The sequence below is a fragment of the Streptomyces sp. NPDC058371 genome, from assembly GCF_042723265.1.
Lineage (GTDB): Bacteria > Actinomycetota > Actinomycetes > Streptomycetales > Streptomycetaceae > Streptomyces.
The window spans coordinates 1-57,460 of the sequence record NZ_JBHXJC010000005.1 but is presented as its reverse complement, the minus strand read 5'-3'; the positions used below and the strand labels follow the sequence as shown (position 1 = coordinate 57,460).

At 70.3% G+C, this 57,460-nt stretch carries 50 protein-coding genes and 1 riboswitch (1 of these 51 cut by a window edge); of the genes, 19 read left to right on the top strand and 31 right to left on the bottom strand.

Annotation, left to right across the window (positions count from 1 at the left end):
* Positions 1–346: the 5' end (the start) of a MacS family sensor histidine kinase gene (gene macS, locus ACFWM2_RS17545; RefSeq protein ID WP_383279947.1), read on the bottom strand. Its footprint begins 872 nt before the window's first position; only the first 346 of its 1,218 coding nucleotides appear in the window; its start codon is at positions 344–346; the stop codon falls past the left edge of the window.
* A 146-nt stretch (positions 347–492) separates the two neighbouring features.
* Positions 493–1,254, bottom strand: a complete 762-nt coding sequence (locus ACFWM2_RS17540) for a lysophospholipid acyltransferase family protein (protein WP_383279944.1) — start codon at positions 1,252–1,254, stop codon at positions 493–495.
* Between the two features lie 237 nt (positions 1,255–1,491).
* On the opposite strand from ACFWM2_RS17540, the gene ACFWM2_RS17535 reads away from it, so the two are divergent.
* Positions 1,492–2,310, top strand: a complete 819-nt coding sequence (locus tag ACFWM2_RS17535) for an alpha/beta hydrolase (RefSeq protein WP_383279942.1) — start codon at positions 1,492–1,494, stop codon at positions 2,308–2,310.
* On the top strand, positions 2,303–2,890 hold the full coding sequence (locus ACFWM2_RS17530) for a hypothetical protein (protein WP_383279939.1): 588 nt from the start codon (positions 2,303–2,305) through the stop codon (positions 2,888–2,890). The genes ACFWM2_RS17535 and ACFWM2_RS17530 overlap by 8 nt, the downstream gene beginning before the upstream one ends.
* Before the next feature lie 124 nt (positions 2,891–3,014).
* Here the strand turns inward: ACFWM2_RS17530 and ACFWM2_RS17525 are convergent, their stop codons facing one another.
* The 6 genes from ACFWM2_RS17525 to ACFWM2_RS17500 form a co-directional block, all read right to left on the bottom strand.
* Positions 3,015–3,785, bottom strand: coding sequence for an endonuclease/exonuclease/phosphatase family protein (locus ACFWM2_RS17525; protein ID WP_383279937.1), 771 nt, complete (start codon positions 3,783–3,785; stop codon positions 3,015–3,017).
* Between the two features lie 212 nt (positions 3,786–3,997).
* Positions 3,998–4,951 carry an ROK family glucokinase gene (locus tag ACFWM2_RS17520; protein WP_383279934.1) on the bottom strand — a complete coding sequence of 318 codons (954 nt, stop codon included), beginning with the start codon at positions 4,949–4,951 and terminating at the stop codon, positions 3,998–4,000.
* 54 nt (positions 4,952–5,005) lie between these two features.
* On the bottom strand, positions 5,006–5,473 hold the full coding sequence (locus tag ACFWM2_RS17515) for a DUF5304 domain-containing protein (RefSeq protein ID WP_383279931.1): 468 nt from the start codon (positions 5,471–5,473) through the stop codon (positions 5,006–5,008).
* A gap of 91 nt (positions 5,474–5,564) precedes the next feature.
* Complete coding sequence (locus tag ACFWM2_RS17510) at positions 5,565–6,743, bottom strand: ArsA family ATPase (protein WP_383279928.1); 1,179 nt, start codon at positions 6,741–6,743, stop codon at positions 5,565–5,567.
* 154 nt (positions 6,744–6,897) lie between these two features.
* The gene (locus tag ACFWM2_RS17505; protein WP_383279925.1) at positions 6,898–7,347 is read right to left on the bottom strand and encodes an SRPBCC family protein; all 450 of its coding nucleotides are present in this window, start codon (positions 7,345–7,347) and stop codon (positions 6,898–6,900) included.
* Between the two features lie 123 nt (positions 7,348–7,470).
* On the bottom strand, positions 7,471–8,268 hold the full coding sequence (locus ACFWM2_RS17500; RefSeq protein WP_383279922.1) for a metallophosphoesterase: 798 nt from the start codon (positions 8,266–8,268) through the stop codon (positions 7,471–7,473).
* Positions 8,269–8,564: 296 nt separating this feature from the next.
* Between ACFWM2_RS17500 and ACFWM2_RS17495 the strand changes: the two genes are divergently transcribed.
* Positions 8,565–10,361 (top strand): AMP-dependent synthetase/ligase, encoded by a 1,797-nt coding sequence (locus ACFWM2_RS17495; protein WP_383279919.1) that lies wholly within the window; start codon positions 8,565–8,567, stop codon positions 10,359–10,361.
* Between the two features lie 222 nt (positions 10,362–10,583).
* On the opposite strand, the gene ACFWM2_RS17490 is transcribed toward ACFWM2_RS17495, so the two are convergent.
* Positions 10,584–11,726 carry a glycosyltransferase family 4 protein gene (locus tag ACFWM2_RS17490; protein WP_383279916.1) on the bottom strand — a complete coding sequence of 381 codons (1,143 nt, stop codon included), beginning with the start codon at positions 11,724–11,726 and terminating at the stop codon, positions 10,584–10,586.
* A gap of 142 nt (positions 11,727–11,868) precedes the next feature.
* Here ACFWM2_RS17490 and ACFWM2_RS17485 point away from each other — a divergent pair, with 142 nt between their 5' ends.
* Entirely contained in the window at positions 11,869–13,110 is a 1,242-nt protein-coding gene (locus ACFWM2_RS17485; RefSeq protein ID WP_383279913.1) for a glycosyltransferase 87 family protein, read from the top strand.
* On the opposite strand, the gene ACFWM2_RS17480 is transcribed toward ACFWM2_RS17485, so the two are convergent.
* On the bottom strand, positions 13,071–14,414 hold the full coding sequence (locus ACFWM2_RS17480) for an MATE family efflux transporter (RefSeq protein WP_383281059.1): 1,344 nt from the start codon (positions 14,412–14,414) through the stop codon (positions 13,071–13,073). The genes ACFWM2_RS17485 and ACFWM2_RS17480 overlap by 40 nt on opposite strands.
* 209 nt (positions 14,415–14,623) lie before the next feature.
* On the opposite strand from ACFWM2_RS17480, the gene ACFWM2_RS17475 reads away from it, so the two are divergent.
* Positions 14,624–15,148 carry a PadR family transcriptional regulator gene (locus ACFWM2_RS17475; protein ID WP_383279910.1) on the top strand — a complete coding sequence of 175 codons (525 nt, stop codon included), beginning with the start codon at positions 14,624–14,626 and terminating at the stop codon, positions 15,146–15,148.
* 13 nt (positions 15,149–15,161) lie between these two features.
* Here ACFWM2_RS17475 and ACFWM2_RS17470 read toward each other — a convergent pair whose 3' ends face one another.
* From ACFWM2_RS17470 to ACFWM2_RS17450, 5 genes are all read right to left on the bottom strand, one after another.
* Positions 15,162–16,373 (bottom strand): hypothetical protein, encoded by a 1,212-nt coding sequence (locus tag ACFWM2_RS17470; RefSeq protein WP_383279907.1) that lies wholly within the window; start codon positions 16,371–16,373, stop codon positions 15,162–15,164.
* 103 nt (positions 16,374–16,476) lie between these two features.
* Positions 16,477–17,490: an NlpC/P60 family protein gene (locus ACFWM2_RS17465; RefSeq protein WP_383279905.1), complete on the bottom strand. Its 1,014-nt coding sequence runs from the start codon at positions 17,488–17,490 to the stop codon at positions 16,477–16,479.
* Positions 17,491–17,713: 223 nt separating this feature from the next.
* Complete coding sequence (locus ACFWM2_RS17460; protein ID WP_383279902.1) at positions 17,714–18,748, bottom strand: NlpC/P60 family protein; 1,035 nt, start codon at positions 18,746–18,748, stop codon at positions 17,714–17,716.
* Positions 18,749–19,134: 386 nt separating this feature from the next.
* A complete protein-coding gene (locus tag ACFWM2_RS17455; RefSeq protein ID WP_383279899.1) occupies positions 19,135–20,484 on the bottom strand; it encodes an NYN domain-containing protein in 1,350 nt (449 codons plus the stop codon).
* 34 nt (positions 20,485–20,518) lie between these two features.
* A complete protein-coding gene (locus ACFWM2_RS17450) occupies positions 20,519–20,758 on the bottom strand; it encodes a hypothetical protein (protein WP_383279897.1) in 240 nt (79 codons plus the stop codon).
* Positions 20,759–20,913: 155 nt separating this feature from the next.
* Here ACFWM2_RS17450 and ACFWM2_RS17445 point away from each other — a divergent pair, with 155 nt between their 5' ends.
* The 9 genes from ACFWM2_RS17445 (at position 20,914) to ACFWM2_RS17405 (ending at position 30,478) form a co-directional block, all read left to right on the top strand.
* Positions 20,914–21,738: a rhomboid family intramembrane serine protease gene (locus ACFWM2_RS17445; protein ID WP_383279894.1), complete on the top strand. Its 825-nt coding sequence runs from the start codon at positions 20,914–20,916 to the stop codon at positions 21,736–21,738.
* Between the two features lie 460 nt (positions 21,739–22,198).
* A complete protein-coding gene (locus tag ACFWM2_RS17440) occupies positions 22,199–22,804 on the top strand; it encodes a hypothetical protein (RefSeq protein ID WP_383279891.1) in 606 nt (201 codons plus the stop codon).
* A 213-nt stretch (positions 22,805–23,017) separates the two neighbouring features.
* Positions 23,018–24,100, top strand: coding sequence for a polyprenyl synthetase family protein (locus ACFWM2_RS17435; RefSeq protein WP_383279887.1), 1,083 nt, complete (start codon positions 23,018–23,020; stop codon positions 24,098–24,100).
* Positions 24,097–25,029 carry a hypothetical protein gene (locus tag ACFWM2_RS17430; protein WP_383279884.1) on the top strand — a complete coding sequence of 311 codons (933 nt, stop codon included), beginning with the start codon at positions 24,097–24,099 and terminating at the stop codon, positions 25,027–25,029. Before ACFWM2_RS17435 ends, ACFWM2_RS17430 begins: the two co-directional genes overlap by 4 nt.
* A gap of 12 nt (positions 25,030–25,041) precedes the next feature.
* A complete protein-coding gene (locus ACFWM2_RS17425; protein WP_383279881.1) occupies positions 25,042–26,397 on the top strand; it encodes a cytochrome P450 in 1,356 nt (451 codons plus the stop codon).
* A 57-nt stretch (positions 26,398–26,454) separates the two neighbouring features.
* Positions 26,455–27,813, top strand: a complete 1,359-nt coding sequence (locus ACFWM2_RS17420; RefSeq protein ID WP_383279878.1) for a cytochrome P450 — start codon at positions 26,455–26,457, stop codon at positions 27,811–27,813.
* A 272-nt stretch (positions 27,814–28,085) separates the two neighbouring features.
* On the top strand, positions 28,086–28,766 hold the full coding sequence (locus tag ACFWM2_RS17415; protein WP_383279875.1) for a TetR/AcrR family transcriptional regulator: 681 nt from the start codon (positions 28,086–28,088) through the stop codon (positions 28,764–28,766).
* A 19-nt stretch (positions 28,767–28,785) separates the two neighbouring features.
* Positions 28,786–30,069: a hypothetical protein gene (locus ACFWM2_RS17410; RefSeq protein ID WP_383279872.1), complete on the top strand. Its 1,284-nt coding sequence runs from the start codon at positions 28,786–28,788 to the stop codon at positions 30,067–30,069.
* A 127-nt stretch (positions 30,070–30,196) separates the two neighbouring features.
* A complete protein-coding gene (locus ACFWM2_RS17405; RefSeq protein WP_383279870.1) occupies positions 30,197–30,478 on the top strand; it encodes an Lrp/AsnC family transcriptional regulator in 282 nt (93 codons plus the stop codon).
* Between the two features lie 67 nt (positions 30,479–30,545).
* Here ACFWM2_RS17405 and ACFWM2_RS17400 read toward each other — a convergent pair whose 3' ends face one another.
* From ACFWM2_RS17400 to ACFWM2_RS17375, 6 genes are all read right to left on the bottom strand, one after another.
* Positions 30,546–31,907: an aminotransferase class V-fold PLP-dependent enzyme gene (locus tag ACFWM2_RS17400; protein ID WP_383279867.1), complete on the bottom strand. Its 1,362-nt coding sequence runs from the start codon at positions 31,905–31,907 to the stop codon at positions 30,546–30,548.
* Between the two features lie 186 nt (positions 31,908–32,093).
* Positions 32,094–32,210, bottom strand: a riboswitch (SAM riboswitch).
* A 153-nt stretch (positions 32,211–32,363) separates the two neighbouring features.
* Complete coding sequence (gene trpD, locus ACFWM2_RS17395) at positions 32,364–33,428, bottom strand: anthranilate phosphoribosyltransferase (RefSeq protein ID WP_383279864.1); 1,065 nt, start codon at positions 33,426–33,428, stop codon at positions 32,364–32,366.
* Positions 33,429–33,583: 155 nt separating this feature from the next.
* On the bottom strand, positions 33,584–35,218 hold the full coding sequence (locus ACFWM2_RS17390; protein WP_383279862.1) for a cytochrome bc complex cytochrome b subunit: 1,635 nt from the start codon (positions 35,216–35,218) through the stop codon (positions 33,584–33,586).
* Complete coding sequence (locus ACFWM2_RS17385) at positions 35,215–36,282, bottom strand: Rieske 2Fe-2S domain-containing protein (protein ID WP_383279859.1); 1,068 nt, start codon at positions 36,280–36,282, stop codon at positions 35,215–35,217. Before ACFWM2_RS17385 ends, ACFWM2_RS17390 begins: the two co-directional genes overlap by 4 nt.
* A complete protein-coding gene (locus tag ACFWM2_RS17380; protein ID WP_383279856.1) occupies positions 36,279–37,088 on the bottom strand; it encodes a c-type cytochrome in 810 nt (269 codons plus the stop codon). Before ACFWM2_RS17380 ends, ACFWM2_RS17385 begins: the two co-directional genes overlap by 4 nt.
* A gap of 76 nt (positions 37,089–37,164) precedes the next feature.
* On the bottom strand, positions 37,165–37,785 hold the full coding sequence (locus tag ACFWM2_RS17375) for a heme-copper oxidase subunit III (protein ID WP_383279854.1): 621 nt from the start codon (positions 37,783–37,785) through the stop codon (positions 37,165–37,167).
* 187 nt (positions 37,786–37,972) lie between these two features.
* Here ACFWM2_RS17375 and ACFWM2_RS17370 point away from each other — a divergent pair, with 187 nt between their 5' ends.
* A complete protein-coding gene (locus ACFWM2_RS17370; protein WP_383279851.1) occupies positions 37,973–38,374 on the top strand; it encodes a hypothetical protein in 402 nt (133 codons plus the stop codon).
* A 22-nt stretch (positions 38,375–38,396) separates the two neighbouring features.
* Here the strand turns inward: ACFWM2_RS17370 and ACFWM2_RS17365 are convergent, their stop codons facing one another.
* The 4 genes from ACFWM2_RS17365 to coxB form a co-directional block, all read right to left on the bottom strand.
* Positions 38,397–39,659: an Ig-like domain-containing protein gene (locus tag ACFWM2_RS17365; protein ID WP_383279848.1), complete on the bottom strand. Its 1,263-nt coding sequence runs from the start codon at positions 39,657–39,659 to the stop codon at positions 38,397–38,399.
* A 130-nt stretch (positions 39,660–39,789) separates the two neighbouring features.
* Positions 39,790–40,188: a cytochrome c oxidase subunit 4 gene (locus ACFWM2_RS17360; protein WP_383279845.1), complete on the bottom strand. Its 399-nt coding sequence runs from the start codon at positions 40,186–40,188 to the stop codon at positions 39,790–39,792.
* On the bottom strand, positions 40,185–41,921 hold the full coding sequence (gene ctaD / locus ACFWM2_RS17355) for a cytochrome c oxidase subunit I (RefSeq protein ID WP_383279842.1): 1,737 nt from the start codon (positions 41,919–41,921) through the stop codon (positions 40,185–40,187). The genes ACFWM2_RS17360 and ctaD overlap by 4 nt, the downstream gene beginning before the upstream one ends.
* Complete coding sequence (coxB, locus tag ACFWM2_RS17350; protein WP_383279839.1) at positions 41,918–42,877, bottom strand: cytochrome c oxidase subunit II; 960 nt, start codon at positions 42,875–42,877, stop codon at positions 41,918–41,920. The genes ctaD and coxB overlap by 4 nt, the downstream gene beginning before the upstream one ends.
* Before the next feature lie 238 nt (positions 42,878–43,115).
* Here coxB and ACFWM2_RS17345 point away from each other — a divergent pair, with 238 nt between their 5' ends.
* Positions 43,116–44,498: a cysteine desulfurase/sulfurtransferase TusA family protein gene (locus tag ACFWM2_RS17345; RefSeq protein ID WP_383279836.1), complete on the top strand. Its 1,383-nt coding sequence runs from the start codon at positions 43,116–43,118 to the stop codon at positions 44,496–44,498.
* A gap of 17 nt (positions 44,499–44,515) precedes the next feature.
* On the opposite strand, the gene ACFWM2_RS17340 is transcribed toward ACFWM2_RS17345, so the two are convergent.
* Positions 44,516–45,490, bottom strand: coding sequence for a carbohydrate kinase family protein (locus tag ACFWM2_RS17340; protein WP_383279833.1), 975 nt, complete (start codon positions 45,488–45,490; stop codon positions 44,516–44,518).
* 179 nt (positions 45,491–45,669) lie between these two features.
* Between ACFWM2_RS17340 and ACFWM2_RS17335 the strand changes: the two genes are divergently transcribed.
* Positions 45,670–45,879, top strand: coding sequence for a hypothetical protein (locus tag ACFWM2_RS17335; protein ID WP_383279830.1), 210 nt, complete (start codon positions 45,670–45,672; stop codon positions 45,877–45,879).
* A 166-nt stretch (positions 45,880–46,045) separates the two neighbouring features.
* The gene (locus tag ACFWM2_RS17330; RefSeq protein ID WP_383279827.1) at positions 46,046–47,590 is read left to right on the top strand and encodes a hypothetical protein; all 1,545 of its coding nucleotides are present in this window, start codon (positions 46,046–46,048) and stop codon (positions 47,588–47,590) included.
* 611 nt (positions 47,591–48,201) lie between these two features.
* Here the strand turns inward: ACFWM2_RS17330 and ACFWM2_RS17325 are convergent.
* A complete protein-coding gene (locus tag ACFWM2_RS17325) occupies positions 48,202–48,558 on the bottom strand; it encodes a HesB/IscA family protein (protein ID WP_383281056.1) in 357 nt (118 codons plus the stop codon).
* A gap of 331 nt (positions 48,559–48,889) precedes the next feature.
* Between ACFWM2_RS17325 and nadA the strand changes: the two genes are divergently transcribed.
* Positions 48,890–50,083, top strand: coding sequence for a quinolinate synthase NadA (gene nadA / locus ACFWM2_RS17320; protein WP_383279824.1), 1,194 nt, complete (start codon positions 48,890–48,892; stop codon positions 50,081–50,083).
* A 147-nt stretch (positions 50,084–50,230) separates the two neighbouring features.
* Here the strand turns inward: nadA and ACFWM2_RS17315 are convergent, their stop codons facing one another.
* The 4 genes from ACFWM2_RS17315 to ACFWM2_RS17300 all read right to left on the bottom strand — a co-directional run bounded on the left by ACFWM2_RS17315 (position 50,231) and on the right by ACFWM2_RS17300 (position 56,824).
* Complete coding sequence (locus ACFWM2_RS17315) at positions 50,231–51,334, bottom strand: glycoside hydrolase family 19 protein (protein ID WP_383279821.1); 1,104 nt, start codon at positions 51,332–51,334, stop codon at positions 50,231–50,233.
* A gap of 305 nt (positions 51,335–51,639) precedes the next feature.
* Complete coding sequence (locus ACFWM2_RS17310) at positions 51,640–54,768, bottom strand: efflux RND transporter permease subunit (protein WP_383279819.1); 3,129 nt, start codon at positions 54,766–54,768, stop codon at positions 51,640–51,642.
* Positions 54,769–54,923: 155 nt separating this feature from the next.
* Entirely contained in the window at positions 54,924–55,607 is a 684-nt protein-coding gene (locus tag ACFWM2_RS17305; RefSeq protein ID WP_383279816.1) for a response regulator, read from the bottom strand.
* A complete protein-coding gene (locus tag ACFWM2_RS17300; protein ID WP_383279813.1) occupies positions 55,604–56,824 on the bottom strand; it encodes a sensor histidine kinase in 1,221 nt (406 codons plus the stop codon). The genes ACFWM2_RS17305 and ACFWM2_RS17300 overlap by 4 nt, the downstream gene beginning before the upstream one ends.
* Positions 56,825–57,460 lie beyond the last annotated feature (636 nt).

The window sequence follows — 57,460 nt, the reverse complement described above, 5'->3', positions numbered from 1 at the left end:
CGGAGCCGGCGGTCCATATCGACGGCAGCGTCGGGCCCCCGGCCTCGATCCGGGAGGAGGCGTCGGCGACCCGGGTGAGCAGGATGCCGGCGAGCGCGATGGTGAGGTCGGCGGTGAGGAACCGCTTGGTGCAACTGGCCGCGCTGGCGACCCTGGGCAGGGTCGCCAGCGTCCAGACGAGCAGGACCGCGAAGAAGGCGACGGCCACCCAGGGCCGGGCGAACTCGCCGTACGCGGTACTGAAGAGCCCGATCGCATAGAACATCGTCAGAACGCGATACGCGGTGAGTGCACGCCACAGCGGCTGCTCGACCGACATCCTCATGACCCTTTCGCGCTTGGCCATGTCCCCACCCCCCTACCTCTTGGTCGTCGCCCCCGGAGCGCTCCACCCGGTGCCGGCAGCCGGGCCACGCTCCGCTCTTCGGCCCGCGCGCGAACTCCCCGCGCCGGTGCGCTCCTTCGGCCCGCTCCCCGCCCTGACGGACGCGGCTAGGAGCCGGACCGTTCCTTCTCGGCCTGTTCCTTCTCGGCCTGTGCGAGCGCGGCCCTGGCCGCCTTCTCGGCTTCCTTCTCCGCCTTCACCGCGTCCGCGATCTGCCGCTTGGCAGCCGTCGCGTACACGTCCACGTACTCCTGGCCGGAGAGCTTCATGATCTCGTACATGACCTCGTCGGTCAGCGCGCGCAGGACGAAGCGGTCGTGCTCCATGCCGCTGTAGCGGCTGAAGTCGAGGGGCTTGCCGATGCGGATGCCCGGGCGCATCAGCTTGGGCATCACCTGCCCGGGCGGCTGGATCTTCTCCGTGTCGATCATGGCGACGGGGATGACGGGCGCGCCGGAGGCGAGCGCCACGCGCGCGAGGCCGCCGGGCTTGCCCCGGTAGAGCCGGCCGTCGGGCGAGCGCGTGCCCTCCGGATAGATCCCGAACAGCTCACCGCGCGCCAGCACGTCGATGCCGCTCTTGACGGCCGCGGCGCCGGCGCCGCGCGCGCCCGAGCGGTCCACCGGGAGCTGCCCGACGCCCTTGAAGAAAGCGGCGGTCATACGTCCCTTGATGCCGGGCGTCGTGAAGTACTCGGCCTTGGCGATGAAGGTCACCTTGCGGTCGAGGACCGCGGGCAGGAAGAAGGAGTCCGAGAACGACAAGTGATTGCTCGCCAGGATGGCGGGGCCCTCGGCGGGAATGTTGTCGAGGCCTTCCACCCAGGGCCTGAAAGCGAGCTTCAGCGGCCCTCCGATGGAAAACTTCATTGCGCCGTAGATCAACCGACTGCCTCCTGTGTCGTCGTTCAGACCTTAACCCGGAGCGATGTCAAAGGACCCGACGACCCTGGTCGGTGTCAGTGCGGTCGCGTACGGTGAAGTACGCCCCGAATCCTCGGGGTCCGACCCTCGGGGTCGAATCGAGCTTCCGCCGACGTGCCGCGCGTGCGTCGTCGGGTCCTGCGTCCGTTCCGTTCCACCCACCTGATGAACAGGAGACCGAAGGTGCCGGTCCTTCCTGGAGCCGAGCCGTACCGCCACGAGGGCGGAGAGATCGGTGTGCTCCTCTGCCACGGCTTCACCGGTTCCCCGCAGTCGCTGCGCCCCTGGGCGGAGTATCTCGCCGAGCGCGGTCTGACCGTGGCGCTGCCGCTGCTGCCCGGGCACGGCACGCGCTGGGAGGACATGCAGCTCACCGGCTGGCAGGACTGGTACGCGGAGGTGGACCGCGAGTTGCGCGCCCTGCGCGAGCGGTGCGCACAGGCGTTCGTCTTCGGTCTCTCCATGGGCGGTGCGCTGACCCTGCGCCTCGCCGCGAAGCACGGGGACGAGGTGAGCGGCATCGTCGTCGTCAACCCGGCCAACAAGGTGCACGGCCTGTCCGCGTACGCCCTTCCGGTCATCCGCCACTTCGTCCGCACGGTGAAGGGCATCACGAGCGACATCGCCAAGCAGGGCAACATCGAGATCGGCTACGACAAGGTGCCGCTGCACGCCGCGCACTCGATGCGGAACTTCTACCGGATCGTCGACGCCGAGCTGCCGCAGGTCACCCAGCCGTTGCTGCTGCTGCACAGCCCGCAGGACCATGTCGTGCCGCCCGCCGACTCGGCGCGCGTCCTCAGCCGGGTGTCGTCCATGGACGTGACCGAGATCCTGCTGGAACAGAGCTACCACGTCGCGACGTTGGACCATGACGCGGACCGGATCTTCGAGGAGAGCTACGCCTTCCTCGCCCGGCTCGCGCCCGGCCTCGGCAAGGACTCCGAAGCGGGGCGGACAGGTCAGGTGGGTCAGCAGGAAGGGACGGCCACTGGTGGCTGAGTACGACGCGGACCGCGGCGATCCCGACGAGAAGGACCCGCCCCTCGGTGACGAGCAGAGCGTGCCCTTCGACGAGTCCGCCGCATGGGCGGCCATCGTCGCCGGGTACGGCGACGAGCCGCCGGACCCGCCCGGCGCGAAGCCCTTCAAGTCGGTGGAGGACCTGGCCCTGCTGGACCCCGAGACGAACGACTCCGGGGAGAAGTCGCCGGAGCCCCCCGCCTCGGCCAAGCCCCTGGGCAGCTCCGTCGCCTTCGCCCCCGGCGTCACCGGCGGCCCGCGCGACTACGCGGCGCCGGACGCGTCCGAGGACGACTTCGACGAGGACGACGAGGGCCACTTCGTACCGCCCGAGCCGCCCCCGCTGCCCGCTGCCGACGCGACGGCCAAGTTCGCCTGGCTGGCGGTGGTCGGCGGACCCATCCTGCTGCTCCTCGCCGTCCTGCTCGGCTGGGACATGACCTGGTGGCTCGCCACCCTCGGCATCGGCGGCTTCCTCGGCGGCTTCGCCACGCTGGTGATGCGCATGCGGGGCGACGACGAGGAAGGCGACGACCCGGGGCGCGGCGCCGTGGTCTGACCCGTCCGTTCACCGATCCGCACGAGGACCCGCCCGGAGACGCTCCGGGCGGGTCCTGCCGTGTGCGTCACCGGCGTCGCCGGGCGGTGTGCACCCTGAGCGCGGCCAAGCTGACGCGGCGCCCCTAGGCCGCAGGCACCCTGAGCGCGGTCAGCACCGGCAGGTGGTCCGTGGCCGATCGCAGGTCCGCCTCCGTGACCCCGGGCAGCCCGAGCGGCACCCCGCAGCCGAGGACCTCGATGCCCTCGGTGGCGAAGATCGCGTCGATGCGCTGATGGGGGTCGGCCGGGGTCGACGTGTACTCGGCGCCCCAGGGGGCCGTGACCCAGCCGTCCTGGAGGGCGGTGCCGAGGCGCTTGAAGCTGCGGCCGTCCGGGCGCTCGTTGAGATCGCCGCCGACAACGGCGTGCCGCGCGCCGAGCCCGGCGAGCCGGTCCAGGAGCAGGCCCGACTGCTCGTACCGCTCGTCCTTCTGGAGCGAGAGATGGCAGCTCAGTACGCCGAGACGGGCGCCGCCGAAGCGCACCACCGCCGTCGCGAAGCCGCGGCGGTGCAGGCCCGGCGTGCGCGGGAGCAGCACGTCCTCGGTGCGTTCGACCGTCGCCCGGAGACTGCACAGGATCGCCGGCCCGGACGCCGTGGCGCCGCCCGACAGGACCACCTGTCCGGAGGCCGCCGCGAGCCGGGCCAGCTTCTTGCGCCAGCGGAAGAACCGCGGGGCCTCCTGGACCAGGACCAGATCGGGGGCGCAGGCGCTGATCACCCGGGCGAGCGCGTCCGTGTCGTCGCGCATCGAGCGGATGTTGTAGCTGAGCACCCGGACGACGGCCGAACCGTCGGCTTCGGTGCGGGAGTTGGGCAGCGGACTGGTCGCGCTGGGCGTGCTCGTCGGCATGGCGATCAAGATACGACAGTGCGGCCCACGGAGTGACACCGCGACACCGGCGTCAGGGGTACGGCACCGAAGCCCGGGCCCCTTCCCGTACGGCGGCAACAGCACCCGCGGGCCCCGACGGAACGACCCGGCGCCCCGGCTCGCATACGCCGAACGCCCGCCGGCCCCGTACGGGGACTCGGCGGGCGTCGGTCCGCGGAGAGCGGGGTGCCTCACATGATCGGGTCGGGCTCCCGGGCCAGGTCGGCGGCGCCCACCATGCCGGCCTTGTTGCCCAGCTGCGCGGCGATGACGTCGGCCACCGGACGCCAGTTGCCGCCCACCAGCCAGCGCTTGTACGACTTGCGGATGGGGTCGAGGACCAGCTCGCCCTCGTCCGAGAGGCCGCCGCCGACGATGAAGGCGGAGGGGTCGAAGAGGGACGCCAGGTCGGCGAGGCCGGCGCCGGCCCAGCGGGCCAGCTCGCGGTAGGAGTCGACGGCCACCGGGTCGCCCTGGCGGGCGGCCATCGAGATGTGCTTGCCCTCGATGCCGTCGGGAGAGCCGTCGCCCAGCGAGAGCAGGATCTCCGCGTTCTCGGGCGTCGCGTTGGCCCGCTGCTTGGCGTAGCGGACCAGGGCGCGGCCCGACGCGTACTGCTCCCAGCAGCCCTGGCTGCCGCAGCCGCACAGCAGCCCGTCCGGGACCATCCGGATGTGACCGAACTCGGCGGCCACGCCGAAGTGGCCGCGGCGCAGCTTGTTGCCGATGATGATGCCGCCGCCGAGGCCGGTGCCCAGCGTGATGCAGATGACGTTGCGATGGCCCTTGCCCGCACCGAACCTGTACTCGCCCCACGCGGCCGCGTTCGCGTCGTTCTCGACCACGACGGGCAGGCCCACGCGGGCCTCGACCTCGTCCTTCAGCGGCTCCTGCCGCCAGTCGATGTTCGGCGCGAAGTAGACCGTCGAGCGCTGACGGTTGACGTAACCGGCAGCCCCGATGCCCACGCCGACGATGTCGTGCCCCGCACGGGCACCCTCGACGGCCGCGGCGATGGCGTCGACGATCGCCTGCGGTGTGGTGGGAGTCGGCACCTTGAAGGTCGAGAGGATGTTGCCTTCCTCATCGACCACGCCGGCCGCGATCTTCGTGCCGCCGATATCGACGCCGATGGTGAGTCCCATGAATCCCTCAGTTTCGGTCGAGCCCCGCTACGGCCAACCGTACCCGAGGGGCTCTCAGTCCAGGTCGATGTGTTCCCCGGGACCGGTGCCCTCGTCGCGGGGGCGCCCGTCCCGGGCCGTCCAGCGGCGCTCCTGTGCCTCGACGGCCGAGCGGTAGGCCGCGAGCAGCTCGGAGCCGGCGGCGGCCAGGTGGTCGAAGACGGCGGGGTTGCGCTCGATGACGGGTTCGACGGCGGCCTTCGCCTGCTGGACGACCTGGTTGACCATCTGCTGCGCCGTGCCGGAGGCGACGGCGCCGAGGACGGGCGACTGGAGTCCGGACAGTTTGTCGGCGACCGCGTCGACGAGCTTGCGCAGTTCCTCGGCGGCGGAGCCGGGCGGTGTGCCGTACTGGGTGCGACGGCGGGCCTTCTCCGCCGCGAGGTCCTCGGCACATGCCTTGGCCCAGGCGTCGGCGTCGGTCGCTCGCACCTCGTCGGCCTCTTCCTGAGCGGCGTCGGACGTGGGGCGCTCTTCGCTCATGGCGGACTCCTGACTACGGTTCGTCTCTCCGACGTTACCCGAACGGGGGTACGCGGTTCACCGGGTCCGCGGCCGTGGACCGGCGGCCCGGTCAGCTTCCCCCGGCGCCCTGCGGCCACAGACCGGGGTCCGGTGTGAAACGGATCCGCAGCTCGCCCTCGCGCAGGGCGGCGCCGGCCACCGTGCAGCGGCGCAGGGCGGACGGGAGCGGGACGATACGGCGGAACGGCCCGACGGTGACGACGAGTTCGTCGCCGCGGCGCAGGAGGTCGAGCTCCTCCCGTATCGCGCCGGGCAGCGGGATGTGCCAGACGAGCACCCCGTCGTCGGCGAGCGCGTCGGTGACGGGCCACACGACCGGTTCCCCGGCTTCGCCCGCGCCGGGAACGGCGAGCGCGCCCAGGTCGTCGGTGCCACGGGGGTCGCGCCCGAGGTGACGGACCTCGTGGACCTCGTACGCCCCGCGCCACTCGTCCAGGGCCTTGCGCTGCCGGCCGGCGAGGGCGGCGAGCCAGCTGTCCTCGCTCTCGCCGGGCAGCACCCGGTTGGCGACCAGGGCGTCGAGCCGCAGGCCGCGCAGGGCGAGGGCGGTGGCCGCGCCACGGACGGCGTCGGCGCCCGCGGGACCGGGCTCGGCGACCAGCCGTACGGTCGTCGCGCGGTCCTCGACGACCGCCTCCACGGCGGCCAGTTCGACGTCCCAGCGGGCCGCGGTCTCGTACAGCCACTCCGACGGCATCGGCACGCCGGCCAGCCGGCCGAGGACGGGGCGCAGGGCGCGGGCCGCCTGGCGCTCGGGCGGGAGCAGCCGGCGCAGATAGCGGCGCAGCTCGCCGGGCAGGGCGAGGAGGGCGAGCGCCTGAGGTGTCGGCGGGAGGTCCACGACCAGCAGGTCGTACGGTCCCGCTGTCGCCGCGTCCCGCAGGGCGCGCAGCAGCGCGAGCTCCTCGGCACCGGGGAGCGGGGTGACTTCCTCGGCGTCCAGACGGGCGGCGCCGAGCAGGTCGAGGGCGGTGGTCGCGCGCTTCTGGAAAGCGGTGAGGTCCTCGCGGAAGCGTTCCGCGGCGTCGGGGCGCCAGATGGTGAGGTTGTCGCCCGCCGCCACCGGGGCGGGGCCCGTCCGTACGCCCAGGGTGGTGCCCAGGGTGTCCGTGCGGTCGGCGCTCAGCAGCAGGGTGCGGGTGCCCTCACGGGCGGCTTTCAGCGCGGTGGCCGCGGCGACGGTGGTACGGCCTGTGCCGCCGGGGCCTGTGATCAGGAGGGTGCGCATGTAGGTGAACGGTACCTGTGCCGGTGGGGCGCCTCGGCGAGCCGGGGTGCGGGGGGAGTCTCGCCCCCTCCGCCCCTACCCGTCCCGTACCTGCGGGCTCCGCCCCCGGCCCCCCGTATCGCGCTCGCGCGTTCGTCCTCGAACGCCGGACGGGCTAAGAACCGGCGTCGCCCGATTCGACGCGCTTCTTCAGTCCCGCCAGTGCCCGGTCGATGATGACCTTCTCGGCCTTGCGCTTGATCATGCCGAGCATGGGGATCTTGACGTCGACGGTCAGCTGGTAGGTGACCTGGGTGGCGCCGGTGCCGGCCGGCTTCAGGATGTACGAGCCGTCCAGGGAGCGGAGCATCTGGGACTTGACCAGGGTCCAGGAGACCTCGTGGTCGCCGGTCCAGGTGTAGCCGAGGGTCTGGTCGTCCTTGATGGCGCCCGCGTCCATGACGAGACGTACCTGCTCGGCGCGGCCCTGCTCGTCCGTGGCGAGAACGTCCGCCTCCTTCACCTCGCCGGTCCAGTCCGGGTAGCGGGCGAAGTCCGCGATCACCGACATGACGTCGGCCGGTGCCGCCTCGATCGTGATGCTCGAGCTGGTGTGTTCCGCCATCGCGGGGGCTCCTCCAGATGCGGTCCGGTGAGGGAGGGTGCTGCGCACGTGTGTGCAGCGTGAAGGCTACCGCGCACCGGAGGGGGCGCCGTCACCCGCACCGGGTCCGGACGGCCCGCGGGCTCACCACTCCAGGGCCCAGGGTCTCCCGGAGCCCGCGAAGTGCCCGACGTTGACGCATTCCGTCGCGCCGATCCGCATCCGCCGGACCAGCGGCTGGTGGACATGGCCGAAGAGGGCGTAGCGCGGACGCGTGCGGCGGATCGCCTCCAGCAGGGCCCGGCTGCCGCGCTCGAAGCGGCGGGCCACCGTGTCGTAGACCAGCTCCGGCACCTCCGGCGGGATGTGGGTGCACAGCACGTCGACCTCGCCGACCGCCTCGATCTTCGCGGCGTACTCCTCGTCGCTGATCTCGTACGGCGTGCGCATGGGCGTGCGCAGGCCGCCGCCGACGAAGCCGAAGACCCGGCCGCCGATCTCGGCCCGCTCGCCGTCGAGCACCGTGGTGCCCGGTCCGGCGTACTCCCGCCAGAGGGTCGGCATGTCGACATTGCCGTAGGTGGCGTACGTCGGAGTGGGGAACGCGGCGAACAGCTCGGCGTACTGCTTGCGTACCGCCGTCTCGATGGCCGCGGCCCGGCCCGCGCCGACGCCGCTCCACAGCCGGCTGCCGAACTCCCGCGCCTCCTCGTAGCGGCGGGCGGTGCGCAGCGCGACGATCCGGTCCGCGTTCTCGACGCCGAAGAGATCGGGGAAGATGCCGCGCGAATGGTCGGCGTAGTCGAGGAAGAGCACCAGGTCACCCAGGCAGATCAGGGCGTCGGCGCCGTCGCCGGCCCTGGCCAGGTCGCGCACGTTGCCGTGCACGTCACTGACCACGTGGATGCGCGTCCGGTGGTTTCCGCCTGGTGTGAATGCCATGACGATCAAGCTTAAGCGTGTGCGGCAAACGTGAACAGAGGCGGTCGGACCTGCGGTTACTGGATAGTCAGGAAAGGCGTGGACTACTCTGCGCGAAGGAAAGCCAACGCGTGTGACGCAGGGAACATCTCGGTGGGACCCCCTATCGAAACTGCCGTACCGGTGGGTAACGTCCGGGCAGTCCACTCGTGCTCAGGATTTCAACAATGACGTCCCCGAGCACCTGCCCGAGCCTTGGACCGCACCGTCGCATCACACAGAGTCGTGGCGCCGGCGCCCTATGAGGAGCAGCAGTCTTGCGCGAGTTCAGCCTTCCGGCTTTGTACGAGGTCCCTGCGGACGGAAATCTCACCGACATCGTCCGTAGAAACGCCGCGCAGCATCCCGACGTCGCCGTCATCGCCCGCAAGGTGGGCGGCACCTGGACGGACGTGTCCGCCACCACCTTCCTCGCCGAGGTGCGCGCCGCGGCCAAGGGTCTGATCGCGTCGGGCGTGCAGCCCGGCGACCGGGTCGGCCTGATGTCCCGCACCCGCTACGAGTGGACGCTGCTCGACTTCGCGATCTGGACCGCAGGCGCGGTCACCGTGCCGGTGTACGAGACCAGCTCGGCGGAGCAGGTGCAGTGGATCCTCGGGGACTCGGGCGCGACCGCCTGCATCGTCGAGCTGGACACGCACGCGGCCTCCGTGGAGTCGGTGCGCGACGGGCTGCCCGCCCTCAAGCACATCTGGCAGATCGAGGGCGGCGGTGTCGAGGAGCTGGGCCGCGCCGGCAAGGACGTCACCGACGAGACGGTCGAGGAGCGCAGCTCGCTCGCCAAGGCCGACGACCCGGCGACCATCGTCTACACCAGCGGCACCACCGGCCGCCCCAAGGGATGCGTCCTCACCCACCGCAGCTTCTTCGCCGAGTGCGGCAACATCGTGGAGCGCCTGCGCCCGCTGTTCCGTACGGGCGAGTGCTCGGTCCTGCTCTTCCTGCCCCTCGCGCACGTCTTCGGACGCCTGGTGCAGGTCGCGCCGATGATGGCGCCGATCAAGCTGGGCTGCGTCCCGGACATCAAGAACCTCACCGACGAACTGGCCGCGTTCCGACCGACGTTGATCCTCGGTGTGCCGCGCGTCTTCGAGAAGGTCTACAACTCGGCGCGCGCGAAGGCGCAGGCGGACGGCAAGGGCAAGATCTTCGACAAGGCGGCGGACACGGCGATCGCGTACAGCCGGGCGCTGGACACCCCGTCGGGCCCCTCGCTCGGCCTGAAGATCAAGCACAGGACCTTCGACGCGCTGGTCTACAGCAAGCTGCGCGCCGTACTCGGCGGCAAGGGCGAGTACGCCATCTCCGGTGGCGCCCCGCTCGGCGAGCGCCTCGGGCACTTCTTCCGAGGCATCGGCTTCACGGTCCTGGAGGGCTACGGCCTGACCGAGTCCTGCGCGGCCACCGCCTTCAACCCGTGGGACCGGCAGAAGATCGGCACGGTCGGCCAGCCGCTGCCCGGATCGGTCGTGCGGATCGCGGACGACGGCGAGGTGCTGCTGCACGGCGAGCACCTGTTCAAGGGGTACTGGAACAACGAGAGCGCGACGGCCGAGGCGCTGGCCGACGGCTGGTTCCACACCGGTGACATCGGCACCCTCGACGAGGACGGCTACCTCCGGATCACCGGCCGCAAGAAGGAGATCATCGTCACCGCGGGCGGCAAGAACGTCGCCCCGGCCGTGATCGAGGACCGCATCCGCGCGCACGCGCTGGTCGCGGAGTGCATGGTGGTCGGCGACGGCCGCCCGTTCGTCGGCGCGCTGGTCACCGTGGACGAGGAGTTCCTGGGCCGCTGGGCCGAGGAGCACGGGAAGCCGGCCGGTTCCACCGCGGCCTCGCTGCGGGACGACGCGGATCTTGTCGCCGCGATCCAGGACGCGGTCGACGACGGCAACGCCGCCGTCTCCAAGGCGGAGTCGGTGCGCAAGTTCCGTATCCTCGCCTCCCAGTTCACCGAGGAGTCGGGGCATCTCACGCCGTCGCTGAAGCTCAAGCGCAACGTGGTGGCCAAGGACTACGCCGACGAGGTCGAGGCGATCTATCGGGGCTGACGCCCCAGCGACCCGGGCTCCCGCCCCAGGGGTGGGGGTGCTCTCGCGGCGCCCGGCCGTGGCTGGTCGCTCGCGCCCACGCGGCGGAGCCGCACGGTGTCACAGCCCCGCGCCCCCTACGGGGCCCCGGCAGGAGCGCACTTCAGGGGCGCGGGGAACTGCGCGGCCGGCCCGAGGCGGCCGCGAGTCGCCAGAAGCGCCCAAGCGACAGCCCAGTGGGCGCTACAGCAGCTCCCGCAAGCGCTCCGCCAGCAGATCCCAGCGCCACTTCTCCTCGACCCAGGCGCGGCCACGCTCCCCCATCCGGCGACGCAGCTCCGCGTCACCGAGGAGGGTGACGACGCGATCGGCCGCCGCCTCCGGCGAGCCCCCGCGGACGACCCAGCCGGTCTCCCCGTCGAGCACCGCGTCCGGGGCCCCGCCGGAGTCCCCGGCGACGACGGGCAGCCCGGTCGCGGACGCCTCCAGATACACGATCCCGAGCCCCTCGACATCGAGCCCGCCCCGGCGCGTGCGGCAGGGCATCGCGAAGACGTCCCCGGCGCCGTAGTGCGCGGGCAGCTCCGACCAGGGCACCGCGCCGGTGAAGCGGACGGAGTCGGCGACCCCGGTCTCCCGCGCCAGCCTGCGCAGTTCCTTCTCGTAGGGCCCGCCGCCGACGATCAGCAGCACCGCCTCCGGCTCCCTGGCCAGGATCCGCGGCATGGCGAGGATCAGGGTGTCCTGGCCCTTGCGCGGGACGAGCCGTGAGACGCAGACGACGACCGGGCGCTCGGTGAGCCCGAGGCGGGCGCGCACCTCCGCGCCGCCCGAGCCGGGGTGGAAGGTCTTCTCGTCGACGCCGGGCGGCAGTTGGACCATGCGGGCGGCCGCCTCGGGCGTCAGCGCGGCGGCGATCCGCGCACGCGTGTACTCCCCGAGATACGTGATCGTGTCCGTGGACTCGCCGATCCTGCGCAGGAGTTGACGGGCGGCGGGCAGCTGCGCCCAGCCGGCCTCGTGGCCGTGCGTGGTCGCCACAAGGCGCCGCGCACCCGCCTTCCGCAGCGCCGGCGCCATCAGCCCGAGCGGGGCCGCCGCCCCGAACCACACCGACGTACAGCCGTGCTCGCGCAGCAGTCCGACGGCCCGCCGGGTCACCGCGGGCGTCGGCAGCAGCATCGTCGTCCGGTCCCGTACGACGGTGAAGGGCTGCTCGGCGTCGAAGGCGGCCGTCGCCTCGGCACCCTCGCGGCCGCGCTTCCAGGTGGAGGCGTAGACGACGAGCTGACCGGGATCCAGCCGCAACGCCATGTTGTGCAGGAACGCCTGGATGCCGCCCGGCCGGGGCGGAAAGTCGTTGGTCACGATCAGGGTCTTGTGCATCGCGCCCGACCCTACCCAACCCGCTCTCCTGGCCGTACGTACAGCTCCGCACGGCCGCGCTTCATGGCTCTCGCACAGCCCGGCACGACATCATGACTCCGCGAAACCACACAACATCCGGACGAACAAGGGCCAGGTGGGCATGACGGGCACACGGGGGGACGGGTTCCCGTACGCGCTGCTGGGGACCTGGGGCCTGACCAGGCTGGTGCTGCTGCTCTTCGTCTTCCGGGTGTTCCTCTTCCCCGGCCCGGACGTGACGAGCGACGTCTCGGTGATCTACCAGGGCTGGTACGAGGTGCTGCGCACCGGCACCTTCCCGCTCGACGACGTCACCTGGCAGTACCCGCCGGCCGCCGCGCTCGCGATCCTCTCCCCCGGCCTGCTGCCCTTCCTGGACTACACGTCGGCGTTCTTCGTCCTCGCCTTTCTCGCGGACGTGCTGGTGTTCGCGCTGCTCCAGTACGCGGGCCTGCGCCCGGGCAAGTCGCTGCGCGGCGCCTGGGTGTGGGTGGCGGGCGTGCCGCTGCTCGGACCGACCGTGTACGCGCGCTACGACGTGATGGTGACGGCCGTCGCCGTGGCGGCGCTGCTGGCCGGTGCGCGCCATCCGCGTCTGATGGGGGCGCTCGCGGGCTTCGGCGCGATGGTGAAGGTGTGGCCGGTCCTGCTGCTGGTGGGGGCCGCCAAGGGGAGCGCCAAGCGGGCGTGGGCCTCGGCGGCGGTGACGATCGGCGGGCTCGCGCTGCTGTTCGCCGCGTCGATGCCCGGCGCCTTCTCCTTCCTGGCCTTCCAGCGCAACCGGGGCACCGAGGTGGAGTCGCTCGGCTCCCTGGTCTTCCATGTCGCCCGGCACCTCGGCTGGGACGGCGAGGTACTGCTCAACTACGGCTCGGTGGAGTTTCTGGGGCGGTACGTCGACGTGGTGAGCGGGGCCGCGCTGTTCCTCACCGCGGTCGCGTTCGGCTGGGTGCTGCTGTGGCGGCTGTGCGCGAAGCGGTTCCTGGCGCACACGCTCGCCGAGGCCGCGTTCGTGGCGGTGCTCATGTTCACGGCCACCAGCCGGGTCATCAGCCCGCAGTACATGGTGTGGCTGGTCGGACTCGCGGCCGTCTGCCTGTGCTTCCGCGGCACCCGGATGACCGTGCCCGTCGGCCTGGTGCTGGCGGCGGCCTTCGTGACCGTCCTGGAGTTCCCGGTCTGGTTCTCGCACGTGGTCGCCAGCGACGCCCTCGGGATCACGCTCCTCTTCGTCCGCAACGGCCTCCTGGTGGCCGCCGCGCTGACCGCCGCCGTCCAGCTGTGGCGGGGCACGGTCTCCCGGCCGGCCCCGACCGTGCCCAGTCAGGCGGCCCGCACCAGGGAGAGCCTGGCGTCCTCCTGACGCCGCAGGAGGACGAGGACGGCGGCCCACTGCACCACCATCGACAGGCACATCGCCAGACAGATCCCCGGCAGGCCGAGCCCGGACAGCGCGAGGGCGAGCGGGAGCTGGACGGCCGTGCCGAGCACGGTCACCCGGAGCAGCACGGGTGCGCCGCCACTGCCCTCGAAGACTCCGGCCAGCGCGATGAACCCGGCCATCAGCAGCAGATACGGTCCGGCGCAGCGCAGGAACAGCACGCCCGCGTGCGCGACCGCGGGCCCGGCGCCGAAGGCCCGCATGATCCACGGCGCGAGCGCCGCCAGCAGGACGGCGAACAGGGCTCCCACGGCTCCGGAGACGAGGACGGCCTGTCGCCCGATCGCCCGCCGCTCGTCCCGGCCGGCGCCCCGCGCATGGGCGGTGTGGATCGAGGCGGCCTGGCGGACCGCGTAGAAGGCCATGGTGGCGACGTACATGACCTTGTAGGCGATCGAGTAGGCCGCCACGGCGGTGACCCCGAGCCGGGCCACGATCGCCACGAGCACCAGTGCCCCGCCCTGGCGCACGGTGAAGTCGGCGGACATCGGCAGCCCGGTCCTCAGCGTCCGGCGCAGGGCGGCTCCGGTGGCCTCGGCGGGCGGGACCTGCGCGGCCGTCCGCAACAGCGCGTTCCGGCGCAGGGCGAACAGCCCGGCACCCAGGGCCAGGCAGCGGCACAGCACCGTGGAGGCGGCGGCACCGCGGACGCCGTAGCGGTGGATGAGCAGGGGGTCGAGTCCCAGAATCAGTCCGTTGGCGAGCAGGGCGAGGCGCATCGGGGTGCGGGTGTCGCCGGCGCCCTTGAGGATGCCGTCGACGAGGTTCTGCGCGAAGAACACCGCGATACCCGGCAGGGAGATCGCGAAGTAGCCCGCACAGAGGGCCGGGGCGGGCCCCTGACCGCCCAGTACGAGCCGGGCGAGGGGTTCGCGCAACAGGTAGCCACCCGCGGCGACCCAGGGCGTGACAAGGGCGCACAGCGCCCACCCCCCGCGCACGGCCGCCCGCACGGCTCCCGGCTCTTCCGCTCCCCTGGCGTGCGCGACCAGCACGGTCGTGCCGGAGGCGAAGACGAGGGCGACCCCGAGGAGCACGTTCTCAGTGTTGGTCGCGACGGCGACGGCCGCCACGGCCGGGCCACCGAGCCGGGAGACCCAGACGGTGTTGATGATCCCGGCCGTCACGGAGGCGAGCAGCGAGAGGTAGACGGGGTGAGCGAGCGCCACGAGCCGCCTGCGGTGGACGGCGGATCCCCCTGACCGCTGGGACTCCTGGGACTGCACGGACTCCTCGGACGGCACGGACTCCTCGGACGGCACGGACTCCTCGGGACTGGACTGCACGATGATCCCCCTCGATTCGAGCTACCTCGTTTAGAGGTAGCTCGATAAGAGGTAGCATTCCGGTACGAGACGCGCAACCGCCTGCCGCCCAGGGCGTCCCGGGCGCCACGGCGGGCCGGTACGAGATCCGCACGAAGGGACCCGATCGCATGCTGGAGCTGTCGATCCTGGGCTTTCTCTCGGAGGAGCCCCTGCACGGATACGAGCTGAAGGAGCGCATCAAGGCGCTCAGCGGCCATGTCCGCCCGGTCAGCGACGGCGCCCTGTATCCGGCGATCACCCGGCTCGTCGCGGCGGGCAGGCTGGACCAGCACACGGAACCCGGGGCCGGCGCCGCCCCACGCCGCATCCTGTCGCTCACCGAGAGCGGCCGGGAGGACCTCCTGGAGCGGCTGCGCCGGCCGAAGCAGGCGGAGATCACCGACCAGGTCCGCTTCAACACCCTGCTGGCGTTCCTGCGCCGGCTTCCCGATCCCCGGGAACAGGCCGCGGTGCTGCGCCGCCGCCTGGACTTCCTGCAGACGCCCGCGAGCTTCTTCTACCGTGACGGAGAGCCGGTCCGCGCCGAGGAGACGGACGACCTCTTCCGGCAGGGCATGCTGCGGGTGGCCCGGGCGACGGGCGAGGCGGAGCGGACGTGGCTCGCCGAGGCCATCGCCCGGCTCGAAGGCTGAAGTCCCGCGCAGATCAGCCCAGTTGGGCCCGCAGATACTCCCGCCACTGCTGCGTGAACTTCTCCGGTGTCGTGTGCAGTACGTCCTTCAGCGCGTCCTCGACGGCCCCCGCCCGCCGCGCGTGGTCGCCGACGGCCCGGTAGAAGTCGTTCAGGCGGACCTCGCCCCAGTGGTCGGCGATCAGCCGGCAGGCCAGCCAGCCACCCTCGTAGGCCCGCGCCAGCCTGGCCGCGTCCCCGCTGAACCCGAAGTCCGCGTCCGCCGGGAGATCGGCCGGGAGGTGTCCGTCGACCACGGCGCTCTCCAGCTCCGGGGCGGCCTGGGTGGCGGTGCGGCCGGTGCCGAGATAGCCGATCCAGTCGGCGTACCCCTCGGAGAGCCACAGGGGCGTGGCCGCCGTGGTGTGGGCGCGCGTGGCGACGTGGGTCGTCTCGTGGGTGAGCACGACCTGTCTGCCGAGGTCGCCCAGGACGCCGTACGCCTCGGGGTTGACGATGATCCGGTCCGCGGGCGCCCGCGCCGAGGCTCCCGCCTCGCCCGTGGTGACCGCCGCGATCCCCCGGTACCCGGACGCCGGCGCGCCGAGCAGCTCCGCCATACCCTCCAGCGACTGCGGTACGAGGACGACGACATGGCCCGCCCAGTCCGTGCCCCAGGCCTGCGACACCGCGGGTGCCGCGCGGTCCGCCAGCCGCGCGTACCCGCGCAGCGTCTCGTCCGACTGCCCCACGCCGAGCACCAGGCTGTGCTCACCCCGTACGGCGCGGACGGCCCCCTGCTCCCACAGCTGTTCGGCCGCCTTCTTCGCGGGCCGGTCGGAGGCGACGTACCAGTGCCCGCCGCTGCGGGTCAGGCGCAGGGTGCGGGCGGCGACCAGAGGAGCGCTGTCGTAGCCCTTGATGCGATAGCTCAGGTCCGCCTCGGCGGTGGCCCGGTCCCCGGAACGGTCGAAGCCGGTCAGGCGGTACGCCCAGGAGGCCAGCGGGACGGCCCGCAGATTCCCGAACCCGGCGTCCTGCGCGGTCCGTTGCCCGCCGCCCGCCGTCGCGGTCGCCCGGTAGGCCGCCGCGTCCCCGGCGAGGACCGCCGCCGCGCGCCGGTCGAGCACCTGCTGCACCGCGTCGGCCGCGGTGTCGTGCGCCGGCCCGCCGCCGCACCCGACCAGGGCGGCGAGCAGCAGCACACAGCTCGCAACGACCCCCGACGCACGCCCACGACCAGCCACGTTCCGATCGTACGGCGCGAGTGCCGGACCGCAGGGCACGCGTCACGGACCGGACCGAAACCGCGCCACCGGAGCAGGTCACCAACAGGGCCGGAGCGGGCGGTCAGACCCGCGTCACCGACGACACCGGCATCATGCCCACCGGGTCGTAGCGCACCGGTGCGCCCGGATAAGGGGCGTGGATCACCTGCCCGTTGCCCACGTACATCCCGATGTGACTGGCGTCGGAGCGGTAGGCGACCAGGTCGCCCGGGCGGGCCTGGGAGAGCGGGACCTGCCGCCCGGCGAACCGCTGCGCCTGCGAGGTGCGCGGGAGACCGACGCCGGCCTGCGCGTACGACCACTGCATCAGGCCCGAACAGTCGAAGCCGGTGGGCCCGCTGGCGCCCCACACGTACGGGCGTCCGATCGCGGAGCGGGCGGCGGCGACGGCCGCGGCCGCGCGGCCCGAGGCGGGAGCGGCATCACCGAGGTCGGGGATGTCCCGGCCGGAGCGGGAGGCACGGTCGTAGGCGGCGCGCTCCGCGAACGGCAGCGAGTTGAGCAACTGCCGCGCCCTGGTGAGCTTCTGCTCGACGGTCTTCTTGTGCCGGGCGACGGCCTTGCGGCTCTGCTCCAGCTCGGCCAGCTTGCCGGTCGCCTCCTCGCGGCGCTGGGCGAGGTCGCGCATGGCCATCTGGAGGTCCTTGAGCTCACCGGCCTGGTGGGCACCGATCCGGTCGAGCGCGGCGGCCTTGTCGAGGTAGTCGTCCGGGTCGTCGGAGAACAGCAGCGCGAGCGAGGGGTCCATGCCGCCGGAGCGGTACTGGGCCCCGGCCAGCGAACCGAGCGCGTCCCGCATGGTGTTGATGCGCTCCTGCTGACGGGCGATCTCGTCCTGCGCCGTGGACACCTGCTTGCGCAGCGAATCGGCGCGTTCGTCGGCCTTGTTGAATGCCTCGGTGGCCTGCTCCGCCTGCTCGTACAGGCGGTCCACCTTGGCGCGGGTGTCGTCCTGGGGGGCGGCGAGGGCCGGCACGGCCCCGAGTGCCGCGGCCGCGGCGGACAGCACACAGACGGCGGCGCTGGTCGCGCCCCGGTCGAACCCGGACGGTGCAAGGCGGCGATGGAACCCCACGGGTGGCCGCTCTCCCTTCCGCTGACGAACCCCCGGAGTTGGGGGAAACGCGCCAGACAGTAGCCGTGCGACTACGCACCGGCCAAAGACCCCGACGGGCACACAACGTGACGCCCCGCCTCAGACGCAGGTCATCAGCGGGGCGTGGGGTCAGCGGGAGTCACCGTAATTCGCCCGTTTGGGCGGTGTGGCGGCGGCCCTCAGGAGACGCGGGAGACGGTTCTCAGATGCGGACGCCGAACTGGAAGGGCATGTTGCCGATCGACTCGTAGCGCACGACGGTGCCGGTGCGCGGAGCGTGGATCACCTGGCCGTTGCCGGCGTAGAGGCCGACGTGGTGCTGGTCGTCGTAGAAGATGACCAGGTCGCCGACCTGCAGGTCGCTCTGCGAGTAGATGCGCGTTCCGGCGTTGGCCTGCTCCTGCGAGGTCCGGGGTATGGAGACACCGGCCTGCGCGTAGGCCCAGGAGGTGAGACCGGAGCAGTCGAAGGAGCTGGGGCCCGTGGCGCCGTAGACGTACGGCGAGCCGAGCTTGGTCTGGGCGGCGGAGTACGCGGCGCCGGCGCGGCCGGAGGCCGACTTGCCGCCGGTGTCGAGGGCGCTGCGCTCGCTGGTGCGGCTGGCGCGGGCCTGCTCGGCGTCGAGGGCCGCCTTCTCCTTGGCCGTCAGGGTGTTGAGGAGCTTCTGCGCCTCGGCGAGCTTGCCCTGGACTTCCTTCTTCTTCTTGCCGAGCTCGGTGCGGGTGTCGGCGAGGTCCTTGAGCTTCGCGGAGGCTTCCTCGCGCTGCTGGGCGAGCGAGCGCTGCTTCTCCTGGATCTTCTTCAGGGCCTCGACCTGCTGGCCGCTCAACTGGTCCAGCGTGGAGGCCTGGTCCAGGAAGTCGTCCGGGTCGGAGGAGAGGAAGAGCTGTACGGAGGGGTCGATGCCGCCGGAGCGGTACTGCGCCGTGGCGAGCGAACCGAGGCCGTCACGCAGGGTGTTGAGCTCTTCCTGACCGCGGGCGACGTTGTCCTGCAGGGTGCCGATCTGCTTCTCGAGCTTGTCCTGCTTCTCCTTGGCCCCGTTGTACTTCTCGGTGGCCTTCTCCGCCTCTTCGTAGAGCTTGTCGACCTTGGACTTGACCTCGTCCTTGCTCGGCTTCTCGCTCGGCGCGGCGTTCGCGGCCTGCGAGCTGAGGGCAACTGCAGCGGCTGCGGCGGTGGTGAGCACGGTCACACGGGTGCGGCTCGGCTGCTTGGGTCGACGGTGGGACGCCACGAAGGCGAGCTCCTTCTTCCTCCAGCCGCCTGCCGATACGCCGACGGGCGGTGTCCCTCCACCGTCACTCCCAATGAGTGATCACCCGAGCGGAGGTTCGAGGCCTGACCCTAGTGACCTTCTTGTGATCAGTTCAAATCCTCATAGGAAAAATCTCGGTCACCGAGCGCATTCTTTGCCGACAACTCACGTGCAGTAATGCGCGTTTGACGCTACGTTGCGTGAAGGTTCCGCCAATTCGGGCATCACGCCCAGACGTTACGCATGGTGCGTACGTTGCCCTATGAGGCCGTACGAGCGGAAAGGCACCGCGGAGGATCCGGCCCCGGAAGAGGTTTGGTTCCGGCTCGGCGAGCCGACTGGAAAACGGGCGGAAATGGGTGGGTTCAGCCCCGCGAGAACCGCTTGAGGAGCACCACCGAAGCGACCGGACGCGCACCCGCCTTGGCGATGCCGTCGGCCACCTCGCGGTCGGTCGAGACGACGATGACCGGCCGCCCGGGCGGCTCGGCGCGCACCAGCTGACGGATCAGCTCGTCCGCCGTGATGCCCGCCTTGGAGAACAGCACCCGCACTCCGCGCGGCGGCGCGAGCAGCACGGGCGCGGCCAGCTCGGCCCCGTCGAAGACGCACGTCACCTCGGCACCGGTCTGCGCGGCGAGCTGCGAGAGCTGGCCGAGCAGCCGCAGCCGCTGCTTCTCCAGCGGCATCTGCGGATAGCCGGTCTTGGTGACGTTGTAGCCGTCGACGACCAGATGCGCCTGCGGCAGCGCGAGCAGCTGGTCGAGGATCGCGGGGTCGTTCTCGGACAGGGCGCGCGCGGCGATGTCCTTCGGGGTCATCCGTCCCGGTTCGACCGCGTCCACCGTCTCGGCGGGCCGTACGGACACCGGCGGCAGGGCGAGTTCGCGCCGCAGCCCCTGTGCCGCGTCGAGCACCGTGTCGAGCAGCAGCCGTACACGCATGTCCTCGACGCTGCGGCCCTCGCGCGCGGCCCTGCGGGTGGCCTCGAGGGCCGCCTCGACCTCGCCGAGCCGCGCCTTGAGCCGCCGGCTCTCGCTCTCCGCCGCGGACACCTGGGACTGGCCCTCGGTGCGCGTGGTCTCCATCTCACCCTGGATCTTGCGCACGGCCGCCTCGCCGCGCTTGACGTCGCTGAGGGCGCTGCGCAGCTTGCGGTGAAGCGATTCGGCTTCCTTCTTCGCCGACTCCAGCTCCGTACGCAGCCGTTCGGTCTCGGCCTTGACCTGGCCGCGGGCCGCCGTGAGCTCCTCGCGCAGCCGCTCCAGCTCGGCGCGGTTCTCCTCCTCGACGCGCTCGGCGTCCGCCCGCTGGGCCTCCTCGCCCGCGGCGGCCACCAGCTTCACCCAGCCCGTGGGACGCAGCACATAGGCCGCGGCCGCCACGTCCAGCGGATCCGCGGCCGGGGGCGGCGCGCCCGAGTCGAGGGCGCCGGTGACTTCCGGCTGGGCCTCTCTCAGCTTCTCGGCGATGCGCTGTCTGAAAAGAGGGTCCGTCTCCAGGGCGGCGGCCATGGCGTTGCCCGCGAACTTCGCCCGCCGATTCGGGGCGAACCGCGCGTACTGCCTCAGCTGGGCCGGCAGCTCGCCCACGGTCAGTCCGCCGAAACCGTCGGAGACGATCTGCACGACCCGGCGGCGCACGCCGTCGGGCAGCGGACGGTCGAGCACCTCAGCGGTGCCGTCGTCCGGCTCCCCGCCTGTGGTCTCCACCATCCGTCACCCCAAAATCCGTGCGGGGGCCGCTCCCTCAGGAGCCGGCACCCGGCCTGTCCACCAGTTCCACCTGATCCACGGCATTGCACCAGCGGCACCGCACCGACTCGATGGTCTCATTGACCACCTCGCGCTCCTCGACGTTCGGCTCACCGGCCAGGTCGAGGTGCACGTACTCCACGACCTTCGACGAGCGGGTCACGTCGAAACGGGTGAGGTTGCCGCAGAGCGTGCAGCGCCACCGGGTCTCGGCGGTCGGCAGGGGAACCGTCATCGTGGCTGTTTCGCTTTCCTTCTAGTGTCCGTGATGCGCCAGCTTCCCTGGTGCGTGTGGGTCGTAACCCTAAGGCCTGGGGGGTCCTCGACGCTCGGCCGTCCACGCGGCGAGGCGGTCTGTGCGGTTCGGTCCGGTTACGTCATGCTCTGTCCATGATCAGCAAGTGGAGTACGACGGTCGGCCGGGCGGTCCGGGGTCAGTCGGCTCCGGTGACGTACGGACTGATCGCCGTCTGCTGTCTGATCTTCGTGATCGGCCCGGCGGCGGGCCTCAATCCGGCGTACGGCACCGGGGACGAACTGCTGGCCGCCCAGCATGCCTACTTCCGCCGCTGGGGCGTGGTGCCGGCCGAGCTCTTCGGCGGTGATCCCCGCGCCGTGCTCACCCCCGCGACGGCGCTCTTCATCCACGGCAGCTGGCTCCACCTCCTGGGCAACATGCTCTTCTTCTACGTCTTCGGGCTGATGGCCGAGGAACGCATGGGCCATGTGCAGTTCGCCCTCTTCTACGTCGGCTGCGGTTATCTCGCCCTGCTCGGCTACGCGATCGCCAACGCGGACTCAGTGCAGACCCTGGTCGGCGCTTCGGGGGCGATCGCCGCGGTCCTCGGTGCGTTCCTGTACCTGTTCCCCGGCGCCCGGGTGACCAGTCTCTTCCCGTTCCTGTTCTTCCTGCCGCTGCGCTTCCCGGCCTGGGTGGTCCTCCCCTTCTGGGTGATCCTGCAGTGGCTGGCGGCGGGCCACGACAACTCGGGACCGGGGGTCGCGTATCTGGCCCACCTGGTGGGGTTCTCCGTGGGGTTCCTCTATGCGTGGGTGCGCAAGCCGTCCCCGCGCACATGCGGGCCGGCCGACGACGAACCGTCCCGTAGCCGGTGCACCACGGGCGGGACAGCGGAAGACGGCGGCCGCCCCCCGCACTCCGTGTCGTCGAGTGACGGAGTGCGGGAGGGCGGCCGCCGCGACGAGTCTCCCTAGACGGGCGCCTTATATACGAGCGGTGCCGGAGCAGCGCGGAGGAGCCGCCACGGTCACCGCCCCATGGACCGTACGCGACCGGCTGCCTCCCCCTCGGAATAGACCGGCACGACCTCGGTCCCGATTAAGTCCCGCACCACCGCGCGCAACGCCTCGTGTTCGGCGTGGAAAACAGTGCGCCGCAGTGCGGTCCCCCTTGTTGCACTGACCGGCGTTTTCACCAACAGGCCGAAGGTAATACGGGGCCGACAGCCCTGTCCAGGGCGTAGGGCGATCTCGGTTTAAACCTCGAGTTTCTGGGTGTCGGGTACACCACGGGGGACCAGAAAGGTCTTGTCTCTGCCGGTTGCCGTGTGCCTACTATTCAACCATCGGGCTCGAAGGCGTTCCGACATGCCGCCGGCCCGTCCTGTCGCTATCACGGGGGTACGTACACATGGAACCCACAGGGAACGGGGTGTTGTTCAATGCATGCGCGCCGCGTCTGCGCGACGATCCCTATCCGTTCTACAAACGCTTGCGGGACGTGGAGCCGGTCCACCGGACCACTTATGGACATTGGGGCGGATCGGGATACAGCGCGGTCGCATCGCTCATTCGATGCTCCGAGTTAACCAGCGAGTACCCGCAGGACCCCGTCCGGCTCGACCGCACAGGGTCCCTCGCGGCCCTGGTGCCGGTGACCGTCGTCTGCGGCCTGGGCGCCCTGCCGGTGGAGGACCGTGACCTGCGCCGGAAGCGGACCGACGCGCTCGGCCACGTCATCGACCCGGCCACCGACGAGACCGCCCCACGCGCCATGGCCGACCCGGCGGAGGAGTTCGGCGCGTACGTCGCCGAGCACCTCGCCGGACGGCGCGCCGATCCGCGGGACGACGTCAACTCCCGCCCAGGCATCCCGACCCCGTCCGGTTCCAAGGTGATGCTCCTGCTCGGGGCCGCCCACCGCGATCCACGGCGCCACCCGGCCACCGATCGCCTCGACCTGGCCCGCGAGGACCTCGTCCGGCGCCCCCAGGTCACCGTGCGCGGCTCCAGAGAACTGCGCGTCGACCTCGTCTCCTGACGCGCACCGGACCGGCCCGCCGCGCAGCGTCGCGCGACGGCCGCCGCTTGCAAGCACGTCCTGGCGGAGCTGTCCGCCGCCCACCGTCTGCACATCCGGCCCTCGGCCTGGCTCCCGTGCGAACGCCGCCCCACGGTTCGCCCCGTTTCAGCGTGCCCGATTCCGGGGTGTGCCGACCTTCATGAGGGGCCGGTCCGACGGGCTGAAGAGGGGATGAAGCAAAGGACCATGAGCACTCGGACGATATCTCCTGCTGTTCTCGATGCGGGAGTGGTGAGAAAATCCGTCGATACCGTTCTCGAAGATTTCCTGGCGGAGTGCCAAGAAAAGTCGGGACAAGTACAGATGACGCGAATAGTAGAACTACTCGCGGAATTCATGATGGGCGGAAAGAGAATCCGCCCGGTTTTGACCGTGCTGGGTTGGCAGGCAGCCGGCGGAGAAATCGGCATGGAATCCGTGGTACGTGTGGCTGCCTCACTTGAGATGTTCCACGCGTTCGCTCTCATTCATGACGACATCATGGACGACAGCGATACCAGGCGAGGACGTCCCACCGTGCACCGGGTACTCGCCGGAAATTGCCGCAACGATCGCACCGAGCGATTCGGGCTGGGCGCCGCGGTGCTGGTGGGAGATCTCGCCTTCGCCTGGTCGGATCAGCTGCTGCACACATCGAACCTCACTCCCGCACAGTCGTCGGCCGTACTGTCGCTCATCGCCGAGATGCGCACCGAGGTGATGCTCGGTCAGTATCTGGACCTGCGGGCCACCGGGGAGCTCACGGACGACGTCGACGCCACGTTGACGGTCAACCGCTACAAGACCGCCAAGTACACGATCGAGCGACCGCTGCACATCGGAGCCGCGCTCGCGGGCGCCGGCCCGCGGACCATGGCCGCCTGCACGGCGTACGCCCTGCCGCTGGGCGAGGCGTTCCAGCTCCGTGACGACCTGCTGGGTGTGTACGGGGACGTCCAGGACACCGGCAAGTCCCGCCTGGACGACCTGCGCGCCGGCAAGAACACCACCCTGGTCGCGCTCGCCCTGAGCGCCGGTGACCCGGCGCAGAGCGCCCGGCTGCGAGCCCTCGTCGGCGACCCCGTGCTGGACGAGGCCGGGGCCGAGGAGATCCGGGCGATCTTCGCGGCCACCGGCGCCCGGGAGGCCGTCGAGCACATGATCGACGACCGCTATCAGCAGGCTGTGCGGGCCCTGGACAGCGCCCCTTTCACCGCCGAGGCGATCACCGCCCTGAAGGACCTGGCCATCACGGCCACCAGGAGGAAGTCATGACCGCAGACCTGACCGCGTCCGCGCCGGTTCCGCTCCCCGGCGAAGCCCCGGCCGGGACGGCCCGCTACTGGCAGGAGTGCACCGACCGGTTCGCCGCCCTGTTCGACCAACACCTCGGGTACGAGGCGCAGAAGATACCGCTGACGGACGCCGAGCTGCGTGAGGTCATCGACGCCTGCAACCGCGCGGCGGCGCCGCTGGGCAAGACCGTGTCCGACAAGCGCTGGATCTCCTACATGGACGTCGTCCGGTGGTCCCAGAGCGCCCGGCACATCAAGGACATGGAGGCGTTCAAGGCCGTCTGCGTGCTCAACTGCGTGACGTTCGTCTGGGACGACATGGACGCCGGTCTGCACGACTTCGACGTCTTCCTGCCCCAGCTGCGCGCAGTGTGCGACCGGTACTACGAGCCGGTGGACGCCGAGTTCGCGTACGAGGGGGCCCGGGCCTTCGTCGTCAGCGACCACATGTTCCGGGACTCACTGATCAAGCAGGTCCTCTGCAGCACATCACCGGAGCAGTACTTCCGCTTCCGCGTCACCGACGTGGGAGTCGACTTCTGGATGAAGATGTCCTACCCGATCTACCGGCATCCGGAACTGACCGAGCACTCCAGGACGGGGCTCGCCGCCCGGATGACCACCCGTGGGCTGGCCATCGTCAATGACTTCTACTCCTACGACCGGGAGCGGGCCCTCGGCCAGATCACCAACTGCTTCCGGCTGTGCGACGTTTCGGACGAGAACGACTTCCGGCGCTTCTTCCGGGCCCGGGTGGACGACATGGCCGAGGACATGGAGTGCATCAAGGCCTTCGACGACACGACCCGCGACGTCCTGCTCGACCTCCTGCACGGCAACTTCGTATGGACCACGCAGGACCGGCGCTACCAGGCACCGGTCAATGACGTCAACTCGCGGATCGAGTAGGGGACCCGACCCATGCGCACCCCCAAGACCTCGACGGAACGGCCCTGGCGGATCGGCACCGCCCCCGGCGCTCTGCCCCTGCTCGGACACGTGCCCGCGCTGTGGCGTCGCCCACTGGAGTTCCTGGCCTCCCTGCCCGCCCATGGCGATCTGGTCGAGGTACGGCTGGGGCCCAGCCGGGCCTATCTCGCCGCCCATCCCGAGCTCGTCCGGCACGTCCTGCTCAATCCACGTGTCTTCGACAAGGGCGGGGTCTTCGACAAGGCGCGGCAGCTGCTCGGCAACAGCCTGTCGGTGTCCCGTGGCGAGGAGCACCGCTTCCAACGGCGCCTCATCCAGCCCGCGTTCCACACGACGAAGATCGCCGCCTACACGACGGCCGTGGCCGACGACACCCGCACGGTGACCAACACCTGGCGGCCCGGTGAAACCCGGGACATCAGCGACGCGATGCATGCCCTGCTGATGCGGGTCGCGGCCCGGACGCTGTTCTCCACCGGGCTCGACGAGGCGACGATCGAGGAGGCCCGCCAGTGCCTGCGGACCGTCTCGCACGGCATCTACAAGCGCACCGTCGCGCCCTTGGGCGTCATGGAGAAACTGCCCACCCCCGGCAATCGCGCCTACGATCGCGCCAACGCAAGACTCCGGCAGATCGTGGCGGAGATGATCGCCGGCCGGCGCCGGTCCGACAGCGACCACGGTGACCTGCTGTCCACCCTCCTGCAGGCCGAACACCCCGACACCGGCGAGAAGCTGGACGACGGTCAGGTGCTGGACCAGGTGATCACCTTCCTGGTCGCCGGAAGCGAGACCACCGCCTCCACGCTGGCCTTCGTCTTCCACCTGATGGGGACGCTGCCCGAGGTGGAGAAGCGGGTGCACGCCGAGGTGGACGAGGCGCTGGGAGGGCGTACCCCGGTCTACGACGACCTGTCGGCGCTGCCGTACACGCGCAATGTGATCACCGAGGCGCTGCGACTGTATCCGCCGTCCTGGATGGCGATGCGGGTCGCAGCCGAGGACGTCGAACTGGGCGGTCGGACCATTGCTGCCGGGACGATGATCCTTTACAGCGCCTATGCCCTGCACCACAATCCGGAGCTCTTCCCGGACCCGGAGACCTTCGACCCGGGGCGCTGGGAGGAGGAGCGGTCCGCCCAGGTGCCGCGCGGGGCACTGCTGCCGTTCGGCGCGGGCAGCCACAAGTGCATCGGCGACGTCCTCGCGCTCACCGAGACCGCGCTGATCGTCGCAACCGTCGCCGCGCGCTGGCGGTTGCGTCCGGTGCCCGGGACCCGGCTGCGTCCGGAGCCGAAGGCCACCCTGGAGCCGGGAGCGCTGCCCATGGTCCTCGAACGGCGCTGAGCCCGCCGCCCCACCCGAGTCATCCGCCGACACCCGTCATCGAAGGACACCCGAGGCATGAAGACCCACCCCGACACGTCCCGGCAGAGCCGACGCGTCGTCGCGGCGCCCCACCGACTTCCGCTGGTGGGGCACGCCCTGCTGCTGGCGCGCAACCCGCTGGACTTCCTGGCGTCACTGCCCGCCCACGGCGACCTGGTCGAGCTGCGCATCGGCACCAAACCGGCCTATCTGCCCTGCCGGCCGGAGCTGGTGCAGCAGGTGCTGCTGAACGCCCGGGTCTACGACACCGGCGGGCCGGTGAAGGAGAAGGCCCGTCCCATCCTGGGCAACGGGCTGATCACGTCCGACTGGGCAGACCACCGCCGGCAGCGCCGGATGGTGCAACCGGCCTTTCACGCCACGCGCATCGCCGCATACGCCGAAGTGATGCACGAGGAGTGCAGCGCGCACGCGGACACCTGGACGGCCGGACAACCGGTGGATGTCAGCGACGCCATGCAGGCGCTGACCGCGCGGGTGACCGCCCGCTCCCTGTTCTCGACCGAGATGGCGCCGCACTCGGTCGCGGAGATCCAGCGCAGCCTGCCTGTCATGGTGCGGGGCGCCTACCGCCGGGCCGTGGATCCCACCGGACTGCTGGCCCGGCTCCCGCTGGCCGCCAACCGCGAATTCGACACGGCACTCGGCCGGTTGCACGCCCTCATCGACGGCATCGTCGGCGACTACCGGCGGTCCGGGGAGGACCGCGGCGACCTGCTCTCGGCGCTGCTGGCCGCCCGGGACGACGAGGACGGCGGCCGGATGTCGGACCAGGAGATCCACGATCAGGTGATGACCCTGCTGCTGGCAGGTGTCGAGACCACGGCCAGTGCACTGACCTGGGCCTGGCACCTGCTCGCGAGTCATCCCGAGGCGGAGGCGCGGCTGCACGCCGAGGTCGACGAGGTGCTGGGCGGCCGGGCGCCGACCTATGCGGATGTGCCCCGGCTGGCGTACACGCAGCGGGTGTTCACCGAGACCTTGCGGCTGTACCCGCCCGCCTGGATGTTCACGCGGATGACCGCCGAGCCCACGGAACTGGGCGGACATCTGCTGCCTTCCGGTACGGACGTGCTGATCAGCCCCTATGTCATCCACCGCATCCCGGAGCTCTTCGCGCGCCCGGCGGCTTTCGACCCGGACCGGTGGCTGCCCGAACGCGCCCAGGACGTGGCACGCGGCTCGTATCTGCCGTTCGGCGGCGGCAGCCGCAAGTGCATAGGCGACGTCTTCGGAATGACGGAGGCGACCCTGGCGCTCGCTGCCCTGGCCTCGCGCTGGCGCCTGCGCCCCGTCCCGGGCACCGTGGTGAAGGCCCGGGCGGGCATGAGCCTGACCGCCGGGCCGCTGCCGATGGTGCCGGAGCCGCGCTGACCCGTCGCCCGAGTACCTGATGCGGCGGTGCGCAACGAGGTGCACCGCACCCTGTGTGCGCATCCGCCCGTAGATCGATAGGGGTTGTCGACGAACTCCTGGCCGAGTGCTGACAGGTCCTCAAAATCATCTGGGAACAAAAGTGTTCGTCACTTCGAACTCGTTCGAACCGACCATCGAATTCAAATAAACAGGGAATGGTCCCCGTTTAGCGGCGGGGGCCGTACCGGTGAAACGGGGAGTGGTCCACGGTTACTGCTAGGGTGCCGCCCATGGTGAGCAGTAAGGAGCCGCGGACATCCCTGCGCAGCGATGCACGACGCAATCGCGAGACACTGATCACCGTCGCCCGGCAGCTCTATGCCGAGCGCGGGGTGGACGCCCCGCTGGATGAGATCGCCCGCCGGGCAGGCGTCGGCAATGCCACGCTCTATCGGCACTTCGCCAGCCGAGCCGAACTGATCGAAGCCGTCTTCCGGGACTCCCTCGCGCCGATCCTGCGCGCCGCCGAGAAGGCCCGTGACCAAAAGGATGCCTGGGCGAGCCTCACCGCCTACCTCGACCATGTCTTCGCTCTGCTCGCGTCCGACCGTGGCGCCGGCGACCTGATGACCACCGAGACGGAGGGCGTGCCCACCCTCGACACACTGCGCGACGCCAACCGACGCACCCTCGAAAGCCTTCTGCGCCGCGGCCAGGACCAGGGCACGATCCGCGCCGACATCACGGTCGAGGACCTGATGTTCCTGCTCGCGGCGCTCGGCCGGGCCGTGCCCGCGGCACCCGACTCGTGGCGCCGTTACCTCGCCCTGCTGCTGGACAGCCTGCGCCCCGGTACCGGCTGTCCCCTTCCGGCTCCCTCGCTCGGCCCGGAGCGACTCGGTGCCGCGCTGCGTGACCTGGGCACCGCGCCGCCGAGGACGCGGGACCATGACCGGCCCACTCACCTGTGAGGATCGGAGACTCCGCACCATGACCCGCCGGCGCGCCATATCCCCTTTCGAGAGCGTCTACTTCCTCGACCTGGGGGCCGCCGGTCTGCCGCTGTACGACATGCCGGCCTACGTCGAGTCCCTGGTGCGCGGCCGCATCGACCCGGCCCTGATGGCCCGGGCCCTGGGTCTGCTGACCGAACGACACCCTCTCCTGCGCTCCGAGGTGGTGCACGGCGACGCGGGGCTCCTGCTGCGGGTTCGTGACCGGGTCCAGCCGCCGCTGACGCTGCTCGACGGCATCGACGAGCCCTTCGCCGAACTGATCAACTCACGGCCCGACTGGACCGAGAGCATGCTCCACGCGTGGCTGCTCACGGACGGCGAGCGAAGTCAGGTGGTACTCGGTGTCCATCACGGCGTCGCCGACGGCCGCTCCGCCTTCGCCGTACTGGACGAGTTCTGGCGGTACTACACCGCTCTGGCGGCCGGCGCAGACCCTGCTCCGGAGCGACGCGACGTGCTGCCGGAGGCCATCGACACCCGCCTGGCCGACGCTTTCCCGGAGGGTGAGATCGACGCCTTGGCCGACGCCCTGGCGCAGGCCGCGAGCATCGACACCAAGCCCGCCACGCTTCCCACCGAGGGCATGGGGCGGCCCGACCGCCCGGTCGAGTCGCGCCGCTTCGTCGTCGACAGGCTGGAGTTCGACCCCCGGACCACCGAGTCGGTGGTCGCCGCCGCCCGTGCCCAGGGCGTGACCGTGAACAGCCTCGTCACCGGACTGCTGCTGACCGCCGTACGCGCGCAACTCGCGCCCGAGACCGGCCCGTTGCCGATGGTGTGCGGCCACGGCGTCGACCTGCGCACCCGCTTGACGCCCGAACTGCCCCTGAGCACCGTGCTCAACTGCGTCACCGGACTGCAGACAGCCCTTGCCGTGTCGCACGACGACCGCCTCGACGCCGTCGGCCGAGAGGCGGCCGACCAGATCGCTGGCGCGCTGGCGCGCCGTGACCCGGAGCGCTTCCTGCTCGCCGCACTCCGAGCGGGTGCCCGGGGGATCGCCCTGCCCGTGCCGGTCGTCAGTTACGGCATCTCCAACGTCGGCCGGATTCCCGCTCACCCCGTTCCGGAGGACGTGCACCTGCTCCGCTTCGGAGGCACCGCCAACGCACCCGGCATGCCGCCCAAGATCGTCGCCGCCGGCTTCGGGGGGCGGCTGCTGCTGCAGAACGAGTACGACAGCTGGACCTACGGCCCGGAACAGATGGCACGCCTGCGAGAGGCGCTGCGCGGCTCGGTGGAGGACCTGGCACGTTGACGGTGGTGCGGGCCTGTCCACCGCCGCACCCTGCGGGCCGGGCGGACGTCCATGGTCCACCCTTTGGTGAGCCACGGATCAAGTCTTAGAGTGAAGGCCCCAGCGCGCACCAAGGGAGAACCCAGCCGTGATCACCGCGATCGTGCTCATCAAGACCAGCGTGGACCGGATCCCCGAGATCGCGGAGTCGATCGCCGCCCTCGAGAGCGTCAGCGAGGTCTTCTCCGTCACCGGCACGTACGACCTGATCGCCATGGTCCGCGTCAAGGCGCACGACGACCTGGCGGACGTCATCCCCGGCAGCATCAGCAAGATCCCGGGCGTCGAGGGCACCGACACCCACGTCGCGTTCCGCACGTACTCCCAGCACGACCTGGAGGCGGCGTTCGCGATCGGCCTCGACTCCTGAGCCGGGACCTGCCGTGAACGCCGCCTCCGGGCGCTGAAGCTGTTCGCGCGAGGCTGTTCCCGGGACCTCAGACGGCGGGCACGCAGCGCCCGTCCTCGGTCCGGTACTGCCACCGCGCACCGTCCCGCACGAGCTCCTTCACGGCGCGCACGAAGCGCTCCACGTGCTCGTCCGGGGTGCCGGCGCCGAAGCTGACGCGGATCGCGTTGAGGGACTTCTCGCCCGGCGCGGCCTCGGGGGCACCGCACTCGCCCTGGCTCTGCGGGTCGCTGCCCAGCAGCGTGCGCACCAGCGGGTGGGCGCAGAACAGACCGTCGCGCACCCCGATGCCGTACTCGGCGGACAGGGCGGCCGCGAAGTGCGAGCTGTTCCAGCCCTCGACGACGAAGGAGATGACGCCGACCCGCGGGGCGTCGTCACCGAAGAGGGACAGGACGCGGACCTCGGGCACCTCGGCGAGACCCGCGCGGACCGTGTCGATCAGATACCGCTCGCGGGCCACCAGGGTGTCGAAGCCGGCCTCGGTCAGGGCCTTGCAGGCCGACGCGATCGAGTGGACGCCGATGACGTTCGGCGACCCGGCCTCGTGACGGGCGGCCGTCTCGTGCCACTCCACGTCCACTCCCCCGTCCTGCCGCCGCGAGACCTTGCGGCTGGCGCCGCCGCCCGCGAGGTACGGGTCGGCCTCGGTCAGCCAGTCGGCGCGGCCCGCGAGGACACCGGAGCCGAACGGGGCGTACAGCTTGTGGCCGGAGAAGGCGACCCAGTCGACGTCGAGCTCCTGCACCGAGACGGGGTGGTGCGGGGCGAGCTGCGCGGCGTCGAGGACGATGCGTGCGCCGTGCGCGTGGGCGGCCGCGGCGAGTTCGCGCACCGGCCACAGCTCGCCGGTGACGTTCGAGGCACCGGTGACGCACACCAGCGCCGGGCCGTAGGGGTCGCGGTCGGCGAGCGCGCGCTCCAGGGTCGCCACTGCCTCACCGGGCGTCCGCGGGGCGTTCAGGTACGTCACCCGGGCGTCCCGCCACGGCAGCAGCGAGGCGTGGTGCTCGGTCTCGAAGACGAAGACCTGGCAGTCGGCCGGCAGCGCGGCGGCGAGCAGGTTCAGCGAGTCGGTGGTCGAACGGGTGAAGACGACCTGGTCGTTCTCGCGGCAGTCGAGGAACTCGCCGACGGTCGTGCGGGCGTTCTCGAACAGGTCGGTGGAGAGCTGGGACAGATATCCGGCCCCGCGGTGCACGCTGCCGTAGTACGGGGCGTACGCGGCCACGTCGTCCCACACCCGCTGGAGGGCCGGGGCGCTCGCGGCGTAGTCGAGCGCGGCGTAGGTGACTTCGCCGCCGGTGACGAGCGGGACGGTGACATCCCGGCCCAGAACCGGCAGCGGGGCACAAACGGACTGGTCGGCGGCAACAGTGGAGACGGACACGGCGAACTCCCGTAAGAGGCAGGCGAAATCACCACGCGAGCGGGTGCGGAACGCACGGCTCGGCGCAGAAAAGGTGAAAGGGGTATGCGGAGGCGGGGCTCTACGCCCTATCGCATTCGCTTGCTCACAGAAGGCTCCCTGAATGACCAGGACCCCTGGGCTGTGTCCACTCGGAAGAGGGCAAGGGGTCCGCGCTTGCCGCAGACCTCGCTGCCTACGGCCTGGTCTTCACCCGGGGCACCCCGCCACGGACGGAGGGTTGCCGGACAGCCGGCCGGGGCCTGATGGCTGTCGCTCATGACCTGCCCAGCATCTTGCCACATGATCGTCCCGTCGCAACCCCGTGTCCGGATGCCGGGACGACGACGGCCCCGGCCCGGTCCGGAGGGGCGTGCAGCCGACGCTCCGGGTACGGGCCGAAGCGGGCGGGGCCGAACCCCCCGCCCGCCGCAGGCGCTACGCGTTCGTGGCAGCCACCCACCGCTCGAGAGCCCGCTTGGCGGCCCCCGAGTCGATGGCCTCCGCCGCCTGCTCCATACCGGCGTGGATCTGCTCCGCGAGCGACCCGTCGCCGGGCGACAGGGCGACCAGGGCAGCCGCGGAGTTCAGCAGCACCGCGTCCCGCACCGGCCCCTTCTCCCCGTTCAGCAGCCGGCGCGCGACATCCGCGTTGTACGACGCGTCGGCGCCCCGCAGGGCCTCCACCGGGACCAGCTCGATCCCGACGTCCCGCGGATCGAAGCTCTCCTCGTGGACCTTCCCGTCGCGTACGACCCACACCTTCGACGTCGACGTGGTGGTCAGCTCGTCGAGGCCGTCGTCGCCCCGGAAGACCAGCGACGAGTTGCCGCGCTCGGCGAAGACACCGGCCACGATGGGCGCCATCCGGGGATCGGCGACACCGACCGCCTGCGCCCTGACCCGCGCGGGGTTGGTCAGCGGACCGAGGACGTTGAACGTCGTGCGGATCCCCAACTGCCCCCGCGCCGCCGCCACATGACGCAGCGCCGGATGGAACTTCACCGCGAAGCAGATGGTGATCCCGGCTTCCTCGGCCACCTCGGCGACCCGCTTCGGGGTCAACTGAAGATTGATGCCGAGCTTCTCCAGGACGTCCGAGGAACCGGACGCGGAGGACGCGGCCCGGTTGCCGTGCTTGACGACCTTGGCACCCGTGCCGGCCACGACGATCGACGACATGGTGGAGATGTTGACGGTCTTCGCGCCGTCACCGCCGGTGCCGACGATGTCGACCGTCGCCCCGGGCACCTCGATCAGATTCGCGTGCTCGTACATGGCCCGGACCAGCCCGGAGATCTCCTCGACCGTCTCGCCCTTGGCCCGCAGCGCCACGAGGAACCCGGCGATCTGCGCGTCCGTCGCCTCGCCCCGCATGATGCGGTCCATCGCCCAGGCCGTGTCGTCCGCGCTCTGGTCACGGCCGTCGAGAAGGCCGTCCAGCACCACGGGCCAGGAACGGCCCGCCGCGATGTCGCCTCCAGCGGGGGTCACAGCACTCATATGCCGCTCCTGGGTTCGTAGACACGTACAAGAAGTCACGTACACGACGTGTGACAAGCAGGGTCCACCCTATCCAGGCCCGGGGACGGCAAAGAGCCCCGTCCATGCAATGGACGGGGCTCCAGCCGTGGCGGTCGCGCGGACCGGTCAGGTGATCAGTGGTGGCCGTGGCCGCTCGTGATCTCCTTGTACTCCTCGACCGTGGGCTTGGGGATCTGGCTGTCCTCCCCGTAGAGGCCCTCGCTCAGCTTGGCGCGCAGCTTCTGCGAGCCCTTCACCTTGCGCTCGACACCGTTCTCGTCGACCGCGGGGCCGATCTGGGCCGGCTGGTACTGCTCGTGCGCGGTGAGCGTGTGCAGGGCCTCCTGGCTGAGCGGCTCGTGCACCTCGATGAACTCACCGTGCGGCAGGCGCTTGATGATGCCCGACTCGCGGCCGTGCAGCACCTTGTCCCGGTCCCGGCGCTGGAGGCCGAGGCAGATCCGCTTGGTGATGAGGAACGCGAAGACCGGTCCGACGAAGAAGAAGATCCGGACGAACCAGGTGATCGAGTTGATCGACAGGTGGAAGTGCGTGGCCCAGAGGTCGTTGCCGCCGCCGACCAGCGTGATCATGTACATCGTGACCCAGGCCACGCCCAGACCCGTGCGGGTCGGGGCGTTGCGCGGCCGGTCCAGGATGTGGTGTTCACGCTTGTCGCCGGTGACCCAGGACTCGATGAACGGATAAGCCGCCAACGCGCCGAGCACGACACCGAAGAGCACCAGCGGGACGAACACGCCCAGTACGAGCGTATGACCCCAGAGGTTGATCTCCCAGCCGGGCATGAACCGGATCAAACCCTCGGCGAAGCCCATGTACCAGTCGGGCTGGGCGCCCGTGGACACCTGGTCCGGGCGATACGGGCCCATGGCCCAGATCGGGTTGATCGAGGCGATCGCCGCGATGGCCGCGATGACACCGAAGACCAGGAAGAAGAAGCCGCCCGCCTTGGCCATGTAGACCGGCAGCAGGGGCATGCCCACGACGTTCTTCTCGGTCTTGCCCGGACCCGCCCACTGGGTGTGCTTGTGGTAGAAGACCAGGATCAGGTGGCCCACCACCAGGCCGAGCATGATGCCGGGCAGCAGCAGGATGTGGATCGAGTAGAACCGCGAAACGAAGTCGTGGCCCGGGAACTCGCCCCCGAAGAGGAACATCGAGATGTACGTGCCGACGATCGGCGTGGACAGGATCGCGCCCTGGGTGAAGCGGACACCGGTGCCGGAGAGCAGGTCGTCCGGGAGCGAGTAGCCGGTGAAGCCGGTGAACATGCCCAGGACGAACAGCAGGAAGCCGAACAGCCAGTTGATCTCACGCGGCTTGCGGAACGCACCCGTGAAGAACACGCGCATCATGTGCACGAACATGCCGGCGAGGAAGATCAGCGCCGCCCAGTGGTGGATCTGCCGGATCAGCAGACCGCCACGGACCTCGAAGCTGATGTGCAGCGTCGAGCTGAACGCCTCCGACATCAGCTGTCCCTGCAGCGGGACGTAGCTGCCGTGGTACTCCACCTCGTTCATCGACGGGTGGAAGAACAGCGTCAGATACACACCCGTGAGGATGATGATGATGAAGCTGTAGAGGCAGATCTCGCCCAGCATGAAGGACCAGTGGTCCGGGAAGATCTTGCGCATGTTGGACTTGGCCAGGGAGTAGATCCCCAGTCGGCCGTCCGCCCAGTCGGCCACCCGCTCACCGGCGGGCGCCTTCTCGCGCGAACGCGGCTCATTGCTTGCAGTGCTCATCCGCGCTCCCAGAAAGCAGGACCGACGGGCTCTTCGAAGTCGCCGAGCGCCTGAAGGTAGCCCTCATCGTTCACGCTGATGCGCAGCTGCGGCAGAGCGTGACCGGCCGGGCCGAAGATCACTCGGGCACCGTCGGAGAGGTCGAAGGTGGACTGGTGGCACGGGCAGAGAACGTGGTGCGTCTGCTGCTCGTACAGGGAGATCGGGCACCCGACGTGGGTGCAGATCTTCGAGAACGCCACGATGCCCTCGTGCGCCCACTCGAGCTCGCGCTTGTCCTTGATGTTGTCCGGCTGCAGCCGGATGATCATCAGGGCCGCCTTGGCGATCTCGTCCTGGAACTCCTCGTCGTGCTCCTCCAGGCCCTCGGGCTTGGCGAAGGTGAGCGAGCCGACGGCGACGTCCGAGGGACGCAGCGGCTCGTTCGTGTTCATGTTGACGAGCAGCTTGCCCTTGGACCAGAGCGTGTGACGCATCTTGTCCTCGGGCAGCGGACCCAGGTCGCGCAGCAGGACCACGCCGGACAGGGGCACCAGGGCCAGCGCGCCGAACATCGTGTTGCGGATCAGCTTGCGCCGGCCGAACCCGGACTCCTTGGCACCCTGCGCGAAGTCGGCGTGGACCTTGGCCCGTACCTCCGGCTCCGCCGCGATCGGGTGCCGCTCGTCGGCGACCTCCACGTCGGACATCAGCGTGCGGGCCCAGTGGACCGCGCCCGCGCCGATCGCGAAGAGCGCGAGGCCGAGCGTCATGCCCAGTGCGAAGTTGAGCGCGCTGATGTGACCGAGCGGGAAGATGAAGACCGACTTGTCGGCCGGGATCGTCACGAACGAGGCGATGAACCCGATCGTGGCCAGCATCGACAGCGTGAACAGCATGGCGACCACGCGCTCGGAGCGCTGGGCGGCCCGCTCGTCGATGTCCTGGACACGGTGCTCGTGGGGCGGCAGCCCCGGGTCGGCGAACGGGTTCTTCTCGTCCGCTACGCCGACGGCACCGTGCCCGTGCTCGTCGATGGCCCGCTCGGCGGGCAGGTTCTCTTCTGGAATGTCTTGGCTACTCATGACTTCTTGGCCTTTGCGGTCCGAGCGGCGACCCAGACGGCGACGGCGATCAGGGCGCCGAGTCCGAAGATCCAGGCGAACAGACCCTCGCTGACCGGCCCGAGGCCGCCCAGCTCAAGACCACCGGGGCTCTCGGTGTCGCTTCCGTTGACCGCGTGGAGGTACGCGATGATGTCCTTCTTGTTCTTCTCCGACATCGTCGTGTCGGGGAAGGACGGCATGTTCTGCGGGCCGGTCTGCATGGCCTCGTAGATGTGCTTCGGGTCGACGCCTTCAAGGCTCGGCGCGTACTTGCCCTCGGACAGTGCACCGCCCTTGCCGACGAAGTTGTGGCACTGCGCGCAGTTGGTGCGGAAGAGCTCGCCGCCCTTGGCGATGTCCGCGCCTTCCGGGCTGTACTGGTTCTTCGTCGGAACCGAAGGACCGGCGCCGAGCGACGAGATGTACGCCGCGAGCTGGTCGATCTCGGCCTGCGAGTAGATGACCTTCTTCTTCGGGATCTGCGCGCCCGGCTGCTGGGCCGGCATACGACCGGTGCCGACCTGGAAGTCGACGGCCGCGGCGCCCACGCCGGTGAGCTGCGGCCCGTCAGAGGTGCCCTGACCGCCGGTGCCATGGCAGCTGGCGCAGCCCACGGCATAGAGCTTCTTGCCCTCGTCGATGGCGAGGGACTGGGCGGTTTCGTCGGCCTGCGCCTTGCTCGCGGGTGCGAACGCGGCGTACAGCCCCCCGGTGGCCGCCAGCGCGAGGAGTAGGACGACGACCGCCGCCAGCGGATGGCGTCGTCGTGCGGAGAGCTTTTTCACGGATTACCCCGGTGTCAGGATCTTCTGCGTCGGTGCTTCTGGAATGTGTTCGGTGGGTCGTCGGACGACGCACCGGCTACTTGATCAGGTAGATCGTGGCGAAAAGGCCGATCCAGACGACATCGACGAAGTGCCAGTAATAGGACACGACGATGGCTGCGGTGGCCTGCTCGTGAGTGAACCTCCTGGCCGCGTAGGTGCGGCCGAGGACGAACAGGAAGGCGATCAGGCCTCCTGTCACGTGCAGACCGTGGAAGCCGGTGGTCAGGTAGAACACCGAGCCGTACGGGTCCGAGGAGAGCGAGAGCCCGTCCTTCTTGACCAGTTCGGTGTACTCGAAGATCTGACCGCCGATGAAGATCGCACCCATGATGAAGGTGACGATGAACCACGCCCGGAGCTTCTTCACGTCGCCACGCTCGGCGGCGAAGACGCCGAGCTGGCAGGTGAGTGAGGAGAGCACCAGAACCGTGGTGTTCGTCGCTGAGAACGGAACGTTCAGCGACTCGGCCATGTCCTTCCAGTGAGTCGACCCGGTCACCGATCGCAGGGTGAAGTACATCGCGAAGAGGGCCGCGAAGAACATCAGCTCGGAACTCAGCCAGATGATGGTTCCGACGCTGGTGAGGTTCGGCCGATTGACCGACGGGTGCGCATGCCCGGTTTCTACTGTCGTTGCTGTCGCCACGACCGACATTATGTCGGTCGCTTATCCCGCCCTCACCCCGGGGGGTGCCGTTCGGAGTGTCCGAGGCGTGTGTCCTGCCCGTATGGCCCATCGAAGCCCTGTCCGAACCGGTGTTGACGAGGTGTTTGAAGGAGTAGCATCCGCGCATCGGTTCACGCCCGTACGACGCCAGAGTCGCCGAAGTCACGGAGGAACAATGCAGCCGACCGCCACGGTGCTGGTCTACAGCGACGACTCCAACACCCGCGAACAGGTCCGGTTGGCGACCGGCCGCAGGCCGGCGGCCGACGCACCCCAGGTCGAGTTCCTCGAATGCGCCACGCCGGCGGCCGTACTGGCCGAGCTCGACAAGGGCGGCATCGACGTCTGCGTCCTGGACGGCGAGGCGGTGCCGATGGGCGGCATGGGCGTGTGCCGCCAGATCAAGGACGAGATCTTCAACTGCCCGCCCGTGCTGGTGCTCATCGGCCGCCCGCAGGACGCCTGGCTGGCCACCTGGAGCCGCGCGGACGCCGCGGTGACCCTGCCGGTCGATCCGGTGGAGTTCGCGGCCTCGCTGGCCTCGCTGCTGCGCCGCAAGGCCCTGCTGGGCACCTGAGCGGCCGCTGCGGGGCTCGGCCTCAGGCACTCTCCGGGCGCAGCCGCGCCCGGTCCTCGGGGCGGGGTCCGTCGGGGGTCCCGCCCAGCAGCGCGCTGCCGGTGCGCCACCTCTTCCAGTCGAGGTTCCAGTCGCCGAACCCGTTGCCGAACGGGTCCATCATGTCGCCGTTGGAGTTCTGGACCTTGACGATGTCGCCGGCGCGGACGTTCTCGAAGAACCAGGCGGCGTTGGCGGTGCTCATGCCGGTGCAGCCGTGGCTGACGTTGGCGGAGCCCTGGGAGCCCGTGGACCACGGCGCCGCGTGGACGTACTCACCGCTCCAGGTCACCCGGGTCGCGTAGTACACCGGCAGGTCGTACGAGTCGGAGCTGCCCTCGGAGATGCCGATGCTGGTACCGCGCATCCGTACGAAGTACTCCTTGCCGAGCACGACCTTGACGCCGTTGCGGGTCTCGAAGCCGGGCTTGCCGGTGGTGACCGGGATCTCGTTGATCTCCTCACCGTTCTTGTAGACCGTCATCGAGTGCGCGGCGGCGTCGGTCACCGCGATGACGCGGTCGCCCGTGGTGAGCTTCAGCGGCTTGGCGTTGCCGCCCCACATACGGTCGCCGATCTTGATGCCCGCGAGGTTGGCGTGCGCCTGGATGGTGGCGTTCGTGGGCCAGTACTCCTTGGGGCGGAAGTGCAGTTCCTTGTCGTCCACCCAGTGCCAGGCGCCCTCGACGGCGGGCGTCGAGTCCACCTTCAGGGCGCGCTCGACGATGGCCCGGGAGGCCTTGTCCTTGATGGGGGCGCTGAGTTCGGCGGTGACGGGCTGGCCGACGCCGTACTTGCCCGCGTCCGGCCCGAAGGTGACGTCCAGCCGCTTCTTCGTGGAGGGCTTGCTGGTGTCGAAGGAGAGGACCTTGCGCCCGGGCGCGCCGTCCTCGTCCTCGGTGCTCACCGACACCGTGTAGTGGGCGTCGGCGGCGAGTGGTGAGGTGCTGTGCCAGCGGCGGCCGTCGGCAGACAGCCGGCCCGCCAGATACCTGCCGGTGGCGTCCACGGCAATGACGTCCGTGATGCGCCCGTCGGAGCCTCTGGAGGTGACCTCCAGGGGCTTGTCCGGGTCGGCCTTCCGGCTGCCGCCGGCGGGCCCGTTGAAAGCGATCTGACCCGCCGCGTCGTACGGCTTGGCCGAGAGCGGGTTGCCGTCCGAGCTGCAGGCGGTGGACCCCGCGCCGAGGGCGACCACCAGCGTGGTGCAGCTGACGACCGTGCGGATTCGCGGTGAGTGGTTCATGAGCCCACGCTAAGAACCCCCACCGGCTCCGGCGCGGTGAGTGACCCGTGCGAGGGACAGGAGGCGTGGCAAAAGGAGGAGCCCGGCCACTCCTGACGGAGTGTCCGGGCTCCCGTGCGCTCAGCGCGTGCTACTGGGTGCGGCTCTCACCGCGGTAGTACTCGAAGACCCAGCCCCACAGGCCGATCAGGATGATCGGGGCCGAGAAGTACATCAGCCACCAGCCGAAGACGACGCCCAGGAAGGCGAGCGCGCCACCGGTGCCGAGGGCGAGCGGCTGCCAGCTGTGCGGGCTGAAGAACCCGACCTCGCCGGCGTCGTCCGCGACGTCGGCCTCCTTGTTGTCCTGAGCGCCCGCGTCGACCCGCCGGGCCGTGAAGGCCAGGTAGTAGCCGATCATGATGCTCAGGCCGAAGGCCAGGAAGAGTGCCGTGGTACCGGCGGGCTCCTTCGACCACACGCCATAGACGATCGCCATGACGAGGATGAAGACGGCGAGCCAGATGAACATCTTGCCCTGGATCTTCACTTGCCGGTCTCCTTGCTACCCGCGAGGGCGCTGGCACCGTGGCCGCCGTGTCCGAGCTGCTCGAGAGCGGCGATCTCCGGGTGGTGCAGGTCGAACGCCGGGGATTCGGAGCGGATCCGCGGCAGGGTGAGGAAGTTGTGCCGGGGCGGCGGGCAGGAGGTCGCCCACTCGAGTGAACGGCCGTAGCCCCACGGGTCGTCGACCTCGACCTTCTTGCCGTACTTGGCCGTCTTCCACACGTTGTAGAGGAACGGCAGGATCGACAGGCCGAGCAGGAAGGAGCTGATCGTCGAGATCGTGTTCAGCGCGGTGAAGCCGTCGGCGGCGAGGTAGTCCGCGTAACGGCGCGGCATGCCCTCGGCGCCCAGCCAGTGCTGCACCAGGAACGTGCCGTGGAAGCCGATGAACAGCGTCCAGAAGGTGATCTTGCCGAGCCGCTCGTCGAGCATCTTGCCGGTCATCTTCGGCCACCAGAAGTGGAAGCCGGAGAACATCGCGAACACCACGGTGCCGAAGACCACGTAGTGGAAGTGCGCCACCACGAAGTACGAGTCGGAGACGTGGAAGTCCATCGGCGGCGAGGCCAGGATGACGCCGGTCAGACCACCGAAGGTGAAGGTGATCAGGAAGCCGACGGCCCAGAGCATCGGTGTCTCGAAGGACAACGAGCCCTTCCACATCGTTCCGATCCAGTTGAAGAACTTCACGCCTGTTGGCACGGCGATGAGGAACGTCATGAAGGAGAAGAACGGCAGCAGGACGCCGCCGGTGACGTACATGTGGTGCGCCCACACCGTCACGGACAGACCCGCGATGGAGATGGTGGCGCCGATGAGGCCCATGTAGCCGAACATCGGCTTGCGGCTGAACACCGGGATCACTTCGGAGATGATTCCGAAGAACGGCAGGGCGATGATGTACACCTCTGGATGGCCGAAGAACCAGAAGAGGTGTTGCCAGAGCAGCGCGCCGCCATTCGCAGCGTCGAAGACATGTGCCCCGAATTTCCGATCCGCCTCCAGCGCGAACAGCGCGGCGGCGAGGACGGGGAAGGCCAGCAGGACCAGTACGGCGGTCAGCAGCACGTTCCACACGAAGATCGGCATGCGGAACATGGTCATGCCGGGTGCGCGCATGCAGATGATCGTGGTGATGAAGTTGACCGCGCCGAGGATGGTGCCGAAGCCGGAGAAGGCCAGACCCATGATCCACATGTCGGCGCCGATGCCCGGCGAGCGGACCGCGTCCGACAGCGGGCTGTAGGCGAACCAGCCGAAGTCGGCCGCGCCCGACGGGGTGAGGAAGCCGCCGACCGCGATCGTCGAGCCGAACAGGTAGAGCCAGTAGGCGAACATGTTCAGCCGCGGGAACGCCACGTCGGGCGCGCCGATCTGCAGCGGCATGATCCAGTTGGTGAAACCGGCGAACAGCGGCGTCGCGAACATCAGCAGCATGATCGTGCCGTGCATCGTGAACGCCTGGTTGAACTGCTCGTTCGACATGATCTGCAGACCAGGACGCGCGAGCTCGGCGCGCATCAGCAGCGCCATGACGCCACCGATGCAGAAGAACGCGAACGACGTGACCAGATACAGCGTGCCGATCGTCTTGTGGTCGGTGGTGGTGAGCCACTTGACCACGACGTTGCCGGGCTGCTTGCGCCGGACCGGCAGCTCGTTCGCGTACGAGCCTTCGGCCTCGGCGGCACCCTGAGGTTCGTTGAGGATGCTCACAGGTTGTTCGTCTCCCGGTTCTTCTCGTGGCCCGTCTGCTCAATGCCGGCCGGGACGTAACCGGTCTGCCCCTTCGCCGCGAGCTCCTTGAGGTGGGCCTCGTAGCGCTCGGGAGAGACGACCTTCACGTTGAAGAGCATCCGGGAGTGGTCGACGCCGCACAGCTCGGCGCACTTACCCAGGAAGGTGCCCTCCTTGTTGGGGGTCACCTGGAAGGAGTTGGTGTGGCCCGGGATGACGTCCTGCTTCATGAGGAACGGCACCACCCAGAAGGAGTGGATGACGTCACGTGAAGTGAGGATGAAGCGGACCGTCTTGCCCTTGGGCAGCCAGAGGGTCGGACCGGGGTTGTGCGTCTGCGGGTTCTTCGAGGCCGGCGTACCGACGTCGTAGACACCGCCGGCGTTCGCCGGGAAGTCGTCCTTGAACCGGTTCGGAATCGCGTCCAGGTTCTTGTCGGTGTTCGCGTCGCCGGTCGAGCCGTCGACGTTCTCGATGTAGTTGAAGCCCCAGCTCCACTGGAAGCCGACCACGTTGACCGTGACGTCCGGCTTCTTGGAGAGGTCCAGGAGCTTCGACTCGTCACGTGCCGTGAAGTAGAAGAGCACCGAGACGATGATGAGCGGGACCACCGTGTACAGCGCCTCAATGGGCATGTTGTACCGGGTCTGCGGGGGAACTTCGACCTTGGTGCGGCTGCGCCGGTGGAAGAAGGTGCTCCACAGGATCAGGCCCCAGACCAGCACGCCCGTGGCGAGTGCTGCGGCCCACGACCCCTGCCACAGGGAGAGGATCCGCGGAGCCTCTTCCGTGGTCGGGGTGGGCATACCAAGGCGGGGGAAGTCCTTGTATGTGCAACCGGTGGCGGTCGCCAGGACCAAGCCCGCTGTCAGTGCCTGCAGCAGCTTCCGCCGCATCGGGCGCCGCGGCGAGCGGTCGGAGCCGTAGGGACTCACGTAGCGCCTTCCCGAGAGTCTCGCCCGCGCTGGTTGGCTACGGCCTTCTCGCTGGTCGCTCGCCGCCCTGGCACACGGGCAGGGGTTTGGATGTTTATGCGGAGCAAACCCTACTGGACGCTATTTGGGGTCGCGCGGGGAGGGTGCCCAACGCGCCGTCCGACACCCCGAAGGAGTGGAATGCCCCGCTCCGGCCGCCTTCTGACACCCCCTCCGGGCCAGGAGTTAGCGTGGACACGTGCCTTATTTCGACGCTGCCTCCTCGGCCCCGCTCCACCCGGTAGCCCGGCAGGCCCTGCTGGCCTCGCTCGACGAGGGGTGGGCGGACCCCGCCCGCCTGTACCGCGAGGGGCGGCGGGCCCGGTTGCTGCTCGACGCCGCGCGCGAGGCGGCCGCCGACGCGGTGGGCTGCCGCCCGGACGAACTGGCGTTCACCTCGTCCGGGACGCGGGCCGTGCACTCCGGGATCGCGGGCGCCCTGGCGGGCCGTCGGCGCGTCGGAGGCCACCTGATCGTGTCAGCGGTCGAACATTCTTCGGTACTCCATTCGGCAGAGGTCCATGAGACCGGCGGTGGGACGGTGACCCACGTCCCGGTACGGCGCACCGGTGCCGTCACCGCAGACGCGTACGCGGCCGCCCTGCGCCCCGACACCGCGCTCGCCTGCCTCCAGTCCGCCAACCACGAGGTGGGTACGGAGCAGCCGGTGGCCGCGGTGGCGCAGGCGTGCCGGGCAGCCGGCGTACCCCTGCTCGTGGACGCGGCGCAGTCGCTGGGCTGGGGGCGGGTCGAGGGCGACTGGTCCCTGCTCGCGGCGAGTGCGCACAAATGGGGCGGGCCGTCGGGGGTCGGGCTCCTCGTCGTCCGCAAGGGGGTGCGGTTCGCCGCTCAAGGGCCCGTGGACGAGCGGGAGTCGGGGCGGGCGGCCGGCTTCGAGAACATCCCGGGGATCGTGGCCGCGGCGGCCGCGCTGCGCGCCGTACAGGCGGAGGCGGCCACGGAGGCGGCGCGGCTACGGGAACTGACGGACCGGATCCGCACGCGGGTGCCCGAACTGGTCCCGGACGTGGAGGTGGTGGGCGACCCGGACCGGCGGGTGCCCGGCATCGTCACCTTCTCCTGTCTCTATGTCGACGGAGAGACTCTGCTCCACGAACTGGACCGTGCGGGCTTCTCGGTCTCCTCGGGATCGTCGTGCACGAGCAGCACGCTGACGCCGAGCCACGTCCTGAAGGCCATGGGCGTGCTCAGCGAGGGCAACGTCCGCGTGTCGCTGCCGCCGGGCACGCCCTCGACGGACGTCGACCGCTTCCTGTCGGTGCTCCCCGGCACGGTCCTGGCGGTCCGCGAGAAGCTGGGCGCCCCCGCCGAGCCGACGAAGACCCCGGCCGCCGCCCACTCGCTCGTCATCGACGCCCTGGGCAGGCGCTGCCCGATCCCGGTCATCGAACTGGCCAAGGTCATCGGCGACGTCCCGGTGGGCGGCACGGTCCGCGTCCTCGCGGACGACGAGGCGGCGCGCCTGGACATCCCGGCATGGTGCGAGATGAGGGGACAGGAGTACGTCGGGGAGGAGCCGGCGGAGCGTGGCACGGCCTACGTGGTCCGCCGGCTGTCCTGACGTCGCGACCGGCGGATCTAGGCGAGGTGGCCCTGCACCTCGGCGGCCGCCTCGTGGCCGTAGGCCTTGGTGAAGCGGTCCATGAAGTTGGTGCGGCGGAGCTGGTACTCCTGGGTGCCGACCGTCTCGATGACCAGGGTGGCGAGCATGCAGCCGACCTGGGCGGCCCGCTCCAGCGAGACGTTCCAGGCGAGGCCGGAGAGGAAGCCCGCGCGGAAGGCGTCACCCACGCCCGTCGGGTCGGCCTTGCGCTGCTCCTCCGGGCAGCCGACCTCGATCGGCTCCTCGCCGGCGCGCTCGATGCGCACGCCCTGCGCGCCGAGGGTGGTCACCCGGTGGCCGACCTTCCCCAGGATCTCCTCGTCGGTCCAGCCCGTCTTGGTCTCGATGAGCCCCTTCTCGTACTCGTTCGAGAAGAGGTAGGTGGCGCCGTCCAGCAGGGTCCGGATCTCGTCGCCGTTCATCCGGGCGATCTGCTGGGAGAAGTCGGCCGCGAAGGGGATCCCGCGGGAGTGGCACTCCTCGGTGTGGCGCAGCATGGCCTCGGGGTCGTCCGCGCCGATCAGGACGAGGTCGAGACCGCCGACCCGGTCCGCCACGGCCTTCAGCTCGATGAGCCGGGCCTCGCTCATCGCGCCCGTGTAGAAGGAGCCGATCTGGTTGTGGTCGACGTCCGTGGTGCAGACGAAGCGCGCGGTGTGCAGCACCTCGGAGATGCGGACGGAGCCGGTGTCGACGCCGTGGCGGTCCAGCCAGGCGCGGTACTCGTCGAAGTCCGCGCCGGCCGCGCCGACCAGGATCGGGGACGTACCCAGCTGACCCATGCCGAAGGCGATGTTCGCGCCGACACCGCCCCGGCGTACGTCGAGGTTGTCGACCAGGAACGAGAGGGAGACCGTGTGCAGCTGGTCCGCGACGAGCTGGTCGGCGAAACGGCCGGGGAAGGTCATGAGGTGGTCGGTGGCGATGGAGCCGGTGACTGCGATACGCACGGCGAGGACACACTCCTGCGAGGAATTGAAAGGGGCGCGCGAGGCGCTCTTTGCAAGGGTGGCGGTGGGAGACGGGGATGACAGTTCACGCTACCGGGCGGGGCGCGTGCTCTGAAGCGGGCAAAACTACCCGATAGTAGATCTTTCTTCGTGCCGTGATCAGTGCTTACGGTGCCGGTATGACGAACCTCAAGGTCCACGGCTCCGCTCCGCTCGACCTCGAAGGAGGTCTGGCGTCGCTGCGCGGCGACTGCGCCCGGATGGTCCCGCACTGGACGGCGCCCGACCGCATCACCCCCCACCCCGTCTCCCCCTCCCTCATCCTCGGCGTGACCGTGCCGCCCACCTCGGCCCGGCTGCTGGACGCCATGTCCGACTACGGCGACTGAGGGCGCCGGCCGAGCCGACGGGCGGAGCGCCCGCAGGGAACCGCGCGCTCCCCCGCTGCGTCCCATCGCTGTCCCCCGTAAAGGGGATGCGGTATACGACCTTTGGGCCCGACTTTTGGCAGGGCCGGGTCATCAGGGACAGCAGCGGAGCCGAAGGAGCGATGCGGTGAGCACCGAGCGACCCGACAACGACGCGACCGAACCCAGCGAGGGCGGCGAGACGGCCAAGGCGCGCCGGCGGCATTCCCCGGTGGCCGTCGTCTCGGTCGCGGCCGCCGTTCTGCTCGTCGGCGGCGGTGGAGCGTACTTCGCCACGGCCGCGTACGACGGCGGGGACGACCGCGCCGGCTCGGGGGCCACCGGCGGCGACGGCACTCCCCCGCCGCTGGCCCTCGACGGCTACTCGGAGGGCGGTTCGGACACAGGCGCCACGAACGGCATCGCGCCCGGCGAGCCCAATCCCTACGGCACCAGGTATCGCGCGGACGGCAAGCTGCCCGGCGGTCCGGACTCCGCGCCCGTGTACGCGGCGAAGGGCGAGGTCACGAAGACCGAGGTGACCCGGCTCGCGCAGGCCCTCGATCTGAAGGGCACCCCGCGGCTGGTCGGGGACGCCTGGACGGTCGGCGCCACGAAGGACGGCGCGGAACCGAACCTGCGGGTGAACAAGAACGCGCCGGGCACCTGGACGTTCAGCTCGTACCTTCCGGGGACGGACAACTGCCCCAAGGACAAGCGCTGTGTCCCCGTCGGGTCCAGCGGTCTGGCGGGGCTGGGCCCGGGTCCGGTGAGCGAGACGGCGGCCAGGAAGGCGGCCGCTCCCGTGCTGAAGGCCATCGGCCAGGACGACGCGAAGCTGGACGCGAGCCAGCTCATGGACCGGGTACGGGTGGTGAACGCCGACCCGAAGGTCGGCGGGCTGCCGACGTACGGCTGGACGACCGGCCTCCAGATCAACGTGGAGGGCCATGTCATCGGCGGCAGCGGCCAGTTGAAGACACCGGTGAAGGGCGACACGTACCCCGTCATCGGCGCGCAGCGGACGCTGGATCTGATGAACGGGTCGGCGCCGGGCGGCGGGCGCATGGGCATCGGCGGCTGCGCCAGCCCCGTCCCGCTGAAGGACCGTGACGAGGCGCCGTGCGGGGCCTCCACCGCGTCGCCGACCCCCGAGTCCGTGGCGGTCGAGAAGGCGACCTTCGGGCTCGCCTCGCACTTCGTGGACGGGCGGCAGACGCTGGTGCCGTCCTGGCTGTTCGAGGTACGGCCGAAGGGCGCCGACGACAGCATCACCGTGACGCATCCGGCCGTCGACCCGCAGTATCTGACCGCGCCGGAGCCCGCCCCGAGCCCGACCGGGCCGCCGAGCCCGCGGCCGACCGGCCCGGGCGACGAGCCGACCTCGGAGCCGTCGTCCCGTGTGGTGCAGCCGGAGGGCTACACCGCCGACGGCAAGGACCTGACCGTGAGCTTCACCGGCGGGGTCTGCGCCGACTACTCGGCCTCGGCGAGCGAGACCTCGGACAAGGTGACGGTCACCGTGACCGAGAAGCCGTGGAAGGGCAAGGTCTGCATCCTGATCGCCAAGGTCTACGAGAAGACGGTGCACCTCGACCAGCCGCTCGGCGACCGCAAGGTCGTGGGGGCGGACGGCAAGGCGGTCAAGAAGGGCGAGGTCACCAACCCGGGTGGCGGGGCGGGTCCGCAGTGACGCGGCTCCGGTGACCCGGGAGGGCCGGGAGCGGCCCTCCGTACGATCTCGGCGGCTTTGCCGGCCCGGGGACCGGCCTTCGCACGATCCCGGTCTCGGCGGCATTGACGGCCTCGTACGACGTCGGTGGCGCTGGAGGCCTCGTACGACGTCGGTGGCTCCGAAGGCCAGGAACCCGGCCCCTCGTGCGATCCCGACGGCTCTGAAGGCCTCGTACGACCTCGGTGGCCCTGGAGGCCAGGAACCCCGGCCCCTCCTGCGATCCCGGCAGCCCTGAAGGCCTCGTACGACCTCGGTGGCCCTGGAGCTCGGTGGCCCTGGAGGCCAGGACCTGGCCCTCGTGAGATCCCGGTGGCTCTGGAGGCCGCCTGGGCCGGTCTCCGCGGCTGTCAGCAGCCCGCGGGCCGCTGACAGCCGTGCGCCGTGGCACGTGGCGATCCCGCCGGGCCCTGCTGAAGGGCGGCGGGCCACCCGGCCCCACTCACCTCCGCAGCCCCTTCCGAGAGCGCCGCGGACGTGCGAAGGCGGCGTCCCTGTCGGAGGGGGACGCCGCCTTCGTCATGACAGACAAACCGAGCCGCACCACCGGCTGCGCTCGGTGGGGGGACGATTCAGCTGAAGGAGTCGCCGCAGGCGCAGGAGCCCGTCGCGTTCGGGTTGTCGATCGTGAAGCCCTGCTTCTCGATGGTGTCCACGAAGTCGATCGAGGCGCCGCCGAGATACGGGGCGCTCATGCGGTCGGTGACGACCTTGACGCCGCCGAAGTCCTTGACGACATCGCCGTCGAGGGAGCGCTCGTCGAAGAAGAGCTGGTAGCGCAGGCCCGAGCAGCCACCGGGCTGAACGGCGACGCGCAGCGCCAGATCGTCACGGCCTTCCTGGTCGAGCAGGCCCTTGACCTTGGACGCGGCGGCTTCGGACAGGATGATGCCGTCGCTCACGGTGGTGGTCTCGTCCGATACGGACATCTGCTTCTCTCCCGGGTTGTACGGAGACTGCTTGCCGACGGTTGCAACCGGCATGGCCGCGGATTCATTCCGGGCCGGGGCGGGTCTTTTCGCTTCTCTCTTCATGCTCGCACATGCGCCGCGAAGCGAACACCGGCCTGTGGACAACCCCTCGGACATCGGGATGTCACCCGCCGCGGGGGCCGCCAGGATTCACGTCACATCGACGCAATGGCCGTCGTCAAAGTGACGTGAAGCGGTTATGATAGATAGCGTCATTTCGACGAAAAGGCATGTCCCGCAAGTCCCGCGGGGATCGATCGGACTCCCCGCGAGCCGCAGAACAGAAAGGGTGCGTGTCGTGACCACCGCCCAGCCCCAGGAGCTCGACGTTCAACCGACGCCCCTCGCCCTGCTGCTGCTCGGCCGCGAGGCCGACCCGAGGAGCGAGCGCGGCGTCGAGTGCCCCGGCGACCTGCCCTCCCCGTCCGACCCGGACCTGGTGGAGCGCGCCCGCGCGGCGAAGGAGAAGCTCGGGAACAAGGTCTTCGTCCTCGGCCACCACTACCAGCGCGACGAGGTCATCCAGTTCGCGGACGTCACCGGCGACTCCTTCAAGCTCGCCCGGGACGCCGCCGCGCGCCCCGAGGCCGAGTACATCGTCTTCTGCGGCGTGCACTTCATGGCCGAGTCCGCGGACATCCTCACCTCCGACGACCAGAAGGTGGTCCTCCCCGACCTCGCCGCCGGCTGCTCCATGGCCGACATGGCGACGGCCGAGCAGGTCGCCGAGTGCTGGGACGTGCTGACCGAGGCCGGCATAGCCGAGCAGGTCGTGCCCGTCTCGTACATGAACTCCTCCGCCGACATCAAGGCCTTCACGGGCAAGCACGGGGGCACGATCTGCACCTCCTCCAACGCCAAGAAGGCGCTGGACTGGGCGTTCGAGCAGGGCGAGAAGGTGCTCTTCCTGCCGGACCAGCACCTCGGGCGCAACACGGCCGTCCGCGACATGGGGATGTCCCTGGACGACTGCGTCCTCTACAACCCGCACAAGCCGAACGGCGGACTGACCACCGAGCAGCTGCGCGCCGCGAAGATGATCCTGTGGCGCGGCCACTGCTCCGTCCACGGCCGCTTCTCGGTGGAGTCGGTGGAGGACGTACGGGCCCGGATCCCCGGGGTGAACGTGCTGGTCCACCCGGAGTGCAAGCACGAAGTGGTGTCCGCAGCGGACTACGTGGGCTCCACGGAGTACATCATCAAGGCCCTGGAGGCGGCTCCGGCCGGTTCCAAGTGGGCCATCGGCACGGAGCTGAACCTGGTCCGCCGGCTGGCCAACCGCTTCGCGTCCGAGGACAAGGAGGTCGTCTTCCTCGACAAGACGGTGTGCTTCTGCTCGACCATGAACCGCATCGATCTCCCGCACCTGGTCTGGACCCTGGAGTCGCTGGCCGAGGGCAACCTCGTCAACCGCATCGAGGTGGACAAGGAGACGGAGGCGTTCGCGAAGCTCGCGCTGGAGCGGATGCTGGCGCTGCCGTAGCGCGTGCCGCCGGACGCGAGCACGTCCATACGCGAGTAAGGGGCGCCCCTCCATGGGGGGCACCCCTTACCGCATGCGGGAGCGGTGTCAGCCGTACAGGACCCGCGTCAGGCGTACAGGACCGGTGTCAGGAGTACGGAACCGGTGTCAGCAGTACAGGTTCGATCCGGGCGTGACGCCGAGGATCGAGGTGAAGCGGTTGTAGGCGTCGACGCGGCTCTGCACCTGGGCGGGGTTCTTGCCGTCGCACTCCAGGGAGCCGTTGATGCTGCGGATCGTCTGGCCGAAACCGGCACCGTTGACCATCGCGTTGTGCGGGGTCATCGTGCCCGGGCCGGACTGGGTGTTCCAGTACCAAAGGCCCGTCTTCCAGGCCACCGCCGAGTCGTTCTGCACGAGCCAGGGGTTGTTGAGCAGGTCGATGCCCAGCGCGTCACCCGCGGCCTTGTAGTTGAAGTTCCAGCTCAGCTGGATGGGCCCGCGACCGTAGTACGCGGACTGGCCGGCCGGGCAGCCGTAGGACTGGCCCCAGTCGCAGTAGTGGGGGTAGTTCGCGGTGTTCTGCTCCACCACGTACACCAGACCACCGGTCTCGTGGTTGACGTTGGCCAGGAACGCCGCCGCCTCCTGCTTCTTGACCGTGTCACTGCCCGAGTTGGCGAAGGCGGGGTAGGCACTCAGCGCGGCGGTCAGACCGCTGTAGGTGTAGAAGGAGTTCCGGTTCGGGAACATCTGGTTGAACTGCGCCTCGGAGACGACGAATCCACTGGGCGTACCGCCACCGGAGGAGGGTGCCGTCCACTTCTGGTTCGCGCCGCCGGTGCAGGTCCAGATCTGCAGCCGGGTGCTGTTGGCCGAGTTGTTGCCGGTGACGTCGACGCACTTGTTCGCCGAGATGCTGACGATGTCACGGGCGGCGGAGACGGCCCACTGCTGGTTGGCGCCGCCGCTGCAGTCCCACAGCTGGAGCTGGGCCCCGTCGGCGGTCGAATTGCCGGTGACGTCCAGACACTTGCCGAGCGCGCGGATCGTGCCGTCCGAGCCCACGTTCCACTGCTGGGCGCCGCTGCCGTTGCAGTCGTACAACTGCACTGCCGTGCCGTTGGCGCTCGACGCGCCGGCCACGTCGATGCACTTGCCCGCGAGTCCGCTGATCTGGCCGGTGGCCGCCGCGGCGGGGGACGCGGGCAGCACGCTCAGCAGGCCCACGACGAGGGAACAGGCGGCGGCGTAGGCCGCCTTGCGTGCCATCGGGAGGCCCCGCCGGACAGCCGTGCGTCTCCACTGGAATTTCATGCCCATGTCATACCTTTCGCCGCAATATGCCCAAGTGGGGAGTCGAAAGAGGGGTGTTCACCGCTTGTTTTAAGGCGTGAACCAAACGGAGTCAAGTGAGGTACGGACCAGCAATCGACACCGCGGGCAGGGCGGCCGAAAACGACCGGGCCCCCGCTCCCTGCGCACTGTGCGCGGGAACGAGGGCCCGGATGACGATCCGGATGACTGCCGGCCGACAAGAAAGGCGACAGCCGGCCGGCAGTCGTGGTGACGGGGCGTCAGACTCCGGCGGGCTCCGGGGACTTGTCCGCCTCCTCGGAGGCGGTGGCGTCGCCCGACCTGGCCGACCGCTTCGCCGCCTTCTTCTTCGCCCGCCGCTCCTTGCGCAGTTCGATCATCGCGTAGAGCGTCGGGACGAGGAGCAGAGTCAGCAGGGTCGAGGTGATCAGACCGCCGATGACGACCACGGCCAGCGGCTGGGCGATGAAGCCGCCCTCGCCGGTGACACCGAGCGCCATCGGGAGGAGGGCGAAGATCGTCGCCAGCGCGGTCATCAGGATCGGCCGCAGACGGTGACGGCCGCCTTCGACCACGGCCTCGACCACTCCGTACCCCTGCTTGCGGTACTGGTTGATCAGGTCGATCAGCACGATCGCGTTGGTGACCACGATGCCGATGAGCATCAGCATGCCGATCATCGCCGGGACACCCATCGGGGTGCCGGTGGCGACCAGCAGACCGATCGCGCCCGTGGCCGCGAAGGGGATGGACACCAGCAGGATGAGCGGCTGGACCAGCGAGCGGAACGTCGCGACCAGCAGCATGAAGACGATCGCGATCGCCGCCAGCATCGCGAGGCCGAGCGAGGCGAACGCGTCACTCTGGTCCTGCGAGACACCGCCGATCTCCGCCGTCGCCCCCGCCGGGAGCTTGAGCTTGTCCAGCTTGGCCGTGAGGTCCGCGCTGACCGCGCCGGTGTTGTCGCCGGTCGGCTTCGCCGTGATGGTGGCCGCCCGCTGACCGTCGATACGGGTCATGGAGACCGGGCCGTCGACCAGCTTCACGGTCGCGATGTCACCGAGCTTCGCAGCGCCGAGCCGCAGGCTCTTCAGCTCGTCCAGCGTCCGTGCCGGCTCGGCCGACTTGATGACGACGTCCCGCTCGGTGTCGCCCAGGATCGCCTTGCCGCTGGTCGTACCGCGCACCGCCTGGGCGACGGCCGCACCGAGCGTCGTGTCGTTGAAACCGGCCGCCGCCGCACGGGAGTTGGCCTTGACGGAGATCCGGGGCACGCTCTGCGCCAGGTCGCTCGTCACGTCCGTGACGTCGTCGAGCCCGGCCACCTCGTCGCGGACCTCGTCGGCCGCCCTGCGCAGGACGCCCGCGTCGGCCGCCTTCACGACGACGCTCAGGTCCTGGCTGCCGAAGCCGTCACCGGCCGCCACGGTGGTCGTACCGATCCCGGAGAGCTTGCCGAGACCGTCCTCGATGCTGCTCTGGACTTCGTCGTACGACGCCGAGTCCTCCAGCATGACCTGGTAGGAGGCGTGGTTGGTGTCCGTGCTGCCGCCGAAGGCCGCCATGAAGCCGGACGAACCCATCGTGACCTGGTAGTCCTTGACGCCCTTGACCCCGTCGAGCATCTTCTCGACCTTCTTGGCCGAGGCGTCGGTCGCCGCCAGGCTGGTGCCGGGCTTCAACTCCTGCTGGACGGAGAGGACTTCCTGCTCGCCCTGGTCGAAGAAGTTCGTCTTCAGCAGCGGCGCCATCCCGAACGTGCCCACCAGGATGACGATCGCGAGCGCCACGCTGGTGAGGCGGCGACGGGTCGCGAAGCGCAGGACCGGCACGTAGAAGCGCTGGAGACGGCTGCGCGCCTCCTTCTCCTCCGCCTTGCGGCGCGCCTCGTCGGCGTCCGCCGGGGTGCCCTTCGGGGCGCGCAGGAACCAGTACGAGAGCACCGGCACGACCGTGAGCGAGACGAGCAGGGACGCGAGCAGCGCCGCCGTGACCGTCAGGCTGAACGAGCCGAAGAGCTCGCCCACCATGCCGCCGGTCAGGCCGATGGGCAGGAAGACGGCGACCGTGGTGAGGGTCGACGCGGTGACGGCGCCCGCGACCTCGCGGACCGCCTTGAGGATCGCCTCCTCGCGCTCCTCGCCGTAGCCGAGGTGCCGCTTGATGTTCTCCAGGACGACGATCGAGTCGTCGACGACCCGGCCGATGGCGATGGTCAGCGCGCCCAGCGTCAGCATGTTGAGCGACAGGTCGCGGGTCCACAGCACGATCAGGGCCAGCACCACCGACAGCGGGATGGACACCGCGGTGACGAGGGTGGAGCGGATCGACGCCAGGAAGACCAGGATGACGAGCACCGCGAAGAGCAGACCGAGTGCACCCTCGGTGGTCAGTCCGTCGATGGACTTGGACACCGCCGGGCCCTGGTCGCTGACGACGGTGATCTTCGCGTCCTTGCCCAGGTCCTTGCGCAGGTCGGGCAGCTTGTCCTGGACCGAGTCGGAGATGGCGACCGCGCTGCCGTCGTGGTCCATGGTGACCATGACCGCGAGGCTCGGACGGCCGTCCGTACGCGTGATGGAGTCGGCCGTGGCCTGCTCCTGCTCGACCGCGGCGATGTCACCGAGGCGGACGGGCTTCTTGCCCCCGGCGCCCGTGACCATCAGGTCCTGGATCTGCTTCAGCGAGGTGAAGCCGCCGCCGACCTGGACGGTGCGGTTGTTGCCGTCCTCGTCGAAGGAGCCCGCCGGGACGGTCGCGCCGCCCGCCTGCAGCGCCTGGCCGAGGGCGGTCGGGGTGAGACCCGCCCGCGCCATCTTCCTGTCGTCGGGCGTGACGGCGACCTGGAGGTCCCGGACGCCGTCGACCGTGACCTGGCCGACGCCGTCGATGTCCTTCAGCGCCGGTACGACGGTCCGGTCCAGCTGGTCGGACAGGGCCTGCTGGTCCTTGTCGGAGGTGACGGCGAGCGTGACCGTCGGTATGTCGTCGGTCGAACCGGCGATGACCTGCGGGTCGACGTCGTCCGGGAGCTGGACGCGGGCCCGGTTGACGGCCTGCTGGACGTCGGCGACGAGCTGCTTGGTGTTGTTGCCGTAGTCGAAGGACGCCATGATCACGGCGTTGCCCTCGCTCGCCGTGGAGGTGACGCCCGTGATCCCGTCGACGGATTCGAGGTTGTCCTCGATGGGCTCGACGACCTGCTTCTCGACCACGTCCGGGGACGCACCCTGGTACGGCGCAAGGACGGACACCATGGGCAGTTCGATGGTGGGCAGCAGCTGCTGCTTGAGCTGTGGGATCGCGATCGCTCCGAAGGCGAGCGCGACGATCGACATCAGCCCTATCAGGGCCCGTTGCGCGAGGCTGAATCTGGACAGCCAGGACATGGGTGGCGGGTCTCTCTTCCGTGGTGTGAGCGGGAGAAGGGCACATGTGAGCGCCTCCTGTCACACCCTGAGCCATCACCGGCGGCTGATCCGTCGCCCCCAGGTCCATTTCCTTATACGGCGCCTACTGCGGGCGCAGTACACCCCGGTGGAGCTCACTCCACCCTTGGACGTACCAGCCCCGACTCGTACGCGATGACGACCAGTTGGGCGCGGTCGCGGGCGCCGAGCTTGGCCATGGCCCGGTTGACGTGCGTCTTCACCGTCAACGGGCTGACTTCGAGGCGCTCGGCGATCTCGTCGTTGGAGTGCCCGCCCGCGACCTGCACCAGCACCTCGCGTTCGCGGACCGTGAGCGTGTCGAGCCGCTCGGAGCGGGCCGGGTCGCGTCCGTCGTCGGCGGGGTCGGCCTGGGCGAGGAACCTGGCGATGAGTCCCTTGGTGGCGGCGGGCGAGAGCAGTGCCTCTCCGCCGGCCGCGATGCGGATGGCGCTCAGCAGTTCGTCGGGCTCGGACCCCTTGCCGAGAAACCCGGATGCCCCGGCCCGCAGCGACTGCACCACGTACTCGTCGACCTCGAAGGTGGTCAGCATGACCACCCGGACATGGGCCAGGCCGGGGTCCGCGCTGATCAACCGGGTGGCGGCCAGCCCGTCGGTGCCCGGCATCCGGATGTCCATCAGCACCACGTCGGCGCGTTCCTCGCGGGCGAGCCGCACCGCCTCCGCGCCGTCGGCCGCCTCACCCACGACCTCCATGTCGGGCTCGGAGTCGACCAGGACGCGGAAGGCAGAGCGCAACAGCGCCTGGTCGTCGGCGAGCAGGACGCGGATGGTCATGCGGAGTCCCCCGTGGCAGCCGTGCGGTTCTTGACCGGAAGGATCGCATGGACCCGGAAACCGCCGCCGTACCGGGGACCGGCGGTGCAGGTGCCGCCGAGCGCGGTGACCCGCTCGCGCATGCCGAGGAGCCCGTGCCCGCCGCCGTCCTGCGGTCCTTCGTCCTTCCCGGGCCCGTTGTCGAGCACGGTGACCTCTACGTTCGGTCCTACGCGTACGACGCTGACCTCGGCCTTCGCCGCGGTGCCGGCGTGTTTCTGCACGTTCGTCAGGGCTTCCTGGATGACGCGGTAGGCGGCCAGGTCGACGGCGGCCGGCAGGGTGGCGCCGTGGTCGGCGCCGACGACCTCGACGGGGAGACCGGCGTTGCGGAAGGTGTCGGCGAGTTCGTCGAGACGGTGCAGGCCGGGGGCCGGCTCGGTGGGGGCCTCCGGGTCCCCGCTCTGCCGCAACAGGCCCACCGTCGCCCGGAGTTCGTTCAGCGCGGAGCGGCTGGCCTCCCGCACATGGGCGAGCGCCTCCTTGGCCTGGTCGGGCCGCTTGTCCATCACGTGGGCGGCGACGCCCGCCTGCACATTGACCAGGGCGATGTGATGGGCGACGACGTCGTGCAGATCGCGGGCGATCCGCAGCCGCTCCTCGGCGACGCGGCGGCGCGCCTCTTCTTCCCGGGTCCGCTCCGCCCGCTCGGCGCGCTCCCGTATGGCGTGCACGAAGGCGCGCCGGCTGCGTACGGCGTCGCCCGCGGCGGCGGCCATCCCGGTCCAGGCGAAGATGCCGAGGTTCTCCTGGGTGTACCAGGGCAGGGGCCCCGCGAGCATCGCGGCCGCCGTCAGCACGGTCATGGTGAGCAGGCCGAGGCGCCATGCGGTGGGCCGGTCGGTGGCCGAGGCCACCGTGTAGAGGGCGACGACGGCACACATCACCACGGGGGCGCGGGGGTCGCTGGACACCAGCTCCACGAGGGAGACGGCGACCGTCGCGGCGAGGACCGGGATGGGGGCGCGACGGCGGAGGACGAGGGCCGCCGCGCCGAGCACCATCAGCGTGAGGCTGAGGGAGTTCGGGGTGCGAGCGCCCCAGGTATCGCCGTGGTCCGCGTGCGGGTCGATGAAGGAACTCGCCGCCATGCAGGCCAGGACGCCGGCGGCGAGGGCCGCGTCGAGGGCGAGCGGGTGGGCCCGGACTCTGCACCTGGTGCGCTCTAGGGTGCTCACCCGGTAAAGGTACGGGGCCCCTGGCGGGGGGCGGAACGGTGCTACCCGGGTACCCGGGGTTGTGCGGGGGGCCACGCGCGCGGGCCCCTGCGGGGTGCCGTTCACATGGACCCGCGATCCCGGTCCCACGGGGTGCCCGGGTGGGCCCACCCCCGTCCCTGCCCTGGGCACCCGGCATCTGCCGCCGTCACGTAGGCCGACGAGCCCCGCCCCCACAGGGTGCCGCCCGGGTGGGCCCACCCCCGTCCCTGCCCTGGGCACCCGGCATCCGTGCCGCCGTCACGTGGGTCGGCGAGCCCCGGCCCCACGGGGTGCCGCCCGGGTGGAACTCCCCTACCCGCATGGGCACCCGGCGCCGGGGCTGAGGTGGGGGTGGGTCGGCGAGCCCGGCGCCGCGGGGTTGCCGCTGCGCCCACCCTCCCCCACTCTCGGCTCCGCTCGAGCGGGGGGACCCCCATCGCCCCTAGCGGCACGCATGCCCGCAGCTAGAGCGGCGGAGTGCCGCTGCTCGCAACCCCCACGCACCCGCAGTCGCGAACCGGCCGAAGGGGCCGTGCCGGTACATCAAATGCCCGTCGCCATGCGTGAGGACGGGCAACAGAGCGCCCCCAGAAGACAGCACAGCCGGTAGGGCGA

What these genes read in the sequence shown, in the direction of transcription:
- ACFWM2_RS17540 (WP_383279944.1), bottom strand. Translation starts at nt 1,254, where the DNA reads ATGAAGTTTTCCATCGGAGGGCCGCTGAAGCTCGCTTTCAGGCCCTGG.
- ACFWM2_RS17525 (WP_383279937.1), bottom strand. Translation starts at nt 3,785, where the DNA reads ATGCCGACGAGCACGCCCAGCGCGACCAGTCCGCTGCCCAACTCCCGC.
- ACFWM2_RS17520 (WP_383279934.1), bottom strand. Translation starts at nt 4,951, where the DNA reads ATGGGACTCACCATCGGCGTCGATATCGGCGGCACGAAGATCGCGGCC.
- ACFWM2_RS17515 (WP_383279931.1), bottom strand. Translation starts at nt 5,473, where the DNA reads ATGAGCGAAGAGCGCCCCACGTCCGACGCCGCTCAGGAAGAGGCCGAC.
- ACFWM2_RS17510 (WP_383279928.1), bottom strand. Translation starts at nt 6,743, where the DNA reads ATGCGCACCCTCCTGATCACAGGCCCCGGCGGCACAGGCCGTACCACC.
- ACFWM2_RS17505 (WP_383279925.1), bottom strand. Translation starts at nt 7,347, where the DNA reads ATGGCGGAACACACCAGCTCGAGCATCACGATCGAGGCGGCACCGGCC.
- ACFWM2_RS17500 (WP_383279922.1), bottom strand. Translation starts at nt 8,268, where the DNA reads ATGGCATTCACACCAGGCGGAAACCACCGGACGCGCATCCACGTGGTC.
- ACFWM2_RS17490 (WP_383279916.1), bottom strand. Translation starts at nt 11,726, where the DNA reads ATGCACAAGACCCTGATCGTGACCAACGACTTTCCGCCCCGGCCGGGC.
- ACFWM2_RS17485 (WP_383279913.1), top strand. Translation starts at nt 11,869, where the DNA reads ATGACGGGCACACGGGGGGACGGGTTCCCGTACGCGCTGCTGGGGACC.
- ACFWM2_RS17475 (WP_383279910.1), top strand. Translation starts at nt 14,624, where the DNA reads ATGCTGGAGCTGTCGATCCTGGGCTTTCTCTCGGAGGAGCCCCTGCAC.
- ACFWM2_RS17455 (WP_383279899.1), bottom strand. Translation starts at nt 20,484, where the DNA reads ATGGTGGAGACCACAGGCGGGGAGCCGGACGACGGCACCGCTGAGGTG.
- ACFWM2_RS17450 (WP_383279897.1), bottom strand. Translation starts at nt 20,758, where the DNA reads ATGACGGTTCCCCTGCCGACCGCCGAGACCCGGTGGCGCTGCACGCTC.
- ACFWM2_RS17445 (WP_383279894.1), top strand. Translation starts at nt 20,914, where the DNA reads ATGATCAGCAAGTGGAGTACGACGGTCGGCCGGGCGGTCCGGGGTCAG.
- ACFWM2_RS17435 (WP_383279887.1), top strand. Translation starts at nt 23,018, where the DNA reads ATGAAGCAAAGGACCATGAGCACTCGGACGATATCTCCTGCTGTTCTC.
- ACFWM2_RS17430 (WP_383279884.1), top strand. Translation starts at nt 24,097, where the DNA reads ATGACCGCAGACCTGACCGCGTCCGCGCCGGTTCCGCTCCCCGGCGAA.
- ACFWM2_RS17425 (WP_383279881.1), top strand. Translation starts at nt 25,042, where the DNA reads ATGCGCACCCCCAAGACCTCGACGGAACGGCCCTGGCGGATCGGCACC.
- ACFWM2_RS17420 (WP_383279878.1), top strand. Translation starts at nt 26,455, where the DNA reads ATGAAGACCCACCCCGACACGTCCCGGCAGAGCCGACGCGTCGTCGCG.
- ACFWM2_RS17415 (WP_383279875.1), top strand. Translation starts at nt 28,086, where the DNA reads ATGGTGAGCAGTAAGGAGCCGCGGACATCCCTGCGCAGCGATGCACGA.
- ACFWM2_RS17410 (WP_383279872.1), top strand. Translation starts at nt 28,786, where the DNA reads ATGACCCGCCGGCGCGCCATATCCCCTTTCGAGAGCGTCTACTTCCTC.
- trpD (WP_383279864.1), bottom strand. Translation starts at nt 33,428, where the DNA reads ATGAGTGCTGTGACCCCCGCTGGAGGCGACATCGCGGCGGGCCGTTCC.
- ACFWM2_RS17390 (WP_383279862.1), bottom strand. Translation starts at nt 35,218, where the DNA reads ATGAGCACTGCAAGCAATGAGCCGCGTTCGCGCGAGAAGGCGCCCGCC.
- ACFWM2_RS17385 (WP_383279859.1), bottom strand. Translation starts at nt 36,282, where the DNA reads ATGAGTAGCCAAGACATTCCAGAAGAGAACCTGCCCGCCGAGCGGGCC.
- ACFWM2_RS17375 (WP_383279854.1), bottom strand. Translation starts at nt 37,785, where the DNA reads ATGTCGGTCGTGGCGACAGCAACGACAGTAGAAACCGGGCATGCGCAC.
- ACFWM2_RS17370 (WP_383279851.1), top strand. Translation starts at nt 37,973, where the DNA reads ATGCAGCCGACCGCCACGGTGCTGGTCTACAGCGACGACTCCAACACC.
- ACFWM2_RS17365 (WP_383279848.1), bottom strand. Translation starts at nt 39,659, where the DNA reads ATGAACCACTCACCGCGAATCCGCACGGTCGTCAGCTGCACCACGCTG.
- ACFWM2_RS17335 (WP_383279830.1), top strand. Translation starts at nt 45,670, where the DNA reads ATGACGAACCTCAAGGTCCACGGCTCCGCTCCGCTCGACCTCGAAGGA.
- ACFWM2_RS17325 (WP_383281056.1), bottom strand. Translation starts at nt 48,558, where the DNA reads ATGTCCGTATCGGACGAGACCACCACCGTGAGCGACGGCATCATCCTG.
- ACFWM2_RS17315 (WP_383279821.1), bottom strand. Translation starts at nt 51,334, where the DNA reads ATGGCACGCAAGGCGGCCTACGCCGCCGCCTGTTCCCTCGTCGTGGGC.
- ACFWM2_RS17310 (WP_383279819.1), bottom strand. Translation starts at nt 54,768, where the DNA reads ATGTCCTGGCTGTCCAGATTCAGCCTCGCGCAACGGGCCCTGATAGGG.
- ACFWM2_RS17305 (WP_383279816.1), bottom strand. Translation starts at nt 55,607, where the DNA reads ATGACCATCCGCGTCCTGCTCGCCGACGACCAGGCGCTGTTGCGCTCT.